This is a genomic window from Pseudomonas sp. W5-36, from assembly GCF_046540455.1.
Classification (GTDB): domain Bacteria; phylum Pseudomonadota; class Gammaproteobacteria; order Pseudomonadales; family Pseudomonadaceae; genus Aquipseudomonas; species Aquipseudomonas graminis_B.
Map to the genome: position 1 here is coordinate 1 of NZ_JAXCIQ010000021.1, position 55,794 is coordinate 55,794.

The 55,794-nt window shown below is 60.7% G+C and carries 53 protein-coding genes and 1 pseudogene (1 of these 54 only partly in view); 23 read left to right on the forward strand and 31 right to left on the reverse strand.

Features of this window, described 5'->3' with window-relative positions; genetic code table 11:
• Positions 1 to 370 precede the first annotated feature (370 nt).
• Positions 371 to 2,365, forward strand: coding sequence for a choline transporter BetT (gene betT, locus SLW74_RS23880; RefSeq protein WP_410930331.1), 1,995 nt, complete (start codon positions 371 to 373; stop codon positions 2,363 to 2,365).
• 110 nt (positions 2,366 to 2,475) lie between these two features.
• On the opposite strand, the pseudogene SLW74_RS23885 reads toward betT, so the two are convergent.
• Positions 2,476 to 2,619: pseudogene (locus SLW74_RS23885) on the reverse strand (SDR family oxidoreductase); the annotation flags it as partial.
• A 152-nt stretch (positions 2,620 to 2,771) separates the two neighbouring features.
• On the opposite strand from SLW74_RS23885, the gene mgrA reads away from it, so the two are divergent.
• Positions 2,772 to 3,809, forward strand: coding sequence for an L-glyceraldehyde 3-phosphate reductase (gene mgrA, locus SLW74_RS23890; protein WP_410930332.1), 1,038 nt, complete (start codon positions 2,772 to 2,774; stop codon positions 3,807 to 3,809).
• Between the two features lie 162 nt (positions 3,810 to 3,971).
• On the opposite strand, the gene SLW74_RS23895 is transcribed toward mgrA, so the two are convergent.
• The 8 genes from SLW74_RS23895 to glnA form a co-directional block, all read right to left on the reverse strand.
• Positions 3,972 to 5,711 (reverse strand): amidase, encoded by a 1,740-nt coding sequence (locus tag SLW74_RS23895; protein WP_410930333.1) that lies wholly within the window; start codon positions 5,709 to 5,711, stop codon positions 3,972 to 3,974.
• An 88-nt stretch (positions 5,712 to 5,799) separates the two neighbouring features.
• Positions 5,800 to 7,236, reverse strand: a complete 1,437-nt coding sequence (gene ntrC, locus SLW74_RS23900) for a nitrogen regulation protein NR(I) (RefSeq protein ID WP_065991040.1) — start codon at positions 7,234 to 7,236, stop codon at positions 5,800 to 5,802.
• Positions 7,233 to 8,318, reverse strand: coding sequence for a nitrogen regulation protein NR(II) (glnL, locus tag SLW74_RS23905; RefSeq protein WP_065991042.1), 1,086 nt, complete (start codon positions 8,316 to 8,318; stop codon positions 7,233 to 7,235). Before glnL ends, ntrC begins: the two co-directional genes overlap by 4 nt.
• 303 nt (positions 8,319 to 8,621) lie before the next feature.
• Complete coding sequence (locus SLW74_RS23910) at positions 8,622 to 9,266, reverse strand: DUF4124 domain-containing protein (protein WP_410930334.1); 645 nt, start codon at positions 9,264 to 9,266, stop codon at positions 8,622 to 8,624.
• Positions 9,250 to 9,780 carry a DUF4124 domain-containing protein gene (locus tag SLW74_RS23915; RefSeq protein ID WP_410930335.1) on the reverse strand — a complete coding sequence of 177 codons (531 nt, stop codon included), beginning with the start codon at positions 9,778 to 9,780 and terminating at the stop codon, positions 9,250 to 9,252. Before SLW74_RS23915 ends, SLW74_RS23910 begins: the two co-directional genes overlap by 17 nt.
• Positions 9,781 to 9,907: 127 nt before the next feature.
• On the reverse strand, positions 9,908 to 10,474 hold the full coding sequence (locus SLW74_RS23920) for a chorismate mutase (RefSeq protein ID WP_410930336.1): 567 nt from the start codon (positions 10,472 to 10,474) through the stop codon (positions 9,908 to 9,910).
• A 28-nt stretch (positions 10,475 to 10,502) separates the two neighbouring features.
• The gene (locus SLW74_RS23925) at positions 10,503 to 10,952 is read right to left on the reverse strand and encodes a cupin domain-containing protein (protein WP_410930337.1); all 450 of its coding nucleotides are present in this window, start codon (positions 10,950 to 10,952) and stop codon (positions 10,503 to 10,505) included.
• Between the two features lie 167 nt (positions 10,953 to 11,119).
• Positions 11,120 to 12,526, reverse strand: coding sequence for a glutamate--ammonia ligase (gene glnA / locus SLW74_RS23930; protein WP_037018763.1), 1,407 nt, complete (start codon positions 12,524 to 12,526; stop codon positions 11,120 to 11,122).
• A 332-nt stretch (positions 12,527 to 12,858) separates the two neighbouring features.
• Here glnA and thiI point away from each other — a divergent pair, with 332 nt between their 5' ends.
• Positions 12,859 to 14,313: a tRNA uracil 4-sulfurtransferase ThiI gene (gene thiI / locus SLW74_RS23935; protein ID WP_410930338.1), complete on the forward strand. Its 1,455-nt coding sequence runs from the start codon at positions 12,859 to 12,861 to the stop codon at positions 14,311 to 14,313.
• 140 nt (positions 14,314 to 14,453) lie between these two features.
• The gene (typA, locus tag SLW74_RS23940) at positions 14,454 to 16,274 is read left to right on the forward strand and encodes a translational GTPase TypA (protein WP_065991054.1); all 1,821 of its coding nucleotides are present in this window, start codon (positions 14,454 to 14,456) and stop codon (positions 16,272 to 16,274) included.
• 207 nt (positions 16,275 to 16,481) lie between these two features.
• Here typA and SLW74_RS23945 read toward each other — a convergent pair whose 3' ends face one another.
• The 3 genes from SLW74_RS23945 to SLW74_RS23955 form a co-directional block, all read right to left on the reverse strand.
• A complete protein-coding gene (locus SLW74_RS23945; RefSeq protein WP_065991059.1) occupies positions 16,482 to 16,937 on the reverse strand; it encodes a YkgJ family cysteine cluster protein in 456 nt (151 codons plus the stop codon).
• Between the two features lie 121 nt (positions 16,938 to 17,058).
• Complete coding sequence (locus tag SLW74_RS23950) at positions 17,059 to 18,444, reverse strand: GTPase/DUF3482 domain-containing protein (protein WP_410930339.1); 1,386 nt, start codon at positions 18,442 to 18,444, stop codon at positions 17,059 to 17,061.
• Positions 18,437 to 19,816: a DUF2868 domain-containing protein gene (locus SLW74_RS23955; RefSeq protein WP_410930340.1), complete on the reverse strand. Its 1,380-nt coding sequence runs from the start codon at positions 19,814 to 19,816 to the stop codon at positions 18,437 to 18,439. The genes SLW74_RS23950 and SLW74_RS23955 overlap by 8 nt, the downstream gene beginning before the upstream one ends.
• 132 nt (positions 19,817 to 19,948) lie before the next feature.
• On the opposite strand from SLW74_RS23955, the gene SLW74_RS23960 reads away from it, so the two are divergent.
• Together SLW74_RS23960 and SLW74_RS23965 are read left to right on the forward strand one after the other, a co-directional pair.
• Positions 19,949 to 20,461: a dihydrofolate reductase gene (locus SLW74_RS23960; RefSeq protein WP_410930341.1), complete on the forward strand. Its 513-nt coding sequence runs from the start codon at positions 19,949 to 19,951 to the stop codon at positions 20,459 to 20,461.
• Between the two features lie 216 nt (positions 20,462 to 20,677).
• Positions 20,678 to 21,733 (forward strand): haloacid dehalogenase-like hydrolase, encoded by a 1,056-nt coding sequence (locus tag SLW74_RS23965; RefSeq protein WP_410930342.1) that lies wholly within the window; start codon positions 20,678 to 20,680, stop codon positions 21,731 to 21,733.
• 44 nt (positions 21,734 to 21,777) lie between these two features.
• Here the strand turns inward: SLW74_RS23965 and SLW74_RS23970 are convergent, their stop codons facing one another.
• Positions 21,778 to 23,046: a DASH family cryptochrome gene (locus tag SLW74_RS23970; RefSeq protein WP_410930343.1), complete on the reverse strand. Its 1,269-nt coding sequence runs from the start codon at positions 23,044 to 23,046 to the stop codon at positions 21,778 to 21,780.
• Positions 23,047 to 23,224: 178 nt separating this feature from the next.
• On the opposite strand from SLW74_RS23970, the gene SLW74_RS23975 reads away from it, so the two are divergent.
• Entirely contained in the window at positions 23,225 to 23,653 is a 429-nt protein-coding gene (locus SLW74_RS23975) for a DUF3429 domain-containing protein (protein WP_410930344.1), read from the forward strand.
• Positions 23,654 to 23,796: 143 nt separating this feature from the next.
• On the opposite strand, the gene ilvD is transcribed toward SLW74_RS23975, so the two are convergent.
• Entirely contained in the window at positions 23,797 to 25,644 is a 1,848-nt protein-coding gene (ilvD, locus tag SLW74_RS23980; RefSeq protein WP_410930345.1) for a dihydroxy-acid dehydratase, read from the reverse strand.
• A 471-nt stretch (positions 25,645 to 26,115) separates the two neighbouring features.
• Between ilvD and SLW74_RS23985 the strand changes: the two genes are divergently transcribed.
• On the forward strand, positions 26,116 to 26,574 hold the full coding sequence (locus tag SLW74_RS23985; RefSeq protein ID WP_065991076.1) for an REP-associated tyrosine transposase: 459 nt from the start codon (positions 26,116 to 26,118) through the stop codon (positions 26,572 to 26,574).
• A gap of 261 nt (positions 26,575 to 26,835) precedes the next feature.
• On the opposite strand, the gene SLW74_RS23990 is transcribed toward SLW74_RS23985, so the two are convergent.
• Positions 26,836 to 28,032 (reverse strand): class I SAM-dependent rRNA methyltransferase, encoded by a 1,197-nt coding sequence (locus SLW74_RS23990; protein ID WP_065991078.1) that lies wholly within the window; start codon positions 28,030 to 28,032, stop codon positions 26,836 to 26,838.
• 167 nt (positions 28,033 to 28,199) lie between these two features.
• On the opposite strand from SLW74_RS23990, the gene SLW74_RS23995 reads away from it, so the two are divergent.
• The 3 genes from SLW74_RS23995 to SLW74_RS24005 all read left to right on the forward strand — a co-directional run bounded on the left by SLW74_RS23995 (position 28,200) and on the right by SLW74_RS24005 (position 30,427).
• The gene (locus tag SLW74_RS23995; protein WP_074890184.1) at positions 28,200 to 29,066 is read left to right on the forward strand and encodes an HDOD domain-containing protein; all 867 of its coding nucleotides are present in this window, start codon (positions 28,200 to 28,202) and stop codon (positions 29,064 to 29,066) included.
• Positions 29,067 to 29,102: 36 nt separating this feature from the next.
• Positions 29,103 to 29,915 carry a bifunctional DNA-formamidopyrimidine glycosylase/DNA-(apurinic or apyrimidinic site) lyase gene (gene mutM, locus SLW74_RS24000; protein WP_296310354.1) on the forward strand — a complete coding sequence of 271 codons (813 nt, stop codon included), beginning with the start codon at positions 29,103 to 29,105 and terminating at the stop codon, positions 29,913 to 29,915.
• Positions 29,916 to 30,091: 176 nt separating this feature from the next.
• The gene (locus tag SLW74_RS24005; protein WP_065991088.1) at positions 30,092 to 30,427 is read left to right on the forward strand and encodes a multidrug transporter; all 336 of its coding nucleotides are present in this window, start codon (positions 30,092 to 30,094) and stop codon (positions 30,425 to 30,427) included.
• Here SLW74_RS24005 and ggt read toward each other — a convergent pair.
• The 4 genes from ggt to SLW74_RS24025 all read right to left on the reverse strand — a co-directional run bounded on the left by ggt (position 30,409) and on the right by SLW74_RS24025 (position 34,695).
• Entirely contained in the window at positions 30,409 to 32,151 is a 1,743-nt protein-coding gene (gene ggt / locus SLW74_RS24010) for a gamma-glutamyltransferase (RefSeq protein WP_410930346.1), read from the reverse strand. The genes SLW74_RS24005 and ggt overlap by 19 nt on opposite strands.
• An 80-nt stretch (positions 32,152 to 32,231) precedes the next feature.
• Positions 32,232 to 32,483, reverse strand: coding sequence for a YfhL family 4Fe-4S dicluster ferredoxin (locus tag SLW74_RS24015; RefSeq protein WP_065991092.1), 252 nt, complete (start codon positions 32,481 to 32,483; stop codon positions 32,232 to 32,234).
• Between the two features lie 99 nt (positions 32,484 to 32,582).
• On the reverse strand, positions 32,583 to 33,062 hold the full coding sequence (coaD, locus tag SLW74_RS24020) for a pantetheine-phosphate adenylyltransferase (protein ID WP_065991094.1): 480 nt from the start codon (positions 33,060 to 33,062) through the stop codon (positions 32,583 to 32,585).
• Positions 33,063 to 33,255: 193 nt separating this feature from the next.
• Entirely contained in the window at positions 33,256 to 34,695 is a 1,440-nt protein-coding gene (locus SLW74_RS24025) for a coniferyl aldehyde dehydrogenase (RefSeq protein WP_410930347.1), read from the reverse strand.
• Between the two features lie 146 nt (positions 34,696 to 34,841).
• Here SLW74_RS24025 and SLW74_RS24030 point away from each other — a divergent pair, with 146 nt between their 5' ends.
• The 3 genes from SLW74_RS24030 (at position 34,842) to SLW74_RS24040 (ending at position 37,715) form a co-directional block, all read left to right on the forward strand.
• On the forward strand, positions 34,842 to 36,038 hold the full coding sequence (locus SLW74_RS24030; protein WP_410930348.1) for an MFS transporter: 1,197 nt from the start codon (positions 34,842 to 34,844) through the stop codon (positions 36,036 to 36,038).
• Positions 36,039 to 36,110: 72 nt separating this feature from the next.
• Positions 36,111 to 36,797, forward strand: a complete 687-nt coding sequence (locus SLW74_RS24035) for a TetR/AcrR family transcriptional regulator (RefSeq protein WP_410930349.1) — start codon at positions 36,111 to 36,113, stop codon at positions 36,795 to 36,797.
• Positions 36,798 to 36,860: 63 nt separating this feature from the next.
• Positions 36,861 to 37,715, forward strand: a complete 855-nt coding sequence (locus SLW74_RS24040) for a sulfurtransferase (RefSeq protein ID WP_410930350.1) — start codon at positions 36,861 to 36,863, stop codon at positions 37,713 to 37,715.
• Between the two features lie 18 nt (positions 37,716 to 37,733).
• Here SLW74_RS24040 and SLW74_RS24045 read toward each other — a convergent pair whose 3' ends face one another.
• From SLW74_RS24045 to SLW74_RS24070, 6 genes are all read right to left on the reverse strand, one after another.
• The gene (locus SLW74_RS24045) at positions 37,734 to 38,057 is read right to left on the reverse strand and encodes an AzlD domain-containing protein (protein WP_369319935.1); all 324 of its coding nucleotides are present in this window, start codon (positions 38,055 to 38,057) and stop codon (positions 37,734 to 37,736) included.
• Positions 38,054 to 38,797 (reverse strand): AzlC family ABC transporter permease, encoded by a 744-nt coding sequence (locus SLW74_RS24050; protein ID WP_410930351.1) that lies wholly within the window; start codon positions 38,795 to 38,797, stop codon positions 38,054 to 38,056. The genes SLW74_RS24045 and SLW74_RS24050 overlap by 4 nt, the downstream gene beginning before the upstream one ends.
• Before the next feature lie 68 nt (positions 38,798 to 38,865).
• Positions 38,866 to 39,858 (reverse strand): hydrolase, encoded by a 993-nt coding sequence (locus SLW74_RS24055; RefSeq protein ID WP_141695221.1) that lies wholly within the window; start codon positions 39,856 to 39,858, stop codon positions 38,866 to 38,868.
• A 7-nt stretch (positions 39,859 to 39,865) separates the two neighbouring features.
• Complete coding sequence (gene rsmD / locus SLW74_RS24060) at positions 39,866 to 40,486, reverse strand: 16S rRNA (guanine(966)-N(2))-methyltransferase RsmD (protein ID WP_065991110.1); 621 nt, start codon at positions 40,484 to 40,486, stop codon at positions 39,866 to 39,868.
• Positions 40,486 to 41,982, reverse strand: a complete 1,497-nt coding sequence (locus tag SLW74_RS24065) for a M16 family metallopeptidase (protein ID WP_410930352.1) — start codon at positions 41,980 to 41,982, stop codon at positions 40,486 to 40,488. The genes rsmD and SLW74_RS24065 overlap by 1 nt, the downstream gene beginning before the upstream one ends.
• A complete protein-coding gene (locus SLW74_RS24070) occupies positions 41,979 to 43,331 on the reverse strand; it encodes a M16 family metallopeptidase (RefSeq protein WP_410930353.1) in 1,353 nt (450 codons plus the stop codon). Before SLW74_RS24070 ends, SLW74_RS24065 begins: the two co-directional genes overlap by 4 nt.
• Positions 43,332 to 43,581: 250 nt before the next feature.
• On the opposite strand from SLW74_RS24070, the gene ftsY reads away from it, so the two are divergent.
• The 4 genes from ftsY (at position 43,582) to rpoH (ending at position 47,822) form a co-directional block, all read left to right on the forward strand.
• On the forward strand, positions 43,582 to 45,135 hold the full coding sequence (gene ftsY, locus SLW74_RS24075; protein WP_410930354.1) for a signal recognition particle-docking protein FtsY: 1,554 nt from the start codon (positions 43,582 to 43,584) through the stop codon (positions 45,133 to 45,135).
• Positions 45,132 to 45,803 carry a cell division ATP-binding protein FtsE gene (gene ftsE, locus SLW74_RS24080; protein WP_037018829.1) on the forward strand — a complete coding sequence of 224 codons (672 nt, stop codon included), beginning with the start codon at positions 45,132 to 45,134 and terminating at the stop codon, positions 45,801 to 45,803. The genes ftsY and ftsE overlap by 4 nt, the downstream gene beginning before the upstream one ends.
• Positions 45,800 to 46,825: a permease-like cell division protein FtsX gene (gene ftsX / locus SLW74_RS24085; protein ID WP_065991118.1), complete on the forward strand. Its 1,026-nt coding sequence runs from the start codon at positions 45,800 to 45,802 to the stop codon at positions 46,823 to 46,825. The genes ftsE and ftsX overlap by 4 nt, the downstream gene beginning before the upstream one ends.
• Before the next feature lie 142 nt (positions 46,826 to 46,967).
• Complete coding sequence (gene rpoH / locus SLW74_RS24090) at positions 46,968 to 47,822, forward strand: RNA polymerase sigma factor RpoH (protein ID WP_065991120.1); 855 nt, start codon at positions 46,968 to 46,970, stop codon at positions 47,820 to 47,822.
• Between the two features lie 259 nt (positions 47,823 to 48,081).
• On the opposite strand, the gene mtgA is transcribed toward rpoH, so the two are convergent.
• A complete protein-coding gene (gene mtgA / locus SLW74_RS24095) occupies positions 48,082 to 48,792 on the reverse strand; it encodes a monofunctional biosynthetic peptidoglycan transglycosylase (protein ID WP_410930355.1) in 711 nt (236 codons plus the stop codon).
• A gap of 75 nt (positions 48,793 to 48,867) precedes the next feature.
• On the opposite strand from mtgA, the gene SLW74_RS24100 reads away from it, so the two are divergent.
• The 5 genes from SLW74_RS24100 (at position 48,868) to SLW74_RS24120 (ending at position 51,865) form a co-directional block, all read left to right on the forward strand.
• Positions 48,868 to 49,251, forward strand: coding sequence for a DUF423 domain-containing protein (locus SLW74_RS24100; RefSeq protein ID WP_065991125.1), 384 nt, complete (start codon positions 48,868 to 48,870; stop codon positions 49,249 to 49,251).
• 136 nt (positions 49,252 to 49,387) lie between these two features.
• The gene (gene thiS, locus SLW74_RS24105; protein WP_065991131.1) at positions 49,388 to 49,588 is read left to right on the forward strand and encodes a sulfur carrier protein ThiS; all 201 of its coding nucleotides are present in this window, start codon (positions 49,388 to 49,390) and stop codon (positions 49,586 to 49,588) included.
• Between the two features lie 66 nt (positions 49,589 to 49,654).
• On the forward strand, positions 49,655 to 50,449 hold the full coding sequence (locus tag SLW74_RS24110) for a thiazole synthase (protein ID WP_410930356.1): 795 nt from the start codon (positions 49,655 to 49,657) through the stop codon (positions 50,447 to 50,449).
• 55 nt (positions 50,450 to 50,504) lie between these two features.
• Positions 50,505 to 51,218 (forward strand): tRNA (guanosine(46)-N7)-methyltransferase TrmB, encoded by a 714-nt coding sequence (gene trmB / locus SLW74_RS24115; protein ID WP_410930374.1) that lies wholly within the window; start codon positions 50,505 to 50,507, stop codon positions 51,216 to 51,218.
• 206 nt (positions 51,219 to 51,424) lie between these two features.
• The gene (locus SLW74_RS24120) at positions 51,425 to 51,865 is read left to right on the forward strand and encodes a hypothetical protein (RefSeq protein ID WP_065991133.1); all 441 of its coding nucleotides are present in this window, start codon (positions 51,425 to 51,427) and stop codon (positions 51,863 to 51,865) included.
• A gap of 90 nt (positions 51,866 to 51,955) precedes the next feature.
• Here the strand turns inward: SLW74_RS24120 and SLW74_RS24125 are convergent, their stop codons facing one another.
• The 5 genes from SLW74_RS24125 to SLW74_RS24145 all read right to left on the reverse strand — a co-directional run.
• Positions 51,956 to 52,279, reverse strand: a complete 324-nt coding sequence (locus SLW74_RS24125) for a DUF3392 domain-containing protein (RefSeq protein WP_410930357.1) — start codon at positions 52,277 to 52,279, stop codon at positions 51,956 to 51,958.
• Positions 52,280 to 52,301: 22 nt separating this feature from the next.
• Positions 52,302 to 53,516: a radical SAM family heme chaperone HemW gene (gene hemW, locus SLW74_RS24130; RefSeq protein ID WP_410930358.1), complete on the reverse strand. Its 1,215-nt coding sequence runs from the start codon at positions 53,514 to 53,516 to the stop codon at positions 52,302 to 52,304.
• Positions 53,513 to 54,121, reverse strand: a complete 609-nt coding sequence (rdgB, locus tag SLW74_RS24135; protein ID WP_410930375.1) for an RdgB/HAM1 family non-canonical purine NTP pyrophosphatase — start codon at positions 54,119 to 54,121, stop codon at positions 53,513 to 53,515. Before rdgB ends, hemW begins: the two co-directional genes overlap by 4 nt.
• A 123-nt stretch (positions 54,122 to 54,244) precedes the next feature.
• Complete coding sequence (gene metW, locus SLW74_RS24140) at positions 54,245 to 54,865, reverse strand: methionine biosynthesis protein MetW (RefSeq protein ID WP_065991140.1); 621 nt, start codon at positions 54,863 to 54,865, stop codon at positions 54,245 to 54,247.
• A gap of 7 nt (positions 54,866 to 54,872) precedes the next feature.
• Positions 54,873 to 55,794 carry the 3' portion of a homoserine O-succinyltransferase MetX gene (locus tag SLW74_RS24145; protein ID WP_122624410.1) on the reverse strand. Its footprint extends 218 nt past the window's final position, so 922 of the gene's 1,140 nt are visible here — the last part of the coding sequence; its start codon lies beyond the right edge, outside the window; its stop codon occupies positions 54,873 to 54,875.

Here is a 55,794-nt window from a genome sequence, read left to right on the forward strand (position 1 = left end):
TGCTTCCTCGAACAGGCCTTATACATAGATGCAACCGGGTAGCAGTGTTCGAAAAGCAGGTTGAATGTGGGGGCGAGTCCATACATAGGACCGGCTTTAGCCGGGAAGACGGCGGGTGTCACTCCGCAATTTCTTCAGCGCTTTAAAAACCCTCCCGAACCCACGGAACGAAAGGCTTTCGTCGTCCGTCCTACCCTCGCCTGAGAGAGCGTCACGCCACTGTGCATTAGTCTCCAGCCGTGTTTTCGTGTTTTAATTGAACGTTCAATCAAGTTAAACCGGTGGTTCGCTGCCCGCTGATCTCAGGAGGCCTACCTTTGCCGCATACACGTTGCATGATCAATCCCCTCGCCCGCGCGGCGGTACTCATATGAATAATTCGAGCGCTCCGAACAGCTCGGCTGTTCGCATGAACGGCCCTGTTTTCTACTTTGCCGCCAGCTTCATCCTGATCTTCGGACTGGTCGTGATCGGTTTCCCGGAAGCCTCGGGTGCCTGGTTGCTTGCCGCGCAGAACTGGGCCGCCAATACCGTTGGCTGGTACTACATGCTGGCCATGACCCTGTATCTGCTGTTCGTGGTTGTTACCGCGATTTCAGGCTACGGCAAGATCAAGCTTGGCGCGGACCACGACGAACCCGAGTTCAGCTACCTGTCCTGGGCCGGCATGCTGTTCGCCGCAGGGATCAGCATCACGCTGTTCTTCTTCTGTGTGTCCGAACCGCTGACCCACATGCTGACGCCGCCACAGGGCGAAGGCGGGACCACTCAATCGGCACGTCAGGCCATGCAGTTGCTGTTTCTGCACTGGGGCTTGCACGGTTGGGGCGTGTTCGCGTTCGTCGGCATGGCACTGGCTTACTTCGCGTATCGCCATAACCTGCCGCTGGCGTTGCGTTCAGCGCTGTATCCGCTGATCGGCAAGCGCATCAATGGCCCGATCGGCTATGCGGTCGACGGCTTCGGCATCATCGCCACCATCTTCGGCCTCGGCGCCGACATGGGCTTTGGCGTCCTGCACCTGAACTCCGGGCTGGACTACCTGTTCAACGTGCCGCACACCCAATGGATTCAGGTGGGTTTGATCACCCTGATGATGGGCGCGGCAATCCTCGTAGCCATCGCGGGCGTGGACAAAGGCGTGCGCGTCATGTCCGACATCAACATGCTGCTGGCCTGCGCGCTGCTGCTGTTCGTGTTGTTTGCCGGGCCCACGCAACACCTGCTCAATACCCTGGTGCAGAACATCGGTGATTACCTCGGCGCACTGCCGGTCAAGAGCTTCGACGTGTATGCGTACGACGGCCCGAGTGACTGGCTGGGCGGCTGGACCGTGTTTTATTGGGCGTGGTGGATTGCCTGGTCGCCGTTCGTCGGGCTGTTCATTGCGCGTATCTCCCGTGGCCGCACCATTCGTGAATTCGTCTGTGGCGTGTTGCTGATTCCGCTGGGTTTCACCCTGGCCTGGATGTCGATCTTCGGTAACAGCGCCATCGACTTGGTGCTGAACCACGGCATGGCGGCCTTGGGCCAATCGGCTATCGACGATCCGTCGATGACCCTGTACCTGATGTTGCAGACGTACCCGTGGAGCCGGACGGTCATTGCCGTGACGGTGTTCATCAGCTTCGTGTTCTTCGTGACCTCGGCCGACTCCGGCACCGTGGTGCTGTCGACACTGTCCGCCAAGGGCGGCAGCCCGGACGAAGACGGCCCGAAATGGCTGCGCGTGTTCTGGGGCGTGATGACCGCGCTGATCACCAGCGGGTTGCTGTTCTCGGGCAGCATCGATGCGCTGAAGTCAGCGGTGGTGCTGACCTCGCTGCCGTTCTCCTTGATTCTGCTGCTGATGATGTGGGGGCTGCACAAGGCGTTCTATATGGAATCCCAGCGCAAGATCGCCCAGCTGTATTCGCTGGCACCGGTCTCTGGAGCGCGGCGCGGCGGATGGCGTCAGCGTCTGACCCAGGCGGTGGCGTTTCCGTCCCGGGACGAGGTTTACCGCTTCCTCGATCAGACCGTGCGCCCGGCGATTGAAGAAGTGACGGCAGTGTTCGTCGAGAAGGGTCTGACCGTCGTGACTCAGCCGGATCCGGCCAACGACACCGTGGGCCTGGAGATCGGCCACGGTGAAGAGCGTCCGTTCGTGTACCAGGTGACCATGCGTGGCTACTTCACGCCGTCCTTTGCGCGCGGCGGCATGGGCTCCAAGCAGCTCAACAACCGCCGTTACTACCGTGCCGAAGTGCACCTGAGCGAAGGCAGTCAGGACTACGACCTGGTGGGCTACACCAAGGAACAGGTGATCAACGACATCCTCGACCAGTACGAGCGCCACATGCAGTTCCTGCACCTGGTGCGTTGAGGCTGTTTCGTTTGTAGAAACACGCGTGCCCGCGACGGCGTCGTGCCAGTCCCTCTAACCGGGGGCTGCCACGAAATCTTCGCGGGCACGCGCGCTTCTACCGCCCGGTTTTACGCCAGGCCACCATTCGCCCGCAGCACTTGACCATACACCCAGCCTGAATCCGGGCCGGCAAGAAAGGGCACGACGCTGGCGATATCTTCCGGCTGTCCCAGCCGTTGCAGCGGCGGCATGTTGGCGAAGTGCTGGATCTGCTAAGCGAACAATTGAATGCGCATCGCCGCCTGTCTGCGCAGAAGGGGTGGCATTCGTCCACTCGCTTGAACCCCCTCGTCGCACGCAAATCCGAGTAATCTCACGGGTTTGGTTATGTGACCTGACTTCCATACAAGAAAGAGAGGACTGGATGACTTACATCGCTGCCGAAAACCGTTATGAACGCATTCCCTATCGTCGCGTAGGCCGTAGCGGCCTGGTGTTGCCAGCGCTCTCCATGGGGCTGTGGCACAACTTCGGCGACAGCACGCCGATGGACACCCAGCGCGCGATGCTGCGCACGGCCCTCGATCTGGGTATCAACCACTTCGACCTCGCCAACAACTATGGCCCGCCCTACGGCAGTGCCGAGATCAATTTCGGCCGCCTGCTCAAAGAAGACTTCAAGCAGTACCGGGACGAGTTGATCATCTCCAGCAAAGCCGGCTGGGACATGTGGCCGGGGCCTTACGGTCAGGGCGGCGGATCGCGCAAGTACGTGCTCGCCAGCCTCGACCAGAGCCTGCAGCGCATGGGTCTGGACTACGTCGATATTTTCTATTCCCACCGCTTCGACCCGGACACCCCGCTGGAAGAAACCGCCAGCGCACTGGCCACCGCTGTGCAGCAGGGCAAAGCGCTGTATATCGGGATTTCGTCGTATTCAGGCGCCAAAACCCGGGAAATCGCCGGCCTGCTGAAAGAGTGGAAAGTGCCGCTGCTGATTCATCAGCCGGCCTATAACCTGCTCAATCGCTGGGTCGAAAAAGACCTGCTGGACACCACCGAGGAACTCGGCTCGGGCGTTATCGCGTTCACCGCACTGGCCCAGGGGTTGCTCTCGGACAAGTACCTGAACGGCATTCCAAAAGACGCGCGGGTCAACCGTCCCGGTGGCGGCTCGTTGCAGGCGGCGCATTTGTCGGAGCAGAACATCGAGCACGTGCGTGCGCTGAACGAGATCGCCAAGCGTCGCGGCCAGAGCCTGGCGCAGATGGCACTGGCCTGGACGCTGCGCGATCCACGCGTCACCTCCGCACTGATCGGTGCAAGCCGTCCGGAGCAGATCATCGAGAACGTCGGCGCCCTCGACAATCTTGAGTTCAGTCAGGAAGAACTGGCTGAGATCGACCGCTTCGCAGTCGAAGGCGGGATTAACTTGTGGGAAAAGCCTTCGTCGGCGGAGTAAAGGGCTCCCTTCGCTGGGGGCGGGCATAGTTCACCGCCCCCAGAGGTGCCCGCCAGCCCACGGTCAGGTAAAGCTTGCCTGGATCCGGTGCCAACTGTGCCGGAGCGTTGGCCGGGCGCCAGGCGATGACGAAAAAGGGCAGTTCAAGGGCCGGATCGCTGTTCATCGTCGCAGACTGCCTTCTCTGACCAGCGGATCTGTCGAGTTTTCGCGGGTGATTGGCCAGCAGGGCTGTGCACGCGGGGCAGGCGCTCGAAGCTGAGGGTCATCGGGTGCCTGTTGATGGTACTCGGGATGATGCTCCTGATAGTCCAAGGCCGCCTGAACCAGGCATGCATCGCTGAAGCGTGGTCCCCAGAACGCGGCGTTTACCGGCAACTGTCTGGTGATGCCAGTAGTCCCATGGCCGATGGGAAATGTCACCATTGGCCATCCCAGCGCATTGGGCAGATCGTAATAGAGCCGTTGATTTTGCAATCCGGAGGGCTCGCCCAGTCCCATTCGAAACCCCACATTCGCGCCCAATGGCATGACCACCATGAAATCCACGCCCGCTTCATCCAGAGCGTCTTGCCATAAAGCCATTTGCGCGCGACGTCGCTGCTCCGCTTCTATTCGCACTGAGCACGGCATCTGTTCTATGACCGGGTGGGTGAATGCCGTGCCGTAGTAGCGCAGTAGTGTTTCCTTGTCGTCATCGGGTCGACCTGCGGCAAAGTCTTGGACGGCTTGCCAGTAACTTGCTTCGTATTGCTGGCAGTAAGTAGTCGCCATTGCGGGTGTTACAAATATGTTGGGGTTTTCAGTCGTCCACAGGATGGGTCCTGCGTAATAAAGACGGTTCACCTCATCGGCCATGTTTACTCCCTCAAATTCGATCACTCTTGCACCGAGTTGCTGCAACTGCTGTTTGAAGCGCTCAAAAGCCAGTCCATAGTCCGGGTCGTAGGTTTGTCCCGGAGGAGCGTCTGAGGCGGACATCCAGTCAGTCTGCGGCACGCCGATCGTCAGTCCCGTCAGTGGGGTATCCCCCGGACGTGGTGTGGTCGGCATCTGCGGGAACGGCAGCGGCGTGTACAGCGTCTGCGGATCGCCAAGGGGGTCAGGGCCTTGTATCGCGGCAAGAAGGTGAGCGGCGTCCTGTACTGAACGTGCCATCGGACCGACTACATCCCAACCTATGCGCAACGGCATTAAGCCGCCGGTCGATACGTAGCCCAGTGACGGCTTGATGGCGCTGGCACCGTTCGCAGCGGCCGGAATGATCATGGAACCGCCGGCCTCCTCACCAAGCGTTGCGACACACAGCCGAGCGATCGGGGCAATAGCGGATCCGGAGCTTGATCCACCGGGCACTTTGTCCACATCCCAAGCGTTACACCCAAAATCACCGACGGTGCTGCCTGAAAAGCGTGAGCAAATGGTATGACCCAGCACGACAGCCCCCGCAGCGCGCAATCGAGCGACGGCGGTGGCATTGCGAAGTGCGAAATTGGTACTGAATTCTGGTGCGCCATTCTTGCTCTCAAGGCCGACAATGCCTATGGAGTCCTTGACGCCAACGGGTATTCCGCAAAGCATCGGCGCGATGCCACGCGGATCATCCGGATTGTTGATCCATGCATCAGCGTCTTGTGATTGGGCGAGCGCCTGCTCGCGATCAACCCGCACAAACGCGTTATAGCCGCCATTGTCGTTGTAGGTCTCAAACGGGCCATTGAGCTGATCAATGCGCTCAAGATAGGCAAGGGTGATTTGCCGGGAAGTCAGTTCGCCAGTACGCAGCAATGCGGCCATTTCGACGAGCGAATAGTCGACCAGGCGCGCCTGACTTTTGATTTGCCGGCGCTGAAATCGTTGGCCGATGCCCCATTGAAAGGCGTATTGCCAGAATCGGTTCACGTGATTGAGCTCCCTGTCTCAGTGGTCGAGACTTCAGGAGCTAATCACTGTTGCCTTACGGCGTAAACTGTCATAAATGACAGCTCACTCAGGCCTCATCACCCTCGTCATCGTCACCGCCATCGATCTTCATGCCCAATTCCTTGATCTTGCGGGTCAAGGTGTTACGGCCCCAGCCCAGCAGCACGGCAGCGTCGCGACGACGGCCAGCGGTATGCTTGAGCGCGGTCTCGATCATGATGCGTTCGAACGTCGGCACGGCGCTGTCCAGCAGGCTGGATTGGCCGCGCGCCAGCGCTTGATCCGCCCATTGGCGCAGCGCTTGTTCCCAGTTGGTCACCGGGGCAGCGTCCTGCGGCAGGCTCAGCAGTTCAGGCGGCAGATCGCTGACGTGCACTTCTCGGCCTGAAGCCATCACCGTGATCCAGCGGCAGGTGTTTTCCAACTGACGGACGTTGCCCGGCCACGGCAGGTGCTTGAGGTATTCCTCGGTTTCCGCCTTCAATAGCTTGGGCTCAACGGCCAGTTCCTGCGCAGCGCGGCTGAGGAAGTGGCGTGCCAGCGTCGGGATGTCCTCGCGACGGTCGGACATGCGCGGTATGTGAATGCGGATCACGTTCAGGCGGTGAAACAAGTCTTCGCGGAACTTGCCGGCCTGGACCAGGGTTTCCAGATTCTGGTGGGTCGCCGCAATGATGCGCACGTCGACTTTGACCGGCACGTGACCGCCCACCCGGTAGAACTCGCCGTCTGCCAGCACGCGCAGCAGTCGGGTCTGGGTGTCGGCCGGCATGTCGCCGATTTCATCGAGAAACAGGGTGCCGCCGTCGGCCTGCTCGAAACGCCCGCGGCGCAGGTTCGCCGCGCCGGTGAACGCGCCTTTTTCATGGCCGAACAGTTCGGATTCCATCAAGTCTTTCGGAATTGCGGCCATGTTCAGCGCAATGAACGGCGACGCCGACCGTGGGCTGTGTCGGTGCAGGGCGTGGGCAACCAATTCTTTACCGGTCCCGGATTCGCCGTTGATCAACACGGTGATATTGGAGTGGCTCAAGCGGCCGATGGCGCGAAACACTTCCTGCATCGCCGGCGCTTCGCCGATGATTTCTGGCGTGCGGGTCAGGGTAGGCGGAACGGCCAGGCCTTGCTGCTCTTGAGCGTGCTGATTGGCGCGTTTGACCAGAGAAACGGCTTCGTCAACGTCGAACGGCTTGGGCAGGTACTCGAAGGCACCGCCCTGATAGGACGCCACGGCACTGTCGAGGTCCGAATGCGCGGTCATGATGATGACCGGCAGGCGCGGATGCTGTTCGCGAATGCGCGCCAGCAGGTCCAGGCCGCTGGCGCCGGGCATGCGGATATCGGAAATGATCACGTCCGGTTGCTGGCGGGCCAGGCGGCTCATCACACCATCGGCGCTGTCGAAACTTTGCGTGGTCATGCCCTCTTGCTGCAGGGCTTTCTCCAGTACCCAGCGGATGGAACGGTCGTCATCGACGATCCAGACAGTTTCACTACGGCTCATGTCGACGCTGCTCCTTGTTCCAGCGGCAGGAAGATCGAGAATGTTGTATGGCCAGGATGGCTATCACACTCGATCAGCCCCTGGTGCTGACTGATGATGTTCTGGGTAATGGCAAGGCCCAGCCCGGTGCCATCCGGGCGGCCGCTGACCATGGGATAAAAAATGGTTTCTTGCAGCTCCGGCGGAATGCCGGGGCCGTTGTCGATGATTTCGATCTTGCTGACCAGACGATGGCGCACGTGGCCGATGGTGAACTGACGCATGGCGCGCGTGCGCAGGCTGATGCGGCCCAGACGCAGCTCGTTCTGGCTGCTGATCGCCTGCATGGCATTGCGCACGATATTGAGCACCGCCTGAATCATCTGCTCGCGGTCGATCAGTACATCGGGAATGCTCGGGTCGTAGTCGCGCACGAGGGTGATGCATCCCTGACTTTCGGCTTCGACCAGGCTGCACACGCGCTCGAGCACTTCATGCACGTTGGTCATCGCCAGCATCGGCAGCTTGTTCGAGCCGAGCATGCGGTCGACCAGATTACGCAGACGGTCGGCCTCTTCGATGATGACGTTGGTGTAGTCCTTGAGGCTCTCCTCCGGCAGCTCACGTGCCAGCAACTGCGCGGCACCGCGAATCCCGCCCAGGGGGTTCTTGATCTCATGGGCCAGGCCACGCACCAGCATCTTGGTGGTTTCCTGCTTGGACAGCTGAGCCTCCTCCTTGGTGATGCGCAGCAAGCGATCACGGGGATGGACTTCCAGCAGCAGCATCGTCTCGGCCTGGGAAAGGATCGGCGTGACGGCGTAATCAACCGTCAGCGTCTGGCCGGTCAGTGCGGTAAGCATGGCCTCACGCTTGGTAAACGGATGGGCCTGTTCGACTGCCTGACGAAGGGAGCTGAGCGCTTCGGCGGATTCGGTGAACAGCTCGCTGATGAATTGTCCGTGGCTGCGCTGACCGCTGATGGCCAGCAGCATTTCAGCGGCAGGATTCATGTACTCGAGGCGCAGGTCCGAGTTGAGCAGAATCGTGGCAGTGGTCAGGTTGTCGAGTAACAACCGATGCAACGCATCGCTGATAGTCATGAATCCCGGTGACCTCTTTTGGCTCTATGCACACGGTCTGGGCCGTGAGTGCAGGCGCTGATTGGTCTTTGCCAGCGTGTGGAAACCGCTGAAACGTGTGATGTGCTCGCGCATTCATTACAAAATGCAAAAACCAAACCAAGGCTCCGAAAAGAAGCGCGGATTGAGGAATTGCGAGCGTTTTTTGCACGGCAGGCCCGGCGACAGTGCATGAATTCCTGAATGCTGAACCAAAATGGGCTTTTAGAACGAAACATTGTTCAGGTTGCGCACCATAATAGAGCATAGCCAGTCAGGCATGGTTTAGCGGAAAAATGGAAAGAAGCTCGATTCTTCTTCTGGCTTGTCCTTGAGGGGGCATTCGGGGCGCACGCCGTAATCATCCGTTTTGCAAGGCTGTGCGAGCCGCTTCTGCGCCAGAGAGATGCGTATCAGGTGAAAGGGCTGATTGGGGGTTCGCTCCAGCACTCGGCCGTATTGATCGACGATCTCCACGGACAGCTGGTGAGTGCCGCGGTCGATGTTGGTTAGCGGAAACACCGGGCTGCGCTTCGGCTCGCCATAGGGTTTGCTGTCGAGCAGTAACCGGTACAGGTGGTCTGGCTGTAGCTCTGGCTCATTGCTGACGGTGACGTTCAGGTTGCCCTCAATGTCGCGAATCGTGCTGTCAGGTTCCGGCGCCAGAATGCGCAGCAACTGATAATGAAAGATGGGCCCCGCCGCTGGCTTCGGTTTGGATGGCCGACTGGGCGCCTTCGCAGGCTGATCGACCCGGTTGGTCGGCGCAATGTCGACCTTCTTCGCATTGCGGTGAGGTTGGTCGGTGAAGACCCGATTCCCGTCTGCATCGACGTAGGTATACACCTGGGCGAGGGCGGACTGAGTTACGCCGAACAGCAGGCAGAGGGCAAGGGCCAACCGGCAAAAGTGTTTAAGGTCTGCCGACATGAACTCGCTGCACTGTCAGGTTGACCGTCTCGCTTTGCTGGATGGAACGCTGATTGTCCAGCACCTGAACCGAGAAGCTGTGTTCGCCCCGTTCAAGCTCCATCACCTGCAGTCGCGGAATATTGGTGGGCTGGCCGTAGGGCGTGCCGTCCACTATCAACTGCAGCAAATGCCCGGGCTGCAGACGAGGCTCAATGGCCACGCCAACGGTGAACGAGCCGTTGTTGGCACGAAGCGCTTCGTCCTGGGGCAGGTCTTTCAGCGCGAGCACCTGATAGGTGGCAGCGGTTTGCTGGTTCTGGTTCTGGTTCTGCGTCGCGGGCAATGGCGGCGGCACGGCAGGCACGACGGTCTCGACGCTGTTGAGCGGCGGCAGCTCGACAGTCTCGGCTTTGGTGCCGTTCGGCGGCTGGTTGCTGTACGCCGTGTTACCGGAGGCATCGGTGTATTTGTAAATCTGCGCGGCAGCGGGCAGTGCAAACACCAGCAGCAGAAGGGCGAGACATTGACGCATGAACACTCCAGTGCAGCGATCAGGACAACCAACAATGGTGCCGCGCTCAATGCATGGCGCGGCACAGGATCAGCATAGAGGAATACTGATCGACGGTGTCAGTTGAGAAGCGGATCTGCGTGCCTGCTTACTGGCTTGCCGTGATCCGGCAAAGGTCGCCTGCCGCCCGTTGCAACGCGGTCACGATGACCGGATCACTTGTCTGCCGCTGGATTTCCGACTGCACCCAACCCGGGCACTTGGCATCGCTGCGGTAAGGCTGAAACGCCGAGTAACTTTGCATCAACACCGGCAGCAGCGTATCCAGCCGACCCCGGATGCCATCGGTGAGACTGGATTCGGGCTTCTCCGGAGAGTGGCCGGTTTCACGCCACTGCTCGATGCGCGCGTATTGCACCATCTTGTTGGCTTCCATCTGGGCGGTCATGAACTCGCGCACGTCGTCGGCCGCCAGTTTGAATTCACCCGCCCGTGATTCGGCGCTCTGGATCACCTGGCGCTCGCGCTCACTGTCCTGTACCGGCTTGCCGCTGTGCCATTTGCTGCGCGCCACGTCATTGGCGATTTCCAGCCTTTGCTCCATGGCCGCAATAAGCGGCTGAAGTTGCCCAGGAGGCTGCTGAGCAGGCGCCGCGTGAACGCCGGCCGACACCAGGCCGCAGGCCAGGGCGGCGAGTTGGAGCTGTTTGAGCATTGTCATGTCCTCACGTATGACCAAGCGATCACTGTTTAACATTTTGGCTGGAAGAAAGTGGCATTCCCGGTGTTCCGGCGTAAAAAACGACGAGCTCCACGGCGGTGTCTCCCGTCAGGCCTCGGTGCTGCCTGGCGACCATTTCAGGCAGCACATCGCCTGGTTTCAGCTGAATCGACTTGCCGCCTTCGCGGGTTTCTACCGTGAGATTGCCGGACACGACATAGGCCGCATTGGGCATCGGGTGCTCGTGCCATTTGAGGGCGGTGTTGGCGGGGATCTTGATGTTGAGGACCGTCAGCTCAGGGTTGCCGACAGGGTAGGCGTCATAGAGTGTTCCGTCCCAGGAAGTTGAGCTTTTGAGCAGAACGGTGGACTCGACCGTTGAGACTGGAGCGGAGCTGGACGTTTGCGCGGTGGCGCATCCGCCAAGGGCGATCATCGCCAGCAGCAGGCAGGCGGGGGTGATGTTGAGCATGAAAGAAATCCTTGTGCTTGTTGAAGAGCAGAAAGCACAAGGTTGCCGGAAGCATCGTTCCCATCTGCGTTACATATTTATAGCGACTGAACAATACGCGCTCAGTAACAAAAAAGGCCTCCCGAAGGAGGCCTCTTGTTCACGCGGCTTACGCCGGCGCGACTGGATCAGCAGCTGTAGTACAGCTCATATTCCAGTGGGTGTACGAAGGTGCGTACTTTGATTTCTTCTTCGGATTTCAGAGCAATGTAAGCGTCGATGAAGTCGTCGCTGAATACGCCGCCTTTGGTCAGGAACGCACGGCCTTTATCCAGCTCTTCCAGGGCTTCTTTCAGGCTGCCGCAAACTTGTGGGATCTCTTTCGCCTCTTCAGGCGGCAGGTCATACAGGTTTTTGTCAGCAGCATCGCCAGGGTGGATCTTGTTCTGGATGCCGTCCAGGCCTGCCATCAACAGGGCAGCGAATGCCAGGTACGGGTTGGCTGCCGGGTCCGGGAAACGTGCTTCGATACGACGGCCTTTAGGGCTATTGACGTAAGGAATACGGATCGAAGCCGAACGGTTACGAGCCGAGTAGGCCAGCATGACCGGCGCTTCGAAACCTGGAACCAGACGCTTGTACGAGTTGGTTGCCGGGTTGGTGAAGCCGTTCAGGGCCTTGCCGTGTTTGATGATGCCGCCGATGAAGTACAGAGCGGTGTCGGACAGGCCGGCATAACCTTCGCCTGCGAAGGTGTTCTTGCCATCTTTGGAGATGGACATGTGAACGTGCATACCCGAACCGTTATCGCCGTACAGAGGCTTGGGCATGAAGGTAGCGGTGCGGCCGTAAGCGTCGGCAACGTTATGCACGACGTATTTCAAGGTCTGAACTTCGTCAGCCTTTTTAACCAGCGTGTTGAATTTCACGCCGATTTCGTTCTGGCCAGCGGTTGCCACTTCGTGGTGGTGAACTTCGACGACCTGGCCCATTTCTTCCAGAGCGTTGCACATTGCGGTGCGGATTTCGTGGTCGTGGTCGAACGGTGGAACCGGGAAGTAGCCGCCTTTGATACCTGGACGGTGGCCCTTGTTGCCGCCTTCGATGTCAGCGTCGGACATCCACGAACCTTGTTCGGAGTAGATCTTGAACATGGAGCCGGAGATATCGGACTTGAATTTCACTTCGTCGAAGATGAAGAATTCTGGCTCAGGGCCGGCGAATACAGTGTCACCGATGCCGGTCGACTTCAGGTATTCCTCGGCGCGGTGAGCGATGGCGCGTGGGTCGCGATCGTAACCTTGCATGGTCGACGGTTCGATGATGTCGCAAACCAGGATCAGGGTAGGCTCTTCGGTGAACGGATCCAGGACGGCGGTTTCGTCGTCCGGCAGCAGGATCATGTCGGAGGCTTCGATGCCTTTCCAGCCCGAGATGGAGGAACCGTCGAACATTTTGCCGACTTCGAAGAAGTCGTCTTCCAGCGCATCGCGGGCCGGCATGGTCACGTGGTGCTGAGTGCCTTTGGTGTCCGTGAAGCGCAGATCAATCCACTTAACGTCATGATCTTTGATGAGTTGAACCGACTTCGACATGTTGTCCTCCGGGGTGGATTAGGGCCTGAGTAGTAGTGGGCCCTTCAATTTGGGTGATGCCGGGCGCGATACTCGACCAAGGCAACCTGCCTCACAAGGGAGCAATTTGCATGCCAGTGCCCTGTGTTGGGATTTCCTCGGGAATACCTGTCTTTTAGCGTGTTAAACGTCGCATATTCGAAAACAGGCGCACCGTTGTGGTGCAAAGTAATTGTATACAGGGCCGTTTTGGTGCGTGGACGATTGACTGTACGATAACTGGTTAAACCTTGAGCAATTTCCGCTATAATCCGCGCCCCCCTTTTTCGACCGGGACCTAGCGCGCTGTTTTCATGAAATTAATCGTCAAAGTCTTCCCAGAAATCACTATCAAAAGCCGGCCTGTGCGCAAGCGCTTCATCAAACAGCTGGCCAAGAACATCCGTACGGTGCTCCGCGATCTGGACCCGGCGTTGGTGGTGGATGGCGTGTGGGACAACCTTGAGGTCGAAACCAGGGTCGAGGATGCCAAAGTGCTGCGCGAGATGACCGAGCGGCTGAGCTGCATGCCCGGCATCACGCACTTTCTGCAGGTTGACCAGTATCCGCTGGGCGACATGGAAGACATCTATGAGAAGTGCAAGCTGCACTTCGGCGATGCGATCCCCGGCAAGATATTCGGGGTGCGCTGCAAGCGAGCGGGTCATCACGACTTCAGCTCCATGGACGTCGAGAAGTACGTCGGCAGCAAGCTGCGCCGTGAATGCAACGCCGCCGGCATCTCGCTGAAGGCCCCGGAAGTCGAAGTCAGAATCGAAATCCGCGACCAGCGCCTGTTCGTGATTCACAGCCAGCACAACGGCATGGGCGGTTATCCGCTGGGTTCGCTTGAGCAGACCCTGATCCTGATGTCCGGTGGTTTTGACTCCACCGTGGCCGCGTACCAGATCATGCGTCGTGGCCTGATGAGCCATTTCTGCTTCTTCAACCTGGGCGGACGTGCCCACGAGCTGGGCGTGATGGAAGTCGCGCACTTCATCTGGAAGAAGTACGGCAGCTCCCAGCGCGTGCTGTTTGTCAGCGTACCGTTCGAGGAAGTTCTGGGAGAAATTCTCGGAAAAGTCGATAACAGTCATATGGGCGTAGTATTGAAGCGTATGATGTTGCGCGCCGCGACGAACATTGCCGACCGGCTGGAAATCGACGCGCTGGTCACCGGCGAGGCGATTTCCCAGGTGTCCAGCCAGACGCTGCCCAACCTGTCGGTCATTGATTGCGTGACGGAGAAGCTGGTCTTGCGGCCGCTGATCGCCAGTCACAAGCAGGACATCATTGACCTGGCCGATCAGATCGGCACCGGCGATTTTGCCCGGCACATGCCCGAATACTGCGGGGTGATTTCGGTGAACCCGAAGACCGCTGCCAAGCGCAACCGGGTCGAGTACGAAGAAAAATCGTTCGACATGGCCGTGCTCGAGCGTGCGCTTGAAAACGCTCGTCTGGTACCGATCGATCGCGTGATCGAGGAATTGGGCCAGGACGTTCAGATTGAAGAAGTTGGTCAGGCGCTGGCCGGGCAAGTGGTCATCGACATCCGTCACCCGGATGACGCTGAAGACCGCCCGCTGGCGCTGACTGGCGTTGAAGTACAAACGCTGCCGTTCTTTGCATTGAACAGCCGTTTCAAGGAACTGGATGATACGCGCCAGTACCTGCTCTATTGCGACAAAGGCGTCATGAGTCGCCTGCATGCTCATCATCTGCTCAGTGAGGGGCATGCCAATGTGCGCGTTTATCGACCGAGCTAAGTGCCCGGGGCTGTTTGCCTGTGGCTTGCGTCACCGGCCCCCCGACACCAGTCGTCAGCCGTAACGGCTTTCGCCGGCTCCACCGTTCATAGCTGCCTACAATCAGACAGCTGACCGAATCCTCTGATCGAGATACACAAGTGATCGAAAATCTACGCAACATCGCCATCATTGCTCACGTTGACCACGGTAAAACTACCCTCGTCGACAAGCTCCTGCGCCAGTCCGGCACCCTTGAGCGCAACGAGCTCAACGACGAACGCGTGATGGACTCCAACGACCAAGAAAAAGAACGCGGTATTACCATTCTCGCGAAGAACACCGCGATCAACTGGAATGGCTACCACATCAACATCGTTGACACCCCGGGCCACGCCGACTTCGGCGGTGAAGTAGAGCGCGTGATGTCGATGGTTGACTCCGTTCTGCTGCTGGTCGACGCCCAGGACGGCCCTATGCCGCAAACGCGTTTCGTGACCAAGAAGGCTTTCGAAGCCGGCCTGCGTCCAATCGTCTGCATCAACAAGGTTGACCGTCCAGGCGCGCGTCCGGACTGGGTTCTGGACCAGATCTTCGACCTGTTCGACAACCTCGGTGCTACCGAAGAACAGCTGGACTTCAAAGTCGTCTACGCCTCGGCCCTGAACGGTATTGCCGGTCTGGATCACACCGACATGGCTGAAGACATGACCCCGCTGTACCAGTCAATCGTCGACAACGTCCCTGCGCCAAAGGTTGACCGTGACGGCCCGTTCCAGATGCAGATCTCGGCACTGGACTACAACAGCTTCCTGGGCGTCATCGGTGTTGGCCGTATCGCTCGTGGCCGCGTCAAGCCAAACACTCCGGTTGTTGCGATCGGTGCCGACGGCAAGCGCCGCAACGGCCGTATCCTGAAGCTGATGGGTCACCACGGTCTGCACCGCATCGACGTCGAAGAAGCTGCTGCTGGCGACATCGTTTGCATCAGCGGTATGGAATCGCTGTTCATCTCCGACACTCTGTGCCACCCGGACACAGTGGAAGCGATGAAGCCGCTGACCGTTGACGAACCCACCGTTTCGATGACCTTCCAGGTCAACGACTCGCCGTTCTGCGGTAAAGAAGGCAAATTCGTGACGTCCCGTAACATCAAGGAGCGTCTGGACAAGGAGCTGCTGTACAACGTTGCTCTGCGCGTTGAAGAAGGCGACTCGGCTGACAAGTTCAAGGTCTCCGGCCGTGGTGAGCTGCACTTGTCGGTACTGATCGAAACCATGCGTCGCGAAGGCTTCGAAATGGGTGTCGGTCGTCCTGAAGTGATCATCCGTCAGGTAGACGGCGTGAAGCAGGAACCGTTTGAAAACGTGACCATTGATACCCCGGAAGAATCCCAGGGCAAGGTCATGGAAGAGATGGGTCTGCGTAAGGGCGACCTGACCAACATGGTGCCGGATGGCAAAGGCCGTGTGCGTCTGGAATACAACATCCCTGCTCGTGGCCTGATTGGTTTCCGTAACCAGTTCCTGACCCTGACCAACGGTGCTGGCATCCTGACCTCGATCTTTGACCGCTACGACACCATGAAGTCCGGCGACATGTCCGGTCGTCAGAACGGCGTTCTGGTATCGGTTGAGACCGGCAAGGCACTGACCTATTCCCTGGAAACCCTGCAGGCGCGCGGCAAGCTGTTCGTCGAGCACGGTCAGGAGATCTACAACGGTCAGATCGTTGGCTTGAACAGCCGCGATAACGACATGGGCGTGAACCCAACCAAAGGCAAGAAGCTCGACAACATGCGTGCTTCGGGCAAAGACGAAACCATCGCTCTGGTTCCACCTGTCCGCTTCACCCTGGAACAGGCTCTGGAATTCATCCAGGACGACGAGCTGTGCGAAGTCACCCCTAAGTCGATCCGTCTTCGCAAGAAGATCCTCGACGAAGGCGAGCGTACCCGTGCTGCCAAGAAAGCCAAGGCGTAACTAGCCCCGGCTGAACGAAAACGCCCCCGGTCGAAAGGCCGGGGGCGTTTTTGTTTGTCTGCGTTTTGGTTTGGCCGGTGTCGATGCTGTGAGGGCGATGCCGCTCAATCCGGCCTCTTCCCGGCTAAAGCCGGTCCCACTAAGGTCTGCGCGCCTTTGGTAGGACCGGCTTCAGCCGGGAAGGCGTACGCGAGCACTATAGAAGGTTTAGAACTTCAACGGCACCCGGCCGGAGTTCGAATTCAACGTACCGGTAGCTTCGCGCACGACTTCTTTCGGTTTATAGGCGCAATAACCCGGGCGCGGGCCGATCTTCGGGTGGTTGCGGCAAGTGTCGGGGCGTTTGTCATAGATGGTGCACAGCCGGCTCTTGCGATCCAGGTACAGGCAATCGTTGTTGCTCATGCGCTGGAGGGTGAAGATCCCGGACTTCTGATTGAAGCGCTCGACGATCCCGTCCTTCTGCAAGCGTTTGGCGATGTTCTTCGGGTTATCGCCCTGTTCGAACTCGTCGACGATGCCGATGCGGATCAGGTCCTTGATCTTCACTTCCACAGGGAGCGTGCAGCAACTGGAAACACAGCCTCCGCACATGTAGCTGGAATATTTCTGCCAGGTCTCGATGCGGTCGAGTTCTGCAGCGGCGATCAAGGTGGGTTTCATGCGCGTGTGCTTCCGGGTGTATCGGGCGCGCGATCATACCGGTCCGCGCGCAATTCCCCTATCGCAAAATCGTCGGGGCGACTGTCGGCTGCTGACCGGTAGATCATTGCGGCCGCCCATTTCAGACCAGCACGGTCTTTGCCAAGGCCTCGACTTGCTCCTGCCGCTCGCTCTGGTTCAGCTTTGCGCCAGGATTCAGCGACGACCATTGCGGATGCGCTCGCGCCTTGTGCAGCGCCTCCGGCAGCTTGCCTTCGCGCCAGGTCTTGTCCAGAGGCGCGGTCAGTTTGATACTCTCCATGGCGGCGTGGCCGCGCACTTCCAGCGCTTGCAGCAATTGCCGTTGGCGCAGCGCCAACAGTCGCAGCACGGCATCGTCGACCGTCAGTTCGCGCTGCCCCTTGAATTTGTCCATCAGCCGCCCGCCGTAACTGCGCGCTGTTTGCAGAGCGCCGCCGGCAATCGCGCCGACCAGTGCCGCCGCACCCAGCGTGATGCCGCCCACCAGCAAGTCCACGCCTGCACCTGCCGCCGCGCCCGCAGCAATACCGCCACCCACGCGTACGCCCAGCAATTTCAGGGTTTCGGGATTGAACAGGTCATCCCCCCAGCGGCCATCCATCAACGGCAAATCGCTGGCCGAGGCATCTTCTCGACGAAACGCGTAGAGCTTGAGCAGCGACTCGACGCAACGTTGTTCGCGCTGGCGCACGGCTTTGCGCAGATCGTCGATGGCGGCCTGTACCTGACCGGAATCCGTCGCAACACTTCGGCGGCAGGCAGCGCAGTCCAGCAACAGCTCGGAGATCAGCCTGGCGGCGCTCTGCTTGCGAGCCTCACGCTGGGCCTGCTGGTCTGCGATAAGACGCTCCAGTCTGCCGCGGGAGGTTTCCAGCAGCAGGGCGAGGCTTTTATACAGACGGCGTTCGCCATCTTCGGGCGGTGCAACGCTGTCAAAACGCACCAGCGCGTGCAGGCCGAGACGCGCCAGCGCTTCACGCCAGTCCGGTTCACGCTGCTGCGCACTGCTGACAAAATTGAGCACGGGCAGCAACGGCTTGCCGCAGCTGGCGAGCACGGCCAGCTCGTCGCGGTACTTGGCAAGCACCGGCTCTCGCGCGTCAATCACGTACAGGCCGGCGTCGGAGGCGAGTAGCTGACGAAGCACTTTGGCCTCCTGTTCAAAACGCTGGCGCGCCTCGCTGCCTTCCAGAAAGCGCCCGAGCCGCGCCGGGCCGTCGAGCCGTTCGCCGGGTCGGTCCAGCCGCTCGAGGTAATCAAGCAGGGCGATGGCGTCTTCCAGGCCGGGCGTGTCGTACAGCTCCAGCAGCGCTTCGCCATCCACCGACAACCGCGCGCCTTCGACGTGCCGGGTGGTGCTCGGGCGGTGGGAGACTTCGCCGAAGCCGACGTCGCGGGTGAGCGTGCGCAACAGTGAGGTTTTGCCGACGTTGGTGTGGCCGACCACGGCCAGTTTCAACGGGCGAATTGCGTCCTTGTCAGTCATGCCCGCTCTCCAGCCAGGTCATCGGCGCACTGTCGGTCCAGTGCAGTTCAAGCTGCTGCAGCGCCGTGTGCCAATCCTCCAGTCGGTCGGCGTCCAGCGCCTGTCCGGTGGGGGCCGGCAACAGCCAGATGCGCGTCGCGGTGGCGCAGCGAGCCAACTCGGCAATCAACGCCAGGCTGCCGCGATCCGGCGAGCGACGTGGATCGCAGGCGATGGCAAGACGCGCAGGCGGGTAGCGTGTCAGTTGGTCGAGCAGTGTGCGCCTTGACTCACGGGAGTCGAGAATGCCGGCGTTGACCACGCTGTCGGGAAGCTCGGGCGGCCACGGCTGCTGATTGTCCAGCTCGATGGCGACCAGCAGCGCGCCCTGGCTTTCGCTCGCTGACGGACCGGTGACCACGGTGTGAAGCTCGGGAGGCGCGGCATCGTTAACGCCCAGCCGTTCGCTGCTGGGCATCAAGCGCTCGCGCAGCTCGACGAAACCGGGATGGCTCAGATCCAGTGACAACCCTCGTCGACCCACGCGCCAACGCAGGTAACACAGCATCGTCAGCAGCAAGCGCGGCACAATACCGAACACCACCAGCACGCCGACCAGCCATCCAGCCCAGGCCTGACGGGCGTTTTCGATGGCGAGCGCGTTATCACCGCTGGCGCGGATCATCGACTCTGTGGGGACGCTGAAACCGAGAAGCGAGGGGATTGCTCCCAGGCCTCGGGTCAGGCTGACAAAGGTGTCGCTGCCCAGAATGGTGGTTTCCCAGACGAAGCCGTAGCGCCGCGTCGCCATCAGTAACAGCAGCAGCGTCAGGGCGCTGACCAAGGCGAGCAGCCACAAGCCGTTGACGCAGATACCCAGCACCCAGCGGTTCAGGCGCTTGCGTTGCAGCAGCAATATCAGCGCCGGCGCGAGCTGCGCCGCCTGGGCATCGCGCGCCAGTTTCTCGCTTAGCCACAGCCAGAGGCGACCGAGGCCGGCGGTACTTTCCCCGACGAAGAGCACGCCGATGGCCCAACTCAACAGCAGAATCAGGTTAAGCCCCAGCAGGCTGCCGAGCGCCCAGAACACATTGACGGGCGTCTGGCCGTCGCCCAAGGCAGCGAACGCCAGTCCGGCGCCGCTGACCACCGCGAACACCGCCAGCACGATCAACGCCAGGCGCGCGCCTTGTTTCCAGTGATGCAGCGCCTTGAGCATGCCGTCGCGTTCGGCGAGCCACAGGGCGCGGTGTTTGATCCGGGTTTGCAGGTCGCCCGCCGAGGCGCGTGCGCGGCGGTTGGCTTCTTCGTCTTCGAGCGCGCCGGCGTGTTCTTCACGCAGGCGCACGGCTTCGGTCAGCCAGAGTTCATCAAGGGGAGTCAGTGCAGTCACGCGGCGTCTCGTCGGTAAAGTCGTGGTTGAGCATAACCGGTGTGGCTGCGATCGCGCAGCGAACGGGTATCGGTGCTTGGACCGCGTGGCGAGCGAATGTGCTGGGGCAGGGCGCTCTGATATCCTCGCGCCATGAAAAAACATCTCCCCCTGAGCTTGATCGCCGCACTCGCTGAAAACCGGGTGATCGGCGTCGACAATTCCATGCCCTGGCACTTGCCGGGTGATTTCAAATATTTCAAGGCGACCACGCTGGGCAAGCCGATCATCATGGGTCGCAAGACTTGGGATTCGCTCGGTCGTCCGCTGCCGGGGCGGTTGAATCTGGTGGTCACGCGCCAACAGGATTTGCAGCTTGAGGGCGCCGAGGTCTTCACCTCTCTGGAAGCGGCGGTGCACCGCGCGGAAGAGTGGGCGGCCGAGCAGGGCGTCAGTGAAGTGATGCTGATCGGCGGCGCCCAGCTTTACGGCCAGGCCCTTAAGCACGCTGACCGCCTGTACCTCACCCGCGTGGCGCTGAGTCCCGAAGGCGATGCGTGGTTTCCGGAATTCGATCTGGCGCAGTGGAAACTGGTTTCCGACACGCCAAACCCGGCAGTGGATGACAAGCCTGCGTACAGTTTCGAGGTTTGGGAGCGGGCCTGATATCGCTATCGCGAGCAAGCTCACTCCTACAGGGGAATGCGGTCAACTGTGGGAGTGAGCAGCCCAACGCTGTCACAAAAATGTCGTTTTCATGTCATCTGTCGTGAATGGCGATCGGGGTGACGCCATCAGAACAGACGTTGTCGCTGACGCATCCAAACAGTCATGGCTTTTTGTTACGGTCCTCCTCGAACCAAAAAAGGGGAGGGGATCACCATGAAATTCGTACCAACATTATTGGCCACCGCGCTGTGTCTGGGTCTGGCCGGACAAGCACTCGCCACCGAACTGACCCACTGGCCTGCGCCTGCCGCCAAGCAGCTCAACGCCATGATTGCGGCAAACGCCAACAAAGGTAATTTCGCCGTTTTCGACATGGACAACACCAGCTACCGCTACGACCTGGAAGAGTCGCTGCTGCCGTTCATGGAAAACAAGGGGCTGATCACCCGCGACACACTCGATCCTTCCCTCAAGCTCATCCCGTTCAAGGACACCGCTGACCACAAGGAAAGCCTGTTCAGCTACTACTACCGGCTTTGCGAAATCGACGACATGGTCTGCTATCCGTGGGTCGCGCAAGTGTTTTCCGGCTTCACCCTCAAAGAGCTCAAAGGCTACGTCGACGAGCTGATGGCCTCGGGCAAGCCGGTGCCGAGTACGTATTACGAAGGCGATGTGGTCAAGACCATCGAAGTGCAGCCGCCCAAGGTCTTCACCGGTCAGGCCGAGCTGTACAACAAGCTGATGGAAAACGGTATTGAGGTCTATGTCATGACCGCGGCGTCAGAAGAGCTGGTGCGCATGGTCGCCGCCGATCCCAAATACGGCTACAACGTGAAGCCGCAGAACGTCATCGGGGTGACCACTCTGCTGAAGAACCGCGAGACAGGCGAGCTGACCACCGCCCGCAAGCAGATCACCGCCGGCAAATACGACGAAAAGGCCAACCTCGGTCTTGAGCTGACGCCTTACCTGTGGACCCCGGCGACCTGGATGGCCGGCAAGCAGGCAGCGATTCTGACCTACATCGATCAGTGGAAAAAACCGGTGCTGGTGGGCGGCGACACCCCCACCAGCGATGGCTACATGCTGTTCCACAGCGTCGACGTCAGCAAAGGCGGCGTTCATCTGTGGATCAACCGAAAGGACAAGTACATGACCCAGCTCAACGGCATGATGAAGACCAACGCCGAGGCTCAGGCCAAAGAGGGCTTGCCGGTCACGGCGGACAAGAACTGGGTGATCGTCAAGCCGGACGAGATTCAGTAATCCGTCTCATTGCGCGGCGCGGCGATTTGCCGTGTCGCACTTTTTCAGGCCCATAACCTGCGGTATGCGCCGTCGGCATCATGTTCGTCGGCCTGCTTCACGGTGTTGAAGCGCCGACCGCCCCGCGGGTCCGTTCCGTAGCCGGCGATGTACAGCCAATTGCCCTGATTGCTGTAAACGTCGTAATCCACCAGCTGCGCCTCGAACCACGCGGCCCCGGCGCGCCAATCACCCTTTAGATCGAAGATCAGGTAACTGGCGACGATCTGGCGCATGCGGTTGGACAGATAGCCCGTCGCTGCCAATTCCCGCATACCCGCGTCAATCAACGCCTCTCCGGTTTCACCCCGACACCAGCACGCAAACCCCTGTGGATTGTGGCCCGGTTCGCTGGTCCCTTTCAGGCCGCTGGCGCGATAGAGAAGCCGGCCGTATTTCAGATGCAGCAAGCGAAAGTAATCGCGCCACAGCAACTCGAAGTAGATCCAGTACGTACTGTCATTGGCGCCATGTTCGGACTCAAAAGCCTTCAGCGCCTGATCGACCTGCGGCGCTGAAAGCGAACCGCGTGCAAGCCAGGGCGAAAACTTGGTGGAGTCGTCCACAGCGCTCAAGTTGTTGCGGGTGGCTTTATAGCTGTTCGCCAGGCCCCGGCGAAAATACTGCTGCAGATGCTCGATGGCCGCGTGCTCGCCGCCGTGAAATGCTTGCTGTTGGTAAGGAAACGCCGAGCGGGAGTCCGGAACCGCAGACGTTTGCAGCGTGACCGGTTCAATCCTCACACCTTGCGGCAGCGCTGGAATTGTCGCTGGCGATGGTATGGCGGGGCGGGCAGAAGCGTGGGCCTTTTCCACAAGACGCCGAAAGCTGCTGAATACGTCGGGCAGCTGCTCGACCGCCATTGGCAATTCATCCAGCGTAAACAGCGTCGATTGCCAGTGATCCTCCACGGTCAGTCCCGCCGCGCGGAGGGCTTGCACCTGTGCTTCCTCTTCCGGCGCCGCGATGCGTTCGCAGATGATCGTATCGATGCCCAGCTCGTGGGCCAGGGCGACGAGGCGTTCAACGGACTCACCCTCAATCTGCATCAGCGCGCTGCCTCGTGCGCTCAGCTGCCCGGCCAGTGCGCTGACCGCGGTCTGTTCGAAATACTGGCGGTGGGCGCCGATGCGCTCGAATCCCCATGGCGTCGAAGTCGCCACGGGTGTGCAGTAAACCGGCAGCAGCGTGTGGGCAAGTTCGCATGCGTGGGTGAATGCGGGGTTGTCGGCAAGCCGAAGGTCCTGACGGAACCAATAGATCAACGTATTCATGTGAAGGTCTCAGCGCTCAGGGATCGAGGCCTTGATCAGTGGGTGACAGGACGTGGTCCTTTTTCCGGTCGAGCAAGAGAAGCTAAACAGCATTGCACTTTTGAGCCATAGTCTTTCAAGTAAATGACTGAAAGGGGCTCAAATGAAAGCGTTGTCGCTGTCTTCGTCGCCAAGGTAGGTGGCGCTGCTGGGTTATGGCGGTTTGCTGCCGTTCGTTGGGCTGCTGTTGCTGATCCTGTTTGCAGTCGACTACCGAGCTTTCTTGACGCACGCGCTGCTCGCTTACGGAGCGGTGATCCTGAGTTTTGTGGGCGCGCTGCATTGGGGATTCGCCATGACCCTGCAAGGCTTGAATGCCGACCAGTGTCGCGAGCGGTTCATCTGGAGTGTCATCCCGGCGCTGATCGCCTGGCCCGCACTGTTATTGCCGGCACCGTTGGGGCTGTTGCTGCTGATTTTCGGTTTCGTCACGCACTACTGGCAGGACCGGCGTCTTGTGAAAACCACGACACTGCCCGACTGGTATTTGCCGATGCGCCTGCGTTTAACGTTGGTCGCCAGTCTTTGCCTGCTGCTGGGCGCGATCACTGTAGCCGTTGGCTCCTGAAACCGCCGGTGTCCGGATCTGTTGGAGGCTAATTGAAGGTTCGGCTGGGTGTTCGACCCGTGTCCGAGCCTTACCTCCTCCAAGCGGTTGGCAGGCAAAAAAACACCCCGACATGCGGAGTGTTTTCCAGTGCGGGTTGACGCTTACGGCATAAGCTTGTCGAGCATCGCCTTGTCACGCACAGCACCCTTGTCGGCACTGGTCGCCAGCAGGGCGTAGGCCTTGAGGGCGGTGGTCACTTTGCGCGGGCGTGACTCAACCGGTTTCCAGCCTTTCTTTTCCTGCTCGGCGCGACGTTCGGCCATTTCTGCGTCGTCGATCAACAGATTGATCGAGCGATTCGGAATATCGATCAGCACCTTGTCGCCGTCACGGACCAGCCCGATCGCGCCACCTGCTGCGGCTTCAGGAGACGCATGGCCGATGGACAGGCCAGAGGTCCCGCCCGAGAAACGCCCGTCGGTCAGCAGCGCACAGTCTTTGCCCAGGCCTTTGGATTTCAGATACGACGTCGGGTACAGCATTTCCTGCATACCCGGGCCGCCTTTCGGACCTTCGTAACGAATGATCACGATGTCGCCGGCCTTAACTTCGTCCGCCAGAATGCCGCGAACAGCGCTGTCCTGACTTTCGAAGATCTTGGCGTTGCCTTCGAACACGTGAATCGACTCGTCCACGCCAGCGGTTTTCACCACGCAGCCGTCGAGCGCGATATTGCCGTACAGCACGGCCAGGCCACCTTCCTGGGAGTAGGCGTGCTCGACACTGCGGATGCAGCCGTTCTCGCGGTCGTCGTCCAGGGTTTCCCAACGGGTCGACTGGCTGAAGGCCGTCTGGGTCGGAATGCCCGCAGGGCCCGCTTTGAAGAAGTGATGCACCGCTTCGTCGTCAGTCTGGGTGATGTCCCACTTGGCGATGGCTTCTTCCATGGATTTGCTGTGCACGGTCGGCAAGTCGGTGTGCAGCAGGCCGCCACGGGCCAGCGAGCCGAGGATGCTGAAGATGCCGCCGGCGCGGTGGACGTCTTCCATGTGGTACTTCTGGATGTTCGGCGCGACTTTGCACAGCTGCGGCACGCGGCGCGACAGGCGATCAATGTCGCGCAAGTCGAACGGAATCTCGGCTTCCTGGGCAGCGGCCAGCAAATGCAGGATGGTGTTGGTCGAACCGCCCATGGCGATGTCGAGGGTCATCGCGTTCTCGAACGCCTTGAAGTTGGCGATGTTACGCGGCAGCACCGACTCGTCGTTGTCTTTGTAGTAGGTTTTGCACAGGTCGACGATGGTGCGCCCGGCCTGCAGGAACAGCTGCTCGCGGTCCGAGTGGGTCGCCAGCGTGGAGCCGTTGCCCGGCAGTGCAAGGCCCAGTGCTTCAGTCAGGCAGTTCATCGAGTTGGCGGTGAACATCCCGGAGCACGAACCGCACGTCGGGCAGGCGCTGCGCTCGTATTCAGCGACTTTTTCGTCGGACGCGGTGGAGTCGGCAGCGATGACCATGGCGTCGACCAGGTCCAGGCCGTGGCTGGCGAGCTTGGTCTTGCCGGCTTCCATCGGGCCGCCGGAAACGAAGATCACCGGGATGTTCAGGCGCAACGAAGCCATCAGCATGCCGGGGGTGATCTTGTCGCAGTTGGAGATGCAGACGATTGCATCGGCGCAGTGGGCGTTGACCATGTATTCGACGGAGTCGGCGATGATCTCGCGGCTGGGCAACGAATACAGCATGCCGTCATGGCCCATGGCGATGCCGTCGTCCACCGCGATGGTGTTGAATTCCTTGGCGACGCCGCCTGCTCTTTCGATCTCGCGCGCCACCAGCTGACCCATGTCTTTCAAATGGACGTGGCCCGGAACGAACTGGGTGAACGAGTTGGCGATGGCGATGATCGGCTTCTTGAAATCGTCGTCCTTCATGCCCGTGGCACGCCACAGGGCGCGCGCGCCGGCCATATTGCGGCCGTGGGTGGACGTTTTTGAACGGTAATCAGGCATTGGAGCACTCCGGCTAATCGGCTGAATGAGGAAGGGAGTGAGCTTCTAGTGACGTCGTGTGCAAAAGGCAGTGACCGGATGCAGCGAAGAAACCGAACGATACGGGATCACCGTACGCCCAGCCTGAGCTCATAAACCCGCCGGGGATGACTGGCGATGAATAGCGCTGATTCTACACCTGTGGGGGCGGGAGGGAATGGTGGGAAGTGGGGCTGCGGACTCATCGGTCTGATTGCCAAACGGGTCGGTGGGGGATCCGACCTCAATCGCGAGCAAGCTCACTCCTACAAAGATGCCCGCTGATTCGAGCGATCAATGGTCCCGGCACGAATGCAAAGTTCGGCGCGGAACCACTGTAGGAGTGAGCTTGCTCGCGATAAGGATCTTGCAGACACATCCGGAATCTCTGTTTGGCGTCTACCCCTCAGGCACTGTTCTAGCCTTCCTGGTAATCACCAACGGGAGCGACTAATGCCGGAATTACCACGTGGAAGATATCTAAGGAGCGGGAGATTTTCGGAGTCGGGACGGATTTACCTCGTCACGTCGGTCACCCATAACCGGGAGCAGGTTTTCAGCGACTGGAAGCTTGGACGATTGGTTGTGAACGAGTTCCGCGCCGCTCAGTCCTCGGGGGCGGCAGATTCGTTAGCGTGGGTCATCATGCCCGACCACATCCACTGGCTGCTTGAACTGACGGGAGGTGAACTCACTCGGATTTTACAGGGAGTGAAATCGCGAAGCGCTCGCGCAATCAATCAGTCGCGAGGAACGCACCGGCAAGTCTGGCAGAGGGGTTTTCACGACAGAGCATTACGACGGGAGGACGATCTTTTGATGATGGCCAGATACATTGTCGCCAATCCGTTGAGGGCTGGATTGGTCAAACGGGTCGGAGATTATCCGCTGTGGGACGCGAGTTGGTTTTGAAGCAGAATCGCGAGCAAGCTCACTCCTACAGGTACTGTGCATCGCCTGTAGGAGTGAGCTTGCTCGCGATCTGTTGCGAAGCGACAGCAATCCTGCAATCGCATTCACTCAGACATGTCCCTGTCGTCTGATTTGCTGCCAGTTCCCGGCAGATCGCGGGACAAGCCACGCTCCTACAGGTTCTGCAGATGGCCTGTAGGAGTGGGCGGCTCGTTACGTCATGCTATCAGCCATCAGCCATCAGCCATCAGCCATCAGCCATCAGCTGTTCGGCAACAACCGGCAGGTGATGCTTTTGATGTAGCGCGTTTCGGGGATTGCAGGGTGGACCGGGTGGTCCGGGCCCTGGCCGCCGCGCTCGAGCAGCTGGATGTTGCGGTCCAGATGGCGGGCACTGGTCAGGAGGATGTTTTGCAGGTCGTCCTCCGGCAGGTGCATTGAGCAGGAAGCGCTGACCAGAATGCCGTCCTTGCTGAGCAGGCGCATGGCTTGCTCGTTCAGGCGGCGGTAGGCGCCTTCGCCGTTCTTCATGTCTTTCTTGCGTTTGATGAACGCGGGCGGGTCGGCAATGATCACGTCGAAACGCTCTTCAGCCGCTTTCAGTTCCTTCAGCGCCTCAAACACGTCGCCTTCGATGCAGGTGACCTTTTCCGCGAAGCCGTTCAGTGCGGCGTTACGCTCCACACCGTCCAGCGCGAAGGCTGACGCGTCGACGCAGAAGACTTCGCTGGCGCCGAAAGCACCGGCCTGGATGCCCCAGCCGCCGATGTAACTGAACAGGTCCAGTACACGCTTGCCCTTGGCGTACGGTGCCAGGCGCGCGCGGTTCATGCGGTGGTCGTAGAACCAGCCCGTCTTCTGGCCTTCCATCACCGGCGCTTCAAACTTCACGCCGTTCTCTTCCAGCGCGACCCACTCCGGCACCAGGCCGAACGCGGTTTCAACGTAGCGGTTCAGCCCTTCGGCGTCGCGCGCGGCGGAGTCGTTCTTGAGCAGAATGCCCCTCGGCTTGATCACTTGAATCAGCGCGGCGAGCACGTCGTCCTTGAGCTGCTCCATGGCTGCTGACGCCAGCTGCACCACCAGAATGTCGCCGAAGCGATCCACCACCAAACCTGGCAACAGGTCGGAGTCGCCGTAGACCAGACGATAAAACGGCTTGTCGAACAGACGCTCGCGCAGCGACAGGCAGACGTTCAGGCGATGAACCAGCAGCGACTTGTCCAGTGGCAGCTTGATGTCGCGGGACAGCAAACGTGCGCAAATCAGGTTTTGCGGGCTCATTGCGACGATGCCCAGCGGCTTGCCGCCCGCAGCTTCCAGAATGGCTTGAGCGCCCGGAGCAAAGCCGTTGAGCGGGGTGGCAGCGACGTCGATTTCGTTGCTGTAGACCCACAAATGACCGTTGCGCAAACGGCGATCGGCGTTGGGCTTGAGGCGCAAGCTAGGCAGGGACATGACGTCGCTCCGGAAAAAAGAGCGGGAGTATAGCGCGTGAACCCGCTGACGGGCGCGCCGTGGTCGATTACCGTCTGGCTGTCCGTCGGATCCGTTGGATCGTCATCCAGTTGTCGACCCGTGGCCGCGAGGGGTTAGAATCGTGGCCTGACCCCGAGTGTGAAGTTATGTCCCAAGAGCTTACGTCCGAGCAGATCCAGCAGGCGTTACAAGGCATCAGCGTTCCGCCCCAGCCGCAAATCATGGTGGATTTGCAGATGGAGCAGTACATGCCTGACCCTGACTTGGGTGCCATCGCCCGGTTGATCGCCCAGGATCCGGGGCTCTCCGGCGCGCTGCTGAAAATCGTCAATTCCAGCCATTACGGACTGACCAACAAAATCGCCTCGATCCAACGGGCGGTGAACCTGCTCGGCAGCCGCTCGGTCATCAACCTGATCAACGCACAGTCGATCAAGGGCGAGATGAGCGATGAAACCATCGTCGTGCTCAACCGTTTCTGGGACACCGCCCAGGACGTCGCAATGACCAGTCTGACGATCGCCAAGCGCATCGGCTCGCAAACGGTCGACGAATCCTACGCACTGGGCCTGTTTCATGACTGCGGCGTGCCGCTGATGATCAAGCGTTTCCCCGACTACATGAGCGTGCTCGAAGAGGCGTATTCCAACACCACCGCCGAGTGTCGGGTGGTCGACACCGAGAACCGGCTGCTGAACACCAACCACGCCGTTGTCGGTTATTTCACCGCCAAGTCCTGGCGTTTGCCTGAACATGTCAGCAATGCGATCGCCAATCATCATAATGCGCTGGCGATTTTCAAGGACGACTCGGGTCGCAACGCGCCACTGAAAAACATGCTGGCCGTGCTGAAGATGGCCGAGCATGTCTGCGAATCCCACCGTGTATTGGGCAACGAGCCCGTCGACCACGAGTGGAACAGCATTGGTCCCCTGGTTCTCGATTACGTTGGCTTGTCCGACTACGACTTCGAAAACCTCAAGGAAAGTATTCGCGAGCTGAGCGCGCACTGACCCTGCGCCTGACCTTGCCCTTCATCGAGCTGCCGCATGCCTGAATTACCTGAAGTCGAAACCACCCGCCGGGGCATTGCGCCGCATCTGGTGGGCCAGCGCGTGAGCCGCGTGATTGTGCGTGATCGTCGGCTGCGCTGGCCGATCCCCGAAGACCTTGACGTGCGCCTGTCAGGCCAGAAAATCGTTGCTGTCGAGCGTCGTGCCAAGTATTTGCTGATCCAGGCGGAGGTCGGCACGTTGATCAGCCACCTCGGCATGTCGGGTAATCTGCGCCTGGTGGACGCCGGTCTGCCGCCGCTCAAACACGAGCACGTCGACATCGAACTCGAGTCCGGCCTGGCCTTGCGCTACACCGACCCTCGGCGTTTCGGCGCCATGCTCTGGAGCCTCGACCCGCTTAACCATGAATTGCTCGCGCGCCTTGGGCCGGAACCGCTGACCGAGGTGTTCGACGGGCTGCGTCTGTTCGAGCTGTCCCGTGGCCGGGCAATGGCGGTCAAGCCGTTCATCATGGACAACGCGATCGTCGTGGGCGTCGGCAACATCTATGCAACCGAGGCCCTGTTTGCGGCCGGCATTGATCCGCGCCGCGCCGCCGGGAGCGTGTCCAAGGCACGCTATATAAAGCTGGCGATTGAAATCAAACGCATCCTGGCCGCCGCCATCGAACGGGGCGGTACCACGCTGCGTGATTTCATCGGCGGGGACGGCCAGCCCGGTTACTTCCAGCAGGAACTGTTCGCCTACGGACGCGGCGAGGAACCGTGCAAGGTGTGCGGGACCACGCTGCGAGAAGTGAAGTTGGGTCAGCGGGCGAGTGTTTATTGCCCCAAGTGCCAGAAGTAGTTCCAGACAGCAGCAGAGCCGTCGGCCTGGATCGCTGACTGCCCCGGATCGCGAGGGTTTATCCGATCCCTCCTACAGGGCGTGTCTTGTAAGTGAGACACGCCGCCCCTTGCGTAAGCCCGCGCCCTGTTTATAGTGAACAGCTTCATATCTGCCTTAGCTTGAAGGACCATGCCATGAGCCCGTTTCGCATGCTTGCTGCCACCCTGGCCGTGTTCTTCGGCTTGCAATTCACGCCTGCGCTGGCTCAGGACGCGACCGGCAGTGGTGACCCCGTCTACGAAATCGAAAGCCCTCCCGCCTACGCGATGATCGGCGACCTGCTGATCGCGCGGCCGATTCTCATTGCTGCCACCATCATCGGCGCCGGGTTGTTCGTGGTTGCACTGCCGTTTACCGCCGCCGGCGGCGGCATTGGCCGAACCGGCAAGGCGCTGGTGGTGGATCCGGGCAAGGCGGCATTCGTCCGCTGCCTGGGTTGCACCGGCGACGGTTATGGCAAGCAGGACTGATCGGCGCAGGCGCGCATCAGCTTCAGCGCGTCACCGGGTTTGAAAGTCGTCGATACGCCAATGCCACGCGGGTCACTGGCCGCTTCGACCCGGGCACTGTTCTTGTGCCATAACAGCACCTGCTGATTGCCGAAATCCTTCGCCGTCTCCTTCAGCGCGTAACCGCGCTCGCGCAGGTCCGCCAGTTCCTGCTCCGTGAATGTCTCCGGCTCGTACTCCACCACATCCGGCGTGTACTGGTGGTGGTAGCGCGGCGTTGATGCCCAGTTGGCAATCGGCTGCTCGTCCAGATACTGCAGCATCGACAGCAGCACCATGCTGGGGATGCGGCTGCCGCCCGGGGTACCGAAGGCAGCGAGTGATTGCGGGCCTTCGATGAAGCTCGGGCTCATGCTTGAGATCGGTCGCTTGCCCGGCTCGATGGCATTGGCGTGTCCGCCGGCTGAGGCCGAGTTGCCCTGACCTTTGGGGTCTATGGCAAAGTCGTCCATCTCATCGTTGAGGATGATCCCGGTGCCGGGCACGGTAAACGCTGAGCCGAAGGGCAGGTTTAGCGACAGTGTCGCCGTCACGGCGTTGCCTTCGTTGTCCAGTACGGCGAAATGGCTGGTGTTGTCGCCCTCACGCCAGCGCGGCGCGGGGGGCAGGGTGTTATTGGGCGTGGCGCGGTGGGGATCGATGCTGGTGGTCAGCTGCAGCAAGTAGTCGGTGGACAGGAGTTGAGCCACCGGGTTGGGCACGAAGTCCGGGTCGCCCAGCAGCACGCGATCACGATACGCACGGCGAAGCGCCTCAATCACAAAATGCGCCCGCTGAATGTTCTCCGACCCCCGCCACGGCAGCTGTTGCAGCATCGACAGGCTTTGCGCCAGTGCAATGCCACCTGCCGAGGGCGGCGGTGCGCTGATCAGTTCCCGTTGATCGGCCATCTGAAAGCGCAGAGGCGTTCGCGTGATGACTTCATATTCTTCGAAATCATGGTAATTCCAGATACCGCCGGCGCGACGCACCCCACTGACCATCGCCTGCGCCACCAAGCCACTGTAGAACCCGGCGCGGCCATTATCGGCAAGGCGCCCCAGGGTTTGCGCCAGCTCAGGCTGGGTGATGACGTCACCCAGATTCGGCACGTCGTTGTTGCGCAGGAACAGGCGCGCGCTCTCTTTGTTGTTGCGCAACGCGAACAGCCGCCAACTGGCGCGCTCGCGATAAACGCTGTCCACTTTGAAGCCGCGGTAGGCGACCCGGATGGCGGGCGCCAGCGAGATCGAAAGCGGCAATCGGCCATAGCGCTCGGCGAGCTCGACCAATGCCGCGGGAAGCCCGGGAATCGCGGCCGCCAGTGGTCCGTTAAGGGACAGGTCCGGCTGGAGGATCCCGTTGCGGTGGAACATTTTGGGTTTTGATTTGAGCGGCGCCTTTTCGCGCGCGTCGAGAAACTGATACTGAACGGGGTCGCCGGATTGGCGCAGCAGGAAAAACCCGCCGCCGCCGAGGCCCGACCCGTAAGGTTCAACGACGGCGAGCGTGGCACTGATGGCAATGGCGGCATCGAATGCGTTGCCGCCATCCACCAGGATTTCCCGGCCGGCGGCGGTGGCAATGGGATGCGGGCTGGCGATGGCAGCCTGATCGGGGTGATCGGGGCTGGCCTGGGCCGAAAAAGCGCACAGCAGAAACACTGCGCCTGACAAAACAGGTATCCGTTCCAGCATAGAGATCATGCGTATCTCGCTCAATTCAACGGGCGTTATAAGCCAGTGTCTTCGGCGAAAGCACGTATGCCGACAGGATATGCGTTCGGTTATGCCTTGCTGGTGATCAGGTTGTACTTGGCCATGAGCTCGTCCTTGCTCTCCACATGGTTTTCATCCAGCGGGATGCAATCCACGGGGCAGACTTGCTGGCACTGCGGCTCGTCATAGTGGCCGACGCATTCGGTGCACAGGTTGGGATTGATCACGTAGATCTCTTCACCCTGGGAAATCGCTTCGTTCGGGCACTCGGGTTCGCAGACGTCGCAGTTGATGCAATCGTCGGTGATGATCAGGGACATGGATACTCCTGCCACGGTCGACACCGGGGCATATCAAAACGAATGCGGCGAATTGTGCCGCATTAGCGCTCGGTATGCACCTTACCTCGACGCAAGGCCTCAGGCTTTGAAACGTTCGCTCAGCGCCTGGGCCACGGCGGGGTGGACGAATTTGGTGATATCACCGCCCAGCGCTGCGATTTCCCTGACCAGCGTAGATGAAATGAACGAATAGCGTTCCGACGGCGTAAGAAAAAGACTCTCGATGTCCGGGGCCAGTTGCTTGTTCATGTTGGCGAGCTGAAATTCATACTCGAAATCCGACACCGCACGCAGGCCGCGCAGCAGGATGTTGGCGTTCTGTTCCTGGGCGAAGTGCGCCAGCAGTGTCGAGAATCCTACGACTTCCACGTTGTGCAGGTGCTTGGTCGCTTCGCGGGCGAGCGCAACACGTTGCTCCAGCGGGAACAGGGGGTTTTTCTTGGGGCTGGCGGCGACGGCGATGACCACTTGATCGAACAGGCGCGAGGCGCGCTCGACCAGATCGCCATGACCCTTGGTAATAGGGTCGAAGGTGCCGGGGTACAACACTCGGTTCATCGCGTCGTCCTGGTCGGAGTTCGTTGGGGACTGGATGGTAGCGCAGCAGGCTGAGCGGGCCAAGCTGCCGAGGAGTGGAGTGGGAAGCTTTGCGGTGCAGCGCGAGACGCCTTCCCGGCTAAAGCCAGTCCAACAATGTTCCACAGCCAGCCCAATGCACGGGGCGTTAGGTCAGTCAGAATTCGCAAGCGCATCAGCGCACGAACAGCCGCTGAATCAGCGTCTGGATCGCCTTTCCATAGGGCGGGTAGAGCAGCCGCGCCGCGTTGAACCGCTGTTTGATCAACACGCCTTTGGCATGACTAAACGTCAAAAACCCCTCGTGTCCGTGGTAATGGCCCATGCCTGACGCGCCGATGCCGCCGAAAGGCAAGTCGTCCTGGGCGACATGGAGCAGGGTGTCATTCAAGCAGACGCCGCCCGAATGCGTCTGCTCCAGCACGCGGCTCTGTTCATGCCGTTCGTAGCCGAAGTAGTACAGCGCCAGTGGCCTGGGCCGCTGATTGATGTAGGCGAACGCCTGCTCGATCTGGTCGTAGGGCACGATCGGCAGCAGCGGGCCGAAGATCTCGTCCTGCATGATCAGCATGTCGTCGCTCACATCCAGAATCAGGCTGAACGGCATCCTCCTGTCCTGCCCCTCGGGGAATAGCTGAATCACGCGAGCACCTTTGGCTTGCGCGTCGGCGAGATACGAATTCAGGCGTGCGACATGCCGCTGATTGATGATCGCGGTGTAGTCCGGGTTATCCGTCAATGTCGGATAAAACCGTGTGACCGCCTCCTTGTAGGATTCGACGAATTCGTCAACGCGATCCTTGGGCACCAGCACGTAGTCGGGAGCCACGCAGGTTTGTCCGGCGTTGAGGGTTTTGCCGAAAGCGATGCGCTCGGCGGCGTCCTTGAGCGGTACGTCGCGGGACACGATGGCGGGGGATTTTCCGCCCAGCTCCAGCGTCACCGGCGTGAGGTTGTCCGCCGCCGCGCGCATGACATGCCGCCCGACGCTGGTGGCGCCCGTGAACAATAAGTGATCAAACGGCAACCTCGAAAAAGCCACTCCAACCTCCGCCTCGCCCAGCACAACGCCGACGTGATCTTCCGCAAACACCCGCGCCAGCAGGCTTTTCAGCAACGCGCCGGTGGCGGGCGTGGACTCGCTGAGCTTGAGCATCACGCGGTTACCCGCCGCCAGTGCGCCCACCAGCGGCCCGATGGCCAGGTACAGCGGGTAATTCCACGGCACCACCACGCCGATCAAGCCCAATGGCTGGTAAACGACTTTGGCGCTGGCGGGCTGGAACGCCATGCCGACGCTTCGGCGGGAGGGCCGCATCCATTTCTTCAAATGACGCTGTGCGTGACGGATGTTGTGCAGGCAGGGCATCAGCTCGGCGAGAAGCGTTTCGTCGGCGCTGCGGTGGCTGAAATCAGCGTTGATTGCCTCAATGATCGCCTGGCGCTCGCTGCTGAGCAGCGTGTGCAAGCGATCGAGCCATTGTTTGCGCTCTTGCAGGGCCGGCATCGGATTGGCGGCGAATGCGCGTCGTTGTTCGTCGAATACCTGCTCCAGATGGCGGCGCGGGCAAGGAGCATCGTCTGCATATGGCAGAAGATTAGAGTCGACGGGCATCGCGGCGGTCCTTGTTGAAGTTATTCAGTGCTTTTAGAGTCATTGCTCTATGAAGTCAACGGCCCTTGCATTCGCTCGCAGGCGCACGCCAGACTGTCCGGGCAAAAACTGAACTGCCGCCCCGCACCACCTGACACGGAGTCTCAATGCGCACGGACTATCTGGCGTTTTTTCTTTCCCTTTTCCTGTCCCGTCTCGCCGATCAGGTGCTCCTGTTTCTGGTGCCGCTGATTGTTTTCCAGACCACCAACAGCGCTTCCCTGGCGGGGCTGGCGTTCTTCGTCGAGACATTGCCGCGCTTCCTTGCATTCCCGGTTTGCGGCGCGCTTTGCGATAAATACTCGCCCATCCGGCTGCTGCACATCAGTCAGGTTTACCGGGCTGTTATCTGCCTGGCCGCAATGGGGCTATATGGCCTGTTTGGCGGGATCTACTGGCTGATCATCCTGTCGGCGGTCTGTGGCGTCCTGACCACCCAGGGGATCATGGCCCGGGAAGTGGTGATGCCGCATATTTTCCCGGATTACCGCTACGGCAAGACGCTGTCCTACTCACAGATTGCCGACCAGACCGGCCTGGTGCTCGGGCCTTTGCTGGCGGCGCTGGCGCTGGAAATCTGCCCGTGGTGGGGCGTTGTCATCGGCGTGGCGCTGGTTTTCGTCGCGGCGGATCTCGCCATGCGAGTCTGGCAGCGCAACAGCAATATTACGCTGGAGCGGTTCGATCAGGACGTAGGCCGCTGGACACAGCCGTTGAAAATCGCCTTCGGACACATCTTCCGATTGGCCGAGCTGAAGAAGATCATTTTGCTGGCGGTCGGCGTCAACCTGATCGTCGGTGTCACGCTGGCCAGCTCGGCGGCGATGGTCATCGGCTCATTCAGTGAGAGCAAAAATTACTACGCTGGGCTGCAGGCGGCGGGCGCCTTGCTGACCATAGGGATTCTGTTTGTCCTGGCACGTGTCAGCCTGCCGCTGAAACTGCTCGGTGCGATGTCATACATTGCCTTGCTGCTGGGGGCGTTCATTACCGCCACGAGCGCGTCATCCGAGGTCTACCTTGTCGGCTTTCTGCTGATCGTCGGCTTCGACAAGATGTTCAACGTGTACATGCGCAGCATCCGTCAGCGGGTCATCCCGGCGCGCGACTTCGGCAAGACCGTGGGCGTCATCACACTGCTGAACAACCTGTCGCAACCGCTGGCCGGTCTGCTCGTCGGGATACTGACAGCGCCGATCGGGCTGCGCGGCGTCATCTTGATCAACATGCTGGCGGCAGCCGGGCTGGGTATCGGCGTCGCAGCGGTGGTTCGGATCAGGCTGGCGACTGCCCTGGAGCGATGAAGTCTGCAACGGGCCCAACGCTTGCGTTAAGATCCGGCACATCCCTGTTACGTTTCGACGTTCGAGTTGAACATGGCGCCGCGCATCAAAACCGTACGCATCAACACCCGTGAACGCATCGTGCACAGCAGCCTGGAGCTGTTCAATCAGCAGGGCGAGCGCAGCGTCAGCACCAATCACATCGCTGCGCACATGGAAATGTCGCCCGGCAATCTGTACTACCACTTCCCCAACAAGCAGGCGATCATCGCCGAGTTGTTCACTGAATACGAAACGCTGGTCGACAGCTTTCTGCACCCGCCCAAGGGTCGCCTGCCGGGTGTTGAAGACAAGCGCCATTACTTGATGGCGATTCTCGACGGCATGTGGCGCTATCGGTTTCTGCACCGCGACCTCGAGCATCTGCTTGAAACCGATCCAGAGCTGGCGGTGCGCTACCGACGCTTTTCCCAACACTGCCTGATCAAGGCGATGTCCATTTACGGCGGCTTTGTCGACGCGCAGATTCTGAGCATGGACAAGGTGCAGATCGAATCGCTGACGCTCAATGCCTGGATCATCCTCACGTCATGGGTACGTTTTCTGTGCACCACGCGGGAAAACGCCGCGCACCTGAATGAGGACGCGATTCGTCGCGGGGTCTATCAGGTGCTGATGCTGGAACTGGCCTACGTGACGCCCCAGGCACGGGAAGCGGTGAATGCGCTGTGCGCGGAGTTTTATGTGCCATTGGCCAAGGCACTGGAAGACGCCGGCTGAATCAGCCTGGCTGTCTGAACTGATTGTCATATCGCCATTTTTTACTGCCTGCAGGAGCCTGTCATGTCCATCGCGCAATTGATCAGCCCGCAACAATTGTCAGAACGCCTGACACAGCCCGGGCTAGTGATACTGGATTGTCGTTCGTCGCTGGACGATCTGGACTACGGCCAGCGCAGCTACGCAGAGGGCCATATCGAAGGGGCTTCTTACGCTGATTTGCTCAATGACCTCAGTGGGTCCATCACCAAAGGTGTCACCGGTCGCCACCCGCTGCCGGATCCCCAGCGGCTGATCGAGCGCTTGCGCTTCTGGGGTGTGAACGATCAGAGCGACATCGTGCTGTACGACGATGGCCCGGGTGCTTATGCCGCCCGAGCCTGGTGGTTGCTGGCGTGGCTGGGCAAGCGCGACGGCGTTTTTGTGCTCGATGGCGGGCTAAAGGCCTGGCATGGGGCGGGTCTACCGCTGAGTCTTGATCCGCCGCATCAGCCCGAGGGTTCGTTCGACGGCGTGCCGGATGACGCGATGGTGCTGACGGCCGGGCAGCTAAAGGCCCGCATCGGCGATCCCGCCATGACGCTGATCGATGCGCGTGCACCCGCGCGGTTCCGGGGTGAGGTCGAGCCCATCGATCCTATCGCGGGGCACATTCCGGGCGCGCAGTGCGCGGCATTCACCGACAACCTCGGGCCGGATGGCCGGTTTCTCCCACCGGAGCAGCTGAAGCAGCGGTTTGCCGAGGCGCTGCAAGGTCGCCCTGCAGAAGCGCTGGTCGCTTATTGCGGTTCCGGCGTGACGGCCTGTCACAACCTGTTTGCCCTGGCCCTCGCCGGGTATCCACTGGGGGCGCTGTACGCGGGCTCCTGGAGCGAGTGGATCAATGATCCGCAGCGGGGCGTCGCGACCGGGGACTGAGGTGGCGGCGTGTGTGCCTCACATCTGCCCCATCGCCCAGCGCAGCAAGAAGAACACCAGCAACCCGCCGCCGATGGTCGCCAGGAGATTGCGGCTCATGGCCGCAATGCCAATCGACACGATCCCGGCCAGCAAATAGGCGTTGTCCAGGGACAGCTGCCAATGCGCGCCGTCGGGCAGCAACATGCCAGGCACGACGATGGCCGTCAGCACGGCGGTGGGTACGTAATGCAGGCCTTGGCGCACCAGCGGCGAGAAACGCAGGTTCGGCCAGGCGAACAGGCTGTAGCGCATCAGAAAAGTGATCGCAGCCATGCCCATAATCAGCCACCAGTACGTCATGGGCGCGCCTCGTCCGGGCGCACCTCGTCCGGGTGCATGTCGTCCTGCCTTTCTGGCTGCCGTCTTTCCAGAAGCACCCCCGCCGTGATGCCACTGAAGGCTGCGGCCATGAGCCCCAGCTTGTAGGGCCACGACCACGTCAGCAGGGCAACTGCGCCGGCGACCAACGCGGCGGCAATCTGCGGCTGGTTGCGCAGCAGGGGCACGACGATGCCTATGAAGGTCGCCAGCATCGCGAACTCCAGGCCCCAGCTGGCCATATCGGGAAAAGCCTGACCAAACAGCACGCCCACCAGCGAGCTGCTGACCCAGCAGGCATACAGCGAACTCGCGACACCCAGCCAGTACCAATGTGCGAGTGGCGTCCGGCCGTGGACCAGGTAGTGGCGTTGGACGATCGCGAAGGTTTCGTCTGTCAGCCAGAACGCCAGCAGCAGTCGCCAGCGCTGTGGCAATCCCTGAACCTGTGGCTGCAGGGTGGCGCTGTACAGCACGTGGCGCAGATTGACGATGAAGGTCGTCAACAGAATCACCACCGCGCTGGCCCCGGCGCCCATCAGGCTGATGACGATGAATTGCGCCGACCCTGCGTAAACGAACGTCGACATGCCGACGGCCTGCCATAACGTCAGCCCGCCCACACCGGCGAGGGTGCCGAAGATAATGCCGAACGGTGCAATGCCGACCAGCATGGGCACGCTGTCGCGGAGGCCGCGGACGAAGAATGGGTGACGGGACATGGTTTTTCTCCTTATGCCCCGGATGGTAAGCGGGCGGCGCATAAGTGTCTTGAACGATCGTGCAGACGTTAGCGGTTTATCTGCGCGCCATGGACGTCCGCCAGCCACGCCGGAATCCGCTGCTCCAGGTAATACGTCGGCTTTCTGATCGTGCCGCCGACAAAACCCACATGCCCGCCTTTTTTCTGCAGGTCGAACGCGGTGCTGGACGACAGCTCAGAGGCTTCAGGCAGGCTGTGCTTGAACACGAACGGGTCATCAAGGGATTGAATCAGCAGGGTGGGCGTGCGGATGGCGCCGAGGAAGTACCGACTGGAGGCGCGGCGGTAGTAATCATGGGCGTCGACGAATCCATTGAGCGGCGCTGTCACGCGCCCGTCGAAATCCCAGAACGTGCGCATGTCTTTAAGCGAACCCAGCGCCGCCAGTTCTGCCAGGCCGTCGCTGAGTCCTTCATGCTGAAAGCGTCGCTGCTTGTCCTTGATGTAGCCGACCATCTCGCGCATGAAATGGCGTTGATAGACTTTGGAGAAGCCCAGCCCGATCCGGTCGGCGCATTCGTCCAGCCTAAAGGGCACCGACACCGCCGCAGCGCCTTGCAGGTGGCTGTCGAGCCCGGTTTCGCCGAGGTGCTTGAGCAAGATGTTGCCGCCGAGGGAATACCCGACCGCGTAAAGCGGCGCCAACGGTCTTGCCTTGCGCAGATGATCGATTACGGCGGCAAGGTCTTCACTGGCCCCCGAGTGATAGCTGCGGGGCAACAGGTTTGGCTCCCCCGAGCAACCTCGCCAATTGAGGGCGACGCTCGCCCAGCCGCGTTTTTCCATGGCGTGCTGCAGCCCGGCGACATAGGGGGAGTTGGACGAGCCGGTCAGACCGTGCAGCACGAGCACGACCGGCACGTTTGCGTCGTGCGGTCCGTGCCAGTCCATGTCAAGGAAATCGCCGTCTTCCAGCCAGATGCGCTCGCGCCGACGCTCGAGGTGCGTGGTCGGACGCCAGAGCGGTCCCCACAGCGTCTGCAAGTGCGGGTTGCCCAGGCCGAAGGCCGGGACGAACACGGGAAGGTCAGCTCGCGACGGCACTTCGTTCCCACACCGCGTAGTGAACCTGACCGGCTTTCTTCTCACGGTGCAGGCGCCAGTTGGCAGGCATGCCCAGCGTCGACGGCGCGGTCTCGCTTTCGGTGTAGATCCACGCGCTGTCCGCCAGCCAGTTGCGCTCTTCCAGCAACGTGCACGCAGGCATCAGCAAATCCTGGTGGAACGGCGGGTCGAGGAAGACCACGTCGAACTGTTCAGCCGGCTGGGTTTCCAGATGTCGGAGTGCGTCGCCCGTCGCGGTTTTGCCGACGGTGCAACGCAGCGTGCCGAGGTGTTCGCGCAGGCTGGAGATCGCCATCGAGTTGGTGTCCAGCGCCAGGCCCATGCTGGCGCCGCGCGACAGGGCTTCAAGGTACAGCGCGCCGCTGCCGGCGAACGGATCGAGGACGCGCGCGCCCTCGATGTACGGCGCCAGCCAGTTGAACAGGGTTTCCCGCACACGGTCCGGCGTCGGGCGCAGACCGGGGGCGTCAGGGAAACTCAGACGCCGACTGCGCCATTCGCCGCCGATGATCCGCAGTTGGCCGAGGCCCGTGTGGATTTTGTGCCCTTTGTGGATACGCGGCGGCTTGGAAGTCGAGGTCATCAGTGCTCCGGAACGCCGAGCGGTTGCTCAGCGGGTTTGTCGGTAGGGGGTGGCAGCGGCTTCTGCGGGACGGTCGGACCTGCGGTCACGATCACCAGCTTGTCAGCGTCCAGATGTTTTTTCATCACGGTCTTGATCTGTTCGACCGTCACGCTCTGGGACTGCGTCATGAAATCTTCAAGGTAGGTCAGCGGCAGATTATAGAAGCCGACCGCGCCCAGTTGGCCAACGATGGCCGCATTGCTGGCGGTCGCCAGAGGAAAGCTGCCGGCCAGTTCGCGCTTGGCATCGTCGAGCTCTTTCTGGGTCGGGCCGTTGGCAAGGAAGTCACGGGTGATGTCCTTGACCAGCTTCAGGGTGTTTTCGCTCAGTTCGGCCCGTGTCTGCAGGCTGATCATGAACGGACCCTGTGCCTGCATCGGCGTGAAGCCTGAAGACACACCGTAGGTCAGGCCGCGTTTTTCCCGGACTTCGGTCATCAGGCGGCTGCCGAAGCCGCCGCCACCGAGGATCGAGTTGCCCAGTGACAGGGCCGCGTAGTCAGGGTCGCCTCGGGTAATGCCCAGCTCAGCCAGCATCAGGTGCGTCTGCTTGGACGGGAACTCGATGTGGGTTTCACTCGGCTTGGGCTCGGTCGGGGCAACGGTTTGTGCCAGCGCCGGGCCTTTCGGCAGCGCGGCGGACACTTGGGTTGCTACCGCTTCGGCTTCTGCGCGCGTCAGGTCGCCAACCAACGCGATCACTGCGTTGCCAGCGGCGTAGGCCTTGGCATGAAAGGCCTTCAGTTGAGCCAAGGTCAAAGGCGCAATGCTTTTGGCCGTGCCCATGCTCGGGTGCGCGTAGGGATGATCGCCGTACAACCGCTTGAACAGCTCGTCGCCTGCCAGCTTGCCCGGGTTTTGCTTCTGATATTCAAAGCCCGCCAGCAACTGGTTTTTGATTCGCGCCAGCGAGTCCGCCGGGAACGTCGGTTTGCCCACCACGTCGGCAAACAGTTTCAACGCGGGCTCGCGTTTGTCGGCGGCGCTCAGGCTGCGCAGCGAAGCGATTGCCATGTCGCGATACGAGCCGTTGCCGAAATCAGCGCCCAGCCCTTCGAAACCTTCGGCGATGGCGCTGACGTTCTTGCCTTTGATGCCTTCGTTGAGCATCGCGTTGGTGACCAGCGCGATGCCGGGGTTGGCGCCATCCTGACTGCTACCGGCTGCGAACAGCAGGCGCATGTCGAACATTGGCAGCTCATGGGCTTCAACAAAGAGCACGCGAGCGCCTTCGGCGGTTTTCCACGACTGGATGTTCAGCGAACGGCGCGCCGGCGCTTTACCGTCCAGTTCCTTCAGGGACTCCAGCGTACTGGCCGCCTTGTCGATGGCTTTCGGGACTTCGGCGGCGGTCTCTGCCATCGCCCATGGGGCACCTAACAGACCAAGCGTTACGGCGAGTGCGAATGAGCAGGCCCGGGTTCGCGCAAAGCGGGATTCGTTGCGCTGGCTCATTGGGCTTTCTCCTCAGGCAAAACATGCGCAACGGCGAGGCGCTCGCGGGTGAAGTAAGTACGGGCGGCTTTCTGGATGTCTTCCGGCGTCACGCTTTGCAGCGCTGCCAGTTCCTGATCGATGAGCTTCCAGGACAGGCCCACTGTTTCCAGTTCGCCAATGGTGCTGGCCTGACTGGTAATGGAATCGCGCTCATAGACCAACCCGGCGATCACCTGGGCCCGGACCCGCTCCAGCTCTTCCTTGGCGGGCGGCTTGGTTTTCAGCTCGTCGAGCAGGCGCCAGATACCGGCTTCAGCGTCGGCGAGGGTTTTCTTCTTCTGTTGATTGGGTGTGGCGCTGAGGGTGAACAGGCTGTCGCCGCGGGTGTAGGCGTCGTAGTCGGACGAAGCGCCGGTCACCAGTTCTTCGCCGCGCTCCAGGCGGGTCGGAATGCGCGCGCTGTAGCCACCGTCGAGCAAGGCCGAAATCAGGCGCAGTGCGTTGACTGACTGTGGATCGGTGGCGGTGGCCAGGCTCGGCACGTTGAAGCCATACATCAGGCTCGGCATCTGCGTGGCGACATGCACGGTGATCTGACGCAGGCCAGGTTCGGCCAGCTCCAGCGGCTTTTTCGAGGGCGGTACATCGCGGCGCGGAACCGGGCCGAAGAAGCGCTCAGCCAGGGCCTTAACCTCATCGGGCTTCACGTCGCCCACCACCACCAGCGTGGCGTTGTTGGGGACGTACCAGGATTCATACCAGTGGCGCAGCTCCTCGACCTTCATGCGCTCAAGGTCCGCCATCCAGCCAATGGTCGGCGTGTGGTAGCCGCTGGCGGGGTAGGCGATGGCCTTGAAGCGCTCGTAGGCCTTGGCGTTCGGCTTGTCATCGGTGCGCAGGCGGCGCTCTTCCTTGATGACTTCGATTTCCCGGGCGAACTCTTCAGGCGGCAGGCGCAGGGTGGCCATGCGGTCGGCTTCCAGTTCGAAGGCAACCGCCAGTCGATCACGAGCCAGGACCTGGTAATAAGCGGTGTAGTCGTCGCTGGTGAAGGCGTTCTCTTCGGCGCCGAGGTCGCGCAGGATCAGTGATGCTTCGCCGGGACCCGCCTTCGAGCTGCCCTTGAACATCATGTGTTCCAGCGCATGGGACAGGCCCGTCTGGCCAGGCGTCTCGTAGCTGGAGCCAACCTTGTACCAGACCTGCGAGACCACGACCGGTGCGCGGTGATCTTCACGCACGACGACCTTCAGGCCGTTGTCCAGCGTGAATTCGGTGGTGGGTTGTGGGTCGGCAGCCAATGCGGCGAAGGGCAAACAGATTGTGCTGAGCAGCAGGCCTGCGGCACAGCGGGCTAGAGCATTCATTCGTGATTTGAACCTTGGAGACGGCCTGCTTAGCGTCAGCGGGCGCGGGGGTGTTAGGATAGCGGCCAGTGCGCTCGGCGACTATGGCTGTGACGTAGGACTCTTCGTCCAGTGCCGGAAGGCGATGCGCAAAAGGCGTAAACGGAAGGGCTCTGGCTGAACAAGCGGGCTCGATTACAGTCTGTTTCGCATACAGAATTTTTCAGAGGCGCCGCTCTGGCGCGTCGTTACCGTGAGATAGCCGTCCTCCATGTTTGGTTCCAACGACGACAAGAAGACCCCAGCCCCGGCTGGCGAGAAAAGAGGCCTGTTCGGATGGCTGCGCAAAAAGCCGCAGGAAGTCACTCCCGAGCCGCCTCAGAACACCCCCGCACCAGCGCCAGAGTCCGTGCCCGATCAGGCCCCGGCTGTTGCTGAGCAGCACAACGCCCCGGTCATCCCGGCCGAGCGCGCGCCGCAAACCGCGCCGCAGCCCTTGCCACAAACAGCTACGACTGAAGCGCTTTCGGCCCCGGTCGAAGATCCTTGGCTGCACCTGCCTGTTGCTGAAGAGCCAGTGGCTTTCACCGATGAGCGCGAGCCTCACGTTACGCCGTCGATTCCGGTTCACACCGAGTCCAACGTGGAATCCGCAGCGACTCCATTGGCGCAAGCCCCCGCTCAGCCGGCGGTCATCGACACCCGCTCGTTTGAAGTGGCTCCGTCCATCGAGCCGACCCCCGTCGCGCTGCCTGATCCGGTTTCCGGCAATGATCTTCCTGCGCTGACGCCGCCGTTGACCACTGCGCCGCTGGTTCCAGCCGCGGCCGCCGTGCCCGTTCTTGAAACCAACGTACCGCCAGTCCCTTTCGAAGGGTCCCCCGCACCCAAGCAGCCTGGTTTTTTCGCGCGGTTGAAGCAGGGCCTGTCGAAAACCAGCGCCAGCCTTGGCGAAGGCATGGCCAGCCTGTTCCTCGGCAAAAAAGCCATCGACGACGACATGCTCGACGAGCTGGAGACCCGGCTGTTGACCGCAGATGTCGGTGTGGAAGCAACGTCGGCGATCGTGCGCAACCTGACGCAGAAAGTGGCGCGCAAGCAGCTCACCGACAGCGATGCGCTGTACAAGTCGCTGCAAAACGAACTGACCGAAATGCTCAAACCAGTGGAAGCACCGCTGGTCATCACTTCGCAGCACAAGCCATTCGTGATCCTGGTCGTCGGCGTCAATGGCGCGGGTAAAACCACCACCATCGGCAAGCTCGCCAAGAAGCTTCAGCTGGAAGGCAAGAAGGTCATGCTGGCGGCGGGCGACACCTTCCGTGCTGCAGCCGTTGAGCAACTGCAGGTCTGGGGCGAACGCAACAAGATTCCGGTGATCGCCCAGCACACGGGTGCTGACTCGGCTTCGGTGATTTTTGATGCTGTGCAGGCCGCCAAGGCGCGCGGTATCGACGTGCTGATCGCCGACACGGCGGGCCGTCTGCACACCAAAGACAACCTGATGGAAGAGTTGAAGAAGGTTCGCCGCGTGATCGGCAAGCTCGACGCCGACGCGCCCCATGAGGTCCTGCTGGTGCTGGACGCCGGCACAGGCCAGAACGCGATCAATCAGGCCAAGCAGTTCAACCAGACCGTCCAGCTCACCGGCCTTGCGCTGACCAAGCTCGACGGGACGGCCAAGGGCGGCGTGATTTTCGCCCTGGCCAAGCAGTTCGGCCTGCCGATTCGCTACATTGGTGTCGGTGAAGGCATCGACGATCTGCGAACCTTCGAAGCCGAACCGTTCGTCCAAGCCCTATTCGCCGAGCGGGAGCGCCCATGATTCGTTTCGAACAGGTCGGTAAACGCTATCCGAACGGACACGTCGGCTTGCATGAGCTGAGCTTTCGAGTACGTCGTGGCGAATTTCTGTTTGTGACCGGCCATTCCGGCGCGGGCAAGAGCACCTTGCTGCGCCTGCTCCTGGCGATGGAACGTCCGACCACCGGCAAGCTGTTGCTGGCAGGTCAGGATCTGGGTCAGATCAGCACCGCGCAGATTCCGTTTTTGCGTCGTCAGATCGGCGTCGTGTTCCAGAACCACCAGCTGCTGTTTGATCGCACGGTGTTCAATAACGTCGCGCTGCCGCTGCAGATCCTCGGCCTGTCCAAGACCGAAGTGGTCAAACGCGTCGATTCGGCCCTTGAGCGCGTGGCGCTGTCCGACAAAGCAGAGCTGTACCCGGGCGACTTGTCCACCGGTCAGCAACAGCGCGTCGGCATTGCTCGCGCCATTGTTCACCGCCCGGCGCTGCTGCTGGCGGACGAGCCCACCGGTAACCTCGACCCGCGACTCGCCGCCGAAATCATGGGCGTGTTCGAAGACATCAACCGACTGGGCACCAGTGTGCTGATTGCGAGCCACGACCTGGCACTGATCGCGCGGATGCGCCACCGCATGCTGACGTTGCAGCGCGGCCGATTGATCGGCGACGGGGAGGCTGGCGTATGAGTGCCACCCGCAGTCCCAAGGTTTCCGAACGTGTAGCGCCCAAAGCCTCAGACCCGGCGCCGCAAAAGAAAAAGAAACGCGATGACGATGACGGCCCGAGTTTCGGCGAGTTGTTCAACGCCTGGATCGAGGCCCACCGTTCAAGCCTGCTGGACAGCCTGCGCCGTCTCGGCAAGCAGCCCATCGGTAGCTTCTTTACCTGTCTGGTCATGGCCATCGCGCTGAGCTTGCCGATGGGCCTGTCATTGCTGTTGAACAATGTCGAGCGCTTGGGCGGTTCGTGGCAGCGTGCGGCGCAGATATCTCTGTACCTCCAACTGGACGCATCGCCGAGTGAAGGCGAGGGTCTTGTCCGTCAGATCAAGGAAATGGGCGGCGTCGCTGATGCCGAGTACATCAGCCGCGATGAGGCACTGAACGAGTTCCAGAAACAGTCCGGTCTGGGCGAGGCGTTGAAGGAACTGCCTGAAAACCCGCTGCCCGGCGTTGTGCTGGTGACGCCACTGGAAGTTGACAAAGCCGCGCTGGAAGCATTACGTACGCGTCTGGCCGAGTTGCCCAAGGTGCAACAGGCCCAGCTTGACCTGGTCTGGGTTGAGCGTCTGGCCGCTATTCTCAAGTTGGGCGACCGATTTGTCTTCGGCCTGACCGTCTTGCTGGTCGCGGCGCTGCTGTTGGTCATCGGCAACACCATTCGTCTGCACATCGAGAACCGTCGTACGGAAATCGAGGTCATCAAGTTAGTAGGCGGTACAGACAGCTACGTGCGTCGGCCTTTCCTTTATATGGGGGCGTTGTACGGGCTGGGCGCCGGGGTGCTTTCCTGGGGTGTTCTGGCTTTTGGGCTAGACTGGCTGAACGATGCGGTGGTCAAACTGGCTGGGCTCTACGGCAGCGATTTTGCCCTTGCCGGAGTGCCGGTGTCCGACGGCGTGTCGCTCTTGCTTGGAGCGGTGTTGTTGGGGTATATCGGTGCGTGGATTGCAGTGGCACGCCATTTGAGAGAGCTGGCGCCTCGTTAGTGATGTGAGTGTTGGGTTGTCACGTGTTTTGAGTAAATTTTGTTTCACCTATTGACTTTTCAGCTGAGGGAACTTGTCTAGCGGTTCCCGGTCAATTTCGCAGTGCTGAACTGCACGAGTTATGTGTCGGAGGTTTTTTCGTATGACCAATTCTTTGCAACCTGCTTATGCCTTGGTTCCGGGTGCAAACCTGGAAGCCTATGTGCATACGGTAAACAGCATTCCACTGCTGACGCCTGAGCAGGAGCGTGAACTGGCCGAGAGTCTCTATTACGAGCAGGATTTAGGGGCGGCTCGGCAGATGGTGCTCGCCCACCTGCGATTTGTCGTGCATATCGCACGCAGTTATTCCGGTTATGGACTGGCTCAGGCTGACCTGATTCAGGAAGGTAACGTTGGCCTGATGAAGGCCGTCAAGCGCTTCAACCCCGAGATGGGCGTGCGTCTGGTGTCCTTTGCCGTGCACTGGATCAAGGCCGAGATTCACGAGTTCATCCTACGCAACTGGCGCATTGTAAAAGTCGCAACCACCAAGGCTCAGCGCAAACTGTTCTTCAATCTGCGCAGTCAGAAGAAGCGTCTGGCCTGGCTGAACAACGAAGAAGTGCATCGCGTGGCGGAAAGCCTCGGCGTTGAGCCCCGCGAAGTGCGCGAGATGGAAAGTCGTCTGACCGGCCACGACATGGCGTTCGACCCGGCGGCAGAAGCCGACGACGACAGCGCCTTCCAGTCGCCGGCCAACTACCTGGAAGACCATCGCTACGATCCGGCGCGTCAGCTGGAAGATTCCGACTGGACTGACAGCTCGACGGCCAACCTGCACGAAGCGTTGAACGTGCTCGACGACCGCAGCCGCGACATTCTGTACCAGCGCTGGCTGGCGGAAGAAAAGGCCACGCTGCACGACTTGGCCGAGAAGTACAACGTCTCTGCCGAGCGTATTCGTCAGCTCGAAAAGAGCGCGATGAACAAGCTGAAGCTGTCGATCGCTGCCTGATCGCTGCGCCGAAACGCAAAACGCCCCGAAGTGATCGGGGCGTTTTTGTTTCTGGGATGTATTGCGCCTGATGCGGAAACTACTAACAGCGTGAACGCGAATCTGACCCTGCCCATCCCGCAAGGTGGACGCGGTTTCTGAGTAGGACCGGCTTCAGCCGGGAAGAGGCCGGGTTGAGCACCATTAGGATTGCGGCGTGACGCGTAACTCTTTCCCGGCTAAAGCCAGTCCTACGAAAGCTATAAAGCCAGACTTGGGCTTACCACTTGCGACTGTGATTCAACCCCATCAAATACTCATCCCCACCCAACTGACGCATCTGCTGGCGGATCCAGCCTGCGCGGCGTGAGACGTAGCTGGTGGGGTGGCTGGCGCTCCACTCCCGCGGGTTGGGCAGGACGGCGGCCAGATAACTCGCCTGTTGCGTGGAAAGCTGGCTCGCATTCACATGAAAGTGATGCTGCGCAGCGGCCTGGGCGCCGAAGACACCGTCGTCCCACTCCACGCTGTTCAGGTACACCTCCAGAATGCGCTGCTTGGACCAGAACACCTCGATCAGCCCGGTAAACCAGGCCTCCAGGCCCTTGCGGAAGTAGCTGCGGCCCGACCACAGAAACAGGTTTTTCGACACCTGCTGGCTCAGCGTACTGGCCCCGCGCAGGGAGCCGCCGCGTTCGTTGTGAACCAGTGCCGCCTGAATGGCGTCGATATCGAAACCCCAGTGCTCGGCGAACTTCTGGTCCTCGCCAGCGATGACGGCGATTTTCAGGTCATCGGAGATGTTGTCCCATGACTCCCAGTCGCGCTGCAGGTCAATGGGCTGACCGTCGAACCAGGATTCGATCTTGCGTTCGACCATCAACGCAGTGAACGGAGGAGGGACCCAACGGAAAATCAGCACCAGCACGACACTTGCCGCTGCGAACCAGAGCAGGCCTTTGGCGACACGACGGAGAAGTAATTGCAGCATAGAGATAGCTTGGCCGAACCGGTTGAGCGGGCCATTATACAGACGACGCGTCATTGAACTTGCCTGGAGTTGTACATGTTACGAACCTTTCTGATGCTGGCCTCCTTCTTCGGATTCACCGGCGTCGCCCTTGGCGCGTTCGCCGCCCATGGCCTGAAAAACCGCCTGACACCCGAGTACCTCGCGGTTTTCCACACTGGCGTGCTCTACCAACTGATTCATGCCCTGGCAATTTTCGGCGTGGCGCTGCTGGCGATGCAGATCCAGGGCCGGCTCGTCACCTACGCAGGCATCTCCTTCACACTGGGCATCATCCTGTTTTCCGGCAGCCTCTACCTGATGACGCTGACCGGCGCGACCAAGCTGGGCATCATCACCCCCTTCGGCGGCCTGTTTTTCCTGATCGGCTGGGCGATTCTCGGTTGGACAGCCTGGCGCCTGGGCCTCGACACGCTCTGATCCCGAATGCGTGCGCTCATGTCGAGCGCGCAGCAACCCTCGGCCACGCCTGAGACGAATGGCGTGGCTTAGCCTTGGTCATACCGCCCGATCGGGCTAGAATGCTCGCCCCCTAAAATGATGGCTGCCCCCTCGCATGCGCATTCAGTTGAACGGTGAATCCTTTGAGCTGCCCGACGGCGAGACCGTTTCGGCATTGCTGACACGTCTGGATCTGACCGGGCGCCGAGTCGCCGTCGAGCTCAATCTGGACATCGTCCCGCGCAGCCAGCATGCCGCCACGACGCTGTCCGAGGGCGATCAGGTCGAAGTGGTACACGCCATCGGTGGCGGCTAGCCTTCGACGTGCTGTCGGCCTGATCCGCAAGCACTGCAAGAACCTCAACCGTAAAGAGGATTTCAGATGAGCAACGTTCGCAGCGACAAGCCGTTTACCGTGGCCGGTCGTACTTTTCAGTCGCGCCTGCTGGTCGGCACTGGCAAGTACACGGACATGGAACAGACCCGACTGGCCATCGAAGCCTCGGGCGCCGAGATCGTGACCGTTGCCGTGCGCCGGACCAACCTGGGGCAGAACCCGGGCGAACCGAACCTGCTCGACGTGCTGCCGCCGGATCGCTACACCATCCTGCCGAACACCGCCGGTTGCTACGACGCCATTGAGGCCGTGCGCACTTGCCGCCTGGCCCGCGAGCTGCTCGATGGCCACAATCTGGTCAAGCTGGAAGTCCTCGCTGACCAGAAAACCCTGTTCCCTAATGTCATCGAAACCCTCAAGGCAGCCGAAACGCTGGTGAAGGACGGCTTCGACGTCATGGTCTACACCAGCGATGACCCGATCATTGCCCGCCAGCTCGCCGAAATCGGTTGCTGCGCGGTGATGCCCCTCGCGGGCCTGATCGGTACTGGTCTGGGGATCTGCAACCCGTACAACCTGCAGATCATTCTCGAAGAATCGAAAGTCCCGGTGCTGGTAGATGCGGGTGTCGGCACTGCTTCCGACGCTACTATTGCCATGGAGCTGGGTTGCGAAGCGGTGCTGATGAACTCGGCCATCGCTCACGCGCAGCAACCGGTGCTGATGGCCGAAGCCATGAAACACGCGATTCTGGCGGGACGCATGGCTTACCTGGCCGGTCGTATGCCCAAGAAACTCTATGCCAGCGCGTCCTCGCCGCTGGATGGTCTGATCAAGTAAGAGCCTGTTGATGATTGATTCGCAAACGCCCGACCCACTTCCGGACGATGAAGTGATGAATGACGAAAATGCCAAAGCGCCAGGCGATGACGGCCATCACCGCCGCATCAAGAGCTTCGTGATGCGCGCCGGTCGCATGACCGAAGGTCAGCAACGTGGCCTGGATCAGGGTAAGGAGTTGTTCGTGCTGCCGCTGGCGGACGCCCCCGTTGATTTCGACGAAGTGTTTGGTCGTTCGGCCCCGCGCACTCTCGAAATCGGTTTCGGCATGGGGCACTCGCTGCTGGAAATGGCCGCCGCCGCGCCAGAGCAGGATTTCATCGGCGTGGAAGTGCACCGTCCGGGGGTTGGCGCTTTACTCAACGGCGTGCTGACCCAAGGTCTCACCAACCTGCGCGTTTACGATTGCGATGCGATCGAAGTGCTCAACCGTTGTGTGGCCGACAACAGCCTGGACCGGCTGATGCTGTTCTTCCCGGACCCGTGGCACAAGTCGCGCCATCACAAGCGCCGTATCGTTCAAGCCGAATTTGCCGAACTGGTGCGCACTAAGTTGAAGCCGGGCGGCGTGCTGCACATGGCGACCGACTGGGAACCGTATGCCGAATACATGCTGGAAGTCATGAATGTGGCCCCGGGTTACCGCAACCTGGCCGAGGACGGCAAATGCGTTGCGCGCCCTGCGGAACGTCCGATCACTAAGTTCGAGCGCCGTGGCGAACGCCTCGGTCACGGGGTCTGGGATCTGAAGTTCGAGAAGCTGGCCTGATCACTTCTTGACCAGGAGCGGCCCAATAGCGGCCGCTTTTGAGTTTCTACAGCACATTTCAGCCGATAATTGCCTTGTACGACGAACCCTTCGATTTCTTCCTAAGAAGGCTACAGGGTCTTCGGAATCGTCCGACATCCATTTTCAGTTCTGATCTTCATAGTCCTCGCCGTTGCATATATCCATATCGATGACGAGGAATAAAGATGAACAAGTTTTGGCAAATGGCTGCGATCGCCACGCTGATTGCGACCACCAGCGGCTGTGTCAGCTACAACGTCAGCCAGCCAAGCGCTTCGCTGTCCGGCGACGTGAAGACTGATCTGAAGGCTGACGTCAAAGTCGGTGAAGCCATCAGCGGCGAGTCATCCACCAATGTTCTGTTCGGCTGGTTGAACATCGGCGGCGACACGCAGTTTGCGGACGGCGTGACCTACGGCGGCGCGAGCGGCGGTGGCATGGGCCTTCCTCTGCCGGACCCGATCTCCTCCACCAAAGCAGCCGCAGCGTTCAAGGCGGTCAAATCGTCCGGTTCCGACCTGATCGTCGCGCCGCGTTATGAAGTCACCGTCAACGATTACTTCATCTTCAAGCAAGTGAACGTAAAAGTGACCGGCAACAAAGGCAGCATCCAGAGCATTCGCTGATGGATTGATCGCACTCGGCAACAGCGGAGTGTGATTTCTTGAGCGCCCTTCCCGCCATCGCGGGCAAGGGCGCTTTTGCATTCCGGTCGGTTATTTCCGATCCGCCACCACCCCGATCAACACCAGCACCACCGCCAACACCGGCGCCAGGCTGTAGTTGTTGAACTGGCTCAGGCCGCGCACGACCCACGGCGTGGCATAAATCAGCGCAGCGCCGCTGCCAACAGTGCAGAGCAGCGCCATGATCGGAATGCGCAACGCGCCGGCAAAGCTGCCGAGGCGGCCTTCGATCCAGCCCTTGATGTCGGTCCCGAACAGAATCAGCAGGCAGCCCACCAACGCCAAGGCGATTTCCGACAAATTGCTGCGACTCCAGCGCGAGACGGTGGCCAGCAAGTCGAGTACGAATTCCATTCAGTGTCCTTAATGTTGAGCCTTACAGAAGAAAGTGCTGCAGCAAGTCGTTGAGGAATAACTGGCCGCGAGCGGTCGCCACCAGCCGTGACGGATCGGTCTCCAGCAAGCCGCGTTGTTCGGCCTCAAGACGGGCGCTGGCCAGCGAATCGACGCTTAGACCGGTGCGGTGCTGAAATAATGCAGCGTCCACGCCCTTTGTCAGGCGCAGGGCGTTCATCAGGAATTCAAAGGGCATCTCATCCAGTGGCAGCAGCTTTTCGCCAGCCTGATAAGCCTTGGCCGGGTTGAGGTAATCCTTGGGCAATCGGGTTTTCCAGGTGCGGATGATGCGCCCGTCCGGATGGCTGAGCTTGCCATGGGCGCCCGCGCCGATCCCGAGAAAGTCCCCGAAGCTCCAGTAATTCAGGTTATGCCGTGCTTCGCGTCCCGGCTGGGCGTAGGCCGACACTTCGTATTGGCCGTAGCCGTTTTCCCGAAGCAGCGTCTGACCGGCCTCTTGAATATCCCAAAGGATGTCATCTTCCGGCAGCGTGGGCGGCTGATTCCAGAACACCGTGTTCGGCTCAAGGGTCAGCTGATACCAGGACAGGTGGGTCGGGGCGAGGGCGATCGCCTGACGCAGGTCGCCGAGGGCGTCTTCCTGGGACTGGTCCGGGAGACCGTGCATAAGGTCCAGGTTGAAATTATCAAAACCCGCCCGACGCGCCATGTCGGCAGCCCGCACGGCCTCATCGCCGTTATGGATACGCCCCAGCGCTTTGAGCTTGGCCTCCTGAAAACTCTGGATGCCGATGGACAGACGATTGATGCCTAGACCGCGATAGGCGCTGAATTTCACCTGCTCGAAGGTGCCGGGGTTGGCTTCCAGCGTGATCTCGATGTCTGGGGCGAAGCGAATGCGTTGTTCAACGCCGCTCAGCAGGCGGCCCAGCGCATCGGCGCTGAACAGGCTGGGCGTGCCGCCACCGAAAAAGATCGTGCTCAGCTCGCGGCCGTAGACGTGGGGCAGGTCCTGGTCGAGATCGGCCAGCAGCGCGTCGACGTATTCCTGCTCCGGCAACACCGGGCTCGCCGTGTGGGAGTTGAAATCGCAGTACGGGCATTTGCGTACGCACCATGGGATATGGATGTACAGCGACAGCGGCGGCAGCTCGGCAAGGGGCGCCCGCGACGGCTCTGTCGTGAAGCCGGCCGCGCCGAGAATCAGCGGCCGGGTGGTGGAATCCTGAGTCATTGCTGATCAGGGCTCAGCCCCAGACGCTGACGCAGGATGGCCATGGCGCGGGCGCGGTGGCTGATCTGGTTCTTGTCGGCCGGGGTGAGTTCGGCGCTCGAGCAGTTGCGCTCCGGCACCCAGAACAATGGGTCATAACCAAAGCCATGCTCACCGCTGGCGGCGGTGAGGATGCGGCCGTGCCACAGGCCTTCGCAGAGGATCGGCAGCGGGTCGTCGGCGTGGCGCACCAGGGCCAGAACGCAGACGAACTGGGCGCCGCGTTGTTCGGCAGGGACGTCGTTGAGGGCGTCCAGCAATTTGGCGTTGTTCGCCGCATCGCCCTTTCCGTCAGCGTAACGCGCGGAATAGATGCCCGGCGCACCGCCCAGATAATCCACCGCCAGCCCCGAATCATCGGCCAGCGCCGGCAGTCCGGAAATACGTGCGGCATTGCGCGCCTTGAGGATGGCGTTCTCGACGAACGACAGCCCGGTTTCGTCGGGCTCCACGGTGCTGAACTCGCCGATCGATCGCAGCTGAATGCTGGCGCCGAGCATGGCCTGAAGTTCTTTGAGTTTGCCGGCATTATGGCTGGCCAGTACAAGCTGGGTGAGATTCATGATGAGTCCGTGAAAATCGGCTGCGTGAAAATCTGCTGATTGAAGCTGAGCCAGTGTGTGGCCGTTGCCCGCTTTTACCTGAGTGCTGGCGCTGGCCGACAGGGCTTTAACGCCCTGCGGCGCAGGTCACACGGCAATCTGATGGTCCTGCAAGCCTGGGCTGCTGACGCGGTAGATGCCGATTTCACCCAACAGATTAGGCCAACGCTTGCTGGCCCAGCCGTGCCGATGCTGTTGATCGACCGCGAGCCGATCAATGACCTTCGCCGAGCGACCCCGGCACAGCTCTTCGAAATCTTCGAAGGTGCAGAAGTGGATGTTCGGGGTGTTGTACCACGTGTACGGCAGGAATTCGGAAACCGGCATCCGCCCTTTGCTCGCCAGGTACCAGCGGCAGCGCCAGTGCCCGAAGTTGGGAAAGGTGATGATGCACTGGCGGCCGACGCGCAGCATTTCGTCGAGGATGCGATCCGGGTAGTGCACGGCCTGAAGCGCCTGGGTCATGACCACCACATCGAAACTGTTGCTGGCGAAGTTGCCCAGCCCCTTGTCCAGATCCTGTTCGATGACATTGACGCCTCGCGCCACGCAACGCGCGATGTTGTCGGCGTCGTTTTCCAGGCCATAGCCCGTCACTTGCTTGTGCTCCTGCAGCCAGGCGAGCAATTCGCCGTCGCCGCAGCCGAGGTCGAGCACACGGCTGCCTGCCGGTATCCAGTCTTGGATGATTTCCAGGTCGGCTCTCATGGTGTCCTCAGAGTGCAATTCGGTTCATGTAGCTGGAGAAGGCCTGCAAGTAGCGCGGGATCGGGATCAGGAAGGCGTCGTGTCCCTGGGGCGCATCGATCTCCAGATAACAGACATCCTTTTTCGCCGCCATCAGCGCGTCGACCAGTTCCCTCGAGCGGGCCGGGGAGAAGCGCCAGTCGGTGGTGAACGACATCACGCAGAACCTGGCGCTGGCATTGGCGAAAGTGGCGGCGAGGTTGTCGTTGAAGTTGGCGGCCGGATCAAAGTAGTCCAGCGCCTTGGTCATCAGCAGATAGGTGTTAGCGTCGAAGCGCCCGGAAAACTCCTCGCCCTGGTACCGCAGGTAGCTTTCGACCTGGAATTCCACGCTGTGGAAGTCGTAGTTGAGGTTTTCGTTCTTCAGGCCCCGGCCGAATTTCTCACCCATCGAATCATCGGACAGGTACGTGATGTGCCCGACCATGCGCGCCAGCATCAGGCCGCGTTTGGGGATCACGCCGTGCTCCTGAAACGAGCCGCCGTGGAATTCCGGGTCCGTCAGGATCGCCTGCCGCGCGACTTCGTTGAACGCGATGTTCTGCGCCGACAGCTTGGGCGCGGAAGCAATCGCCAGGCAATGACGCACGCGCTCGGGGTAGGTGATCGTCCATTGCAGCGCCTGCATGCCGCCCAGACTGCCGCCGACGATGGCCGCCCATTGATCGACGCCCAGCCGGTCGGCCAGACGCGCCTGGCTGTGCACCCAGTCTTCGACCGTCAACACCGGGAAGTCGGCACCAAAAGGTCTGCCGGTTTCCGGGTTGAGGCTGCTGGGGCCGGTGGAGCCGTTGCAGCCGCCGAGGTTGTTCAGGCTGACGACGAAGAACTTATCGGTGTCGATCGGCTTGCCGGGCCCGATGCAGCTGTCCCACCAGCCCGGCTTGCGA

What these genes read in the sequence shown, in the direction of transcription:
- betT (WP_410930331.1), top strand. Translation starts at nt 371, where the DNA reads ATGAATAATTCGAGCGCTCCGAACAGCTCGGCTGTTCGCATGAACGGC.
- mgrA (WP_410930332.1), top strand. Translation starts at nt 2,772, where the DNA reads ATGACTTACATCGCTGCCGAAAACCGTTATGAACGCATTCCCTATCGT.
- ntrC (WP_065991040.1), bottom strand. Translation starts at nt 7,236, where the DNA reads ATGAGCCGTAGTGAAACTGTCTGGATCGTCGATGACGACCGTTCCATC.
- glnL (WP_065991042.1), bottom strand. Translation starts at nt 8,318, where the DNA reads ATGACTATCAGCGATGCGTTGCATCGGTTGTTACTCGACAACCTGACC.
- SLW74_RS23910 (WP_410930334.1), bottom strand. Translation starts at nt 9,266, where the DNA reads ATGTCGGCAGACCTTAAACACTTTTGCCGGTTGGCCCTTGCCCTCTGC.
- SLW74_RS23915 (WP_410930335.1), bottom strand. Translation starts at nt 9,780, where the DNA reads ATGCGTCAATGTCTCGCCCTTCTGCTGCTGGTGTTTGCACTGCCCGCT.
- SLW74_RS23920 (WP_410930336.1), bottom strand. Translation starts at nt 10,474, where the DNA reads ATGCTCAAACAGCTCCAACTCGCCGCCCTGGCCTGCGGCCTGGTGTCG.
- SLW74_RS23925 (WP_410930337.1), bottom strand. Translation starts at nt 10,952, where the DNA reads ATGCTCAACATCACCCCCGCCTGCCTGCTGCTGGCGATGATCGCCCTT.
- glnA (WP_037018763.1), bottom strand. Translation starts at nt 12,526, where the DNA reads ATGTCGAAGTCGGTTCAACTCATCAAAGATCATGACGTTAAGTGGATT.
- thiI (WP_410930338.1), top strand. Translation starts at nt 12,859, where the DNA reads ATGAAATTAATCGTCAAAGTCTTCCCAGAAATCACTATCAAAAGCCGG.
- SLW74_RS23945 (WP_065991059.1), bottom strand. Translation starts at nt 16,937, where the DNA reads ATGAAACCCACCTTGATCGCCGCTGCAGAACTCGACCGCATCGAGACC.
- SLW74_RS23950 (WP_410930339.1), bottom strand. Translation starts at nt 18,444, where the DNA reads ATGACTGACAAGGACGCAATTCGCCCGTTGAAACTGGCCGTGGTCGGC.
- SLW74_RS23960 (WP_410930341.1), top strand. Translation starts at nt 19,949, where the DNA reads ATGAAAAAACATCTCCCCCTGAGCTTGATCGCCGCACTCGCTGAAAAC.
- SLW74_RS23965 (WP_410930342.1), top strand. Translation starts at nt 20,678, where the DNA reads ATGAAATTCGTACCAACATTATTGGCCACCGCGCTGTGTCTGGGTCTG.
- SLW74_RS23970 (WP_410930343.1), bottom strand. Translation starts at nt 23,046, where the DNA reads ATGAATACGTTGATCTATTGGTTCCGTCAGGACCTTCGGCTTGCCGAC.
- ilvD (WP_410930345.1), bottom strand. Translation starts at nt 25,644, where the DNA reads ATGCCTGATTACCGTTCAAAAACGTCCACCCACGGCCGCAATATGGCC.
- SLW74_RS23985 (WP_065991076.1), top strand. Translation starts at nt 26,116, where the DNA reads ATGCCGGAATTACCACGTGGAAGATATCTAAGGAGCGGGAGATTTTCG.
- SLW74_RS23990 (WP_065991078.1), bottom strand. Translation starts at nt 28,032, where the DNA reads ATGTCCCTGCCTAGCTTGCGCCTCAAGCCCAACGCCGATCGCCGTTTG.
- SLW74_RS23995 (WP_074890184.1), top strand. Translation starts at nt 28,200, where the DNA reads ATGTCCCAAGAGCTTACGTCCGAGCAGATCCAGCAGGCGTTACAAGGC.
- mutM (WP_296310354.1), top strand. Translation starts at nt 29,103, where the DNA reads ATGCCTGAATTACCTGAAGTCGAAACCACCCGCCGGGGCATTGCGCCG.
- SLW74_RS24005 (WP_065991088.1), top strand. Translation starts at nt 30,092, where the DNA reads ATGAGCCCGTTTCGCATGCTTGCTGCCACCCTGGCCGTGTTCTTCGGC.
- ggt (WP_410930346.1), bottom strand. Translation starts at nt 32,151, where the DNA reads ATGATCTCTATGCTGGAACGGATACCTGTTTTGTCAGGCGCAGTGTTT.
- SLW74_RS24015 (WP_065991092.1), bottom strand. Translation starts at nt 32,483, where the DNA reads ATGTCCCTGATCATCACCGACGATTGCATCAACTGCGACGTCTGCGAA.
- coaD (WP_065991094.1), bottom strand. Translation starts at nt 33,062, where the DNA reads ATGAACCGAGTGTTGTACCCCGGCACCTTCGACCCTATTACCAAGGGT.
- SLW74_RS24025 (WP_410930347.1), bottom strand. Translation starts at nt 34,695, where the DNA reads ATGCCCGTCGACTCTAATCTTCTGCCATATGCAGACGATGCTCCTTGC.
- SLW74_RS24030 (WP_410930348.1), top strand. Translation starts at nt 34,842, where the DNA reads ATGCGCACGGACTATCTGGCGTTTTTTCTTTCCCTTTTCCTGTCCCGT.
- SLW74_RS24035 (WP_410930349.1), top strand. Translation starts at nt 36,111, where the DNA reads ATGGCGCCGCGCATCAAAACCGTACGCATCAACACCCGTGAACGCATC.
- SLW74_RS24040 (WP_410930350.1), top strand. Translation starts at nt 36,861, where the DNA reads ATGTCCATCGCGCAATTGATCAGCCCGCAACAATTGTCAGAACGCCTG.
- SLW74_RS24045 (WP_369319935.1), bottom strand. Translation starts at nt 38,057, where the DNA reads ATGACGTACTGGTGGCTGATTATGGGCATGGCTGCGATCACTTTTCTG.
- SLW74_RS24050 (WP_410930351.1), bottom strand. Translation starts at nt 38,797, where the DNA reads ATGTCCCGTCACCCATTCTTCGTCCGCGGCCTCCGCGACAGCGTGCCC.
- rsmD (WP_065991110.1), bottom strand. Translation starts at nt 40,486, where the DNA reads ATGACCTCGACTTCCAAGCCGCCGCGTATCCACAAAGGGCACAAAATC.
- SLW74_RS24065 (WP_410930352.1), bottom strand. Translation starts at nt 41,982, where the DNA reads ATGAGCCAGCGCAACGAATCCCGCTTTGCGCGAACCCGGGCCTGCTCA.
- SLW74_RS24070 (WP_410930353.1), bottom strand. Translation starts at nt 43,331, where the DNA reads ATGAATGCTCTAGCCCGCTGTGCCGCAGGCCTGCTGCTCAGCACAATC.
- ftsY (WP_410930354.1), top strand. Translation starts at nt 43,582, where the DNA reads ATGTTTGGTTCCAACGACGACAAGAAGACCCCAGCCCCGGCTGGCGAG.
- ftsE (WP_037018829.1), top strand. Translation starts at nt 45,132, where the DNA reads ATGATTCGTTTCGAACAGGTCGGTAAACGCTATCCGAACGGACACGTC.
- ftsX (WP_065991118.1), top strand. Translation starts at nt 45,800, where the DNA reads ATGAGTGCCACCCGCAGTCCCAAGGTTTCCGAACGTGTAGCGCCCAAA.
- rpoH (WP_065991120.1), top strand. Translation starts at nt 46,968, where the DNA reads ATGACCAATTCTTTGCAACCTGCTTATGCCTTGGTTCCGGGTGCAAAC.
- mtgA (WP_410930355.1), bottom strand. Translation starts at nt 48,792, where the DNA reads ATGCTGCAATTACTTCTCCGTCGTGTCGCCAAAGGCCTGCTCTGGTTC.
- SLW74_RS24100 (WP_065991125.1), top strand. Translation starts at nt 48,868, where the DNA reads ATGTTACGAACCTTTCTGATGCTGGCCTCCTTCTTCGGATTCACCGGC.
- thiS (WP_065991131.1), top strand. Translation starts at nt 49,388, where the DNA reads ATGCGCATTCAGTTGAACGGTGAATCCTTTGAGCTGCCCGACGGCGAG.
- SLW74_RS24110 (WP_410930356.1), top strand. Translation starts at nt 49,655, where the DNA reads ATGAGCAACGTTCGCAGCGACAAGCCGTTTACCGTGGCCGGTCGTACT.
- trmB (WP_410930374.1), top strand. Translation starts at nt 50,505, where the DNA reads ATGAATGACGAAAATGCCAAAGCGCCAGGCGATGACGGCCATCACCGC.
- SLW74_RS24120 (WP_065991133.1), top strand. Translation starts at nt 51,425, where the DNA reads ATGAACAAGTTTTGGCAAATGGCTGCGATCGCCACGCTGATTGCGACC.
- SLW74_RS24125 (WP_410930357.1), bottom strand. Translation starts at nt 52,279, where the DNA reads ATGGAATTCGTACTCGACTTGCTGGCCACCGTCTCGCGCTGGAGTCGC.
- hemW (WP_410930358.1), bottom strand. Translation starts at nt 53,516, where the DNA reads ATGACTCAGGATTCCACCACCCGGCCGCTGATTCTCGGCGCGGCCGGC.
- metW (WP_065991140.1), bottom strand. Translation starts at nt 54,865, where the DNA reads ATGAGAGCCGACCTGGAAATCATCCAAGACTGGATACCGGCAGGCAGC.